The organism is Cellulomonas carbonis, assembly GCF_014636275.1.
Taxonomy (GTDB): domain Bacteria; phylum Actinomycetota; class Actinomycetes; order Actinomycetales; family Cellulomonadaceae; genus Actinotalea; species Actinotalea carbonis.
Map to the genome: position 1 here is coordinate 1 of NZ_BMEB01000008.1, position 57,671 is coordinate 57,671.

The 57,671-nt window shown below is 74.9% G+C and carries 48 protein-coding genes and 1 riboswitch (1 of these 49 running past the window's edge); of the genes, 23 read left to right on the plus strand and 25 right to left on the minus strand.

The window, feature by feature from the left end; all coding sequences use genetic code 11:
* Positions 1 to 151: 151 nt before the first annotated feature.
* Both IEV86_RS16215 and IEV86_RS16220 read right to left on the minus strand, forming a co-directional pair.
* Positions 152 to 1,954: a choice-of-anchor I family protein gene (locus IEV86_RS16215; RefSeq protein WP_081978958.1), complete on the minus strand. Its 1,803-nt coding sequence runs from the start codon at positions 1,952 to 1,954 to the stop codon at positions 152 to 154.
* Between the two features lie 115 nt (positions 1,955 to 2,069).
* Positions 2,070 to 3,056, minus strand: a complete 987-nt coding sequence (locus tag IEV86_RS16220; RefSeq protein ID WP_052426571.1) for a DUF3152 domain-containing protein — start codon at positions 3,054 to 3,056, stop codon at positions 2,070 to 2,072.
* A gap of 63 nt (positions 3,057 to 3,119) precedes the next feature.
* On the opposite strand from IEV86_RS16220, the gene IEV86_RS16225 reads away from it, so the two are divergent.
* Complete coding sequence (locus tag IEV86_RS16225) at positions 3,120 to 3,764, plus strand: TetR/AcrR family transcriptional regulator (RefSeq protein ID WP_188484761.1); 645 nt, start codon at positions 3,120 to 3,122, stop codon at positions 3,762 to 3,764.
* Positions 3,765 to 3,941: 177 nt separating this feature from the next.
* Positions 3,942 to 4,166 (plus strand): DUF3107 domain-containing protein, encoded by a 225-nt coding sequence (locus IEV86_RS16230; protein ID WP_043610385.1) that lies wholly within the window; start codon positions 3,942 to 3,944, stop codon positions 4,164 to 4,166.
* 128 nt (positions 4,167 to 4,294) lie between these two features.
* On the opposite strand, the gene IEV86_RS16235 is transcribed toward IEV86_RS16230, so the two are convergent.
* Positions 4,295 to 5,005 carry a ferritin-like fold-containing protein gene (locus IEV86_RS16235; protein ID WP_043610383.1) on the minus strand — a complete coding sequence of 237 codons (711 nt, stop codon included), beginning with the start codon at positions 5,003 to 5,005 and terminating at the stop codon, positions 4,295 to 4,297.
* Between the two features lie 231 nt (positions 5,006 to 5,236).
* On the opposite strand from IEV86_RS16235, the gene IEV86_RS16240 reads away from it, so the two are divergent.
* Both IEV86_RS16240 and IEV86_RS16245 read left to right on the plus strand, forming a co-directional pair.
* On the plus strand, positions 5,237 to 7,009 hold the full coding sequence (locus tag IEV86_RS16240) for a DEAD/DEAH box helicase (protein WP_188484762.1): 1,773 nt from the start codon (positions 5,237 to 5,239) through the stop codon (positions 7,007 to 7,009).
* Between the two features lie 205 nt (positions 7,010 to 7,214).
* Complete coding sequence (locus tag IEV86_RS16245) at positions 7,215 to 7,829, plus strand: hypothetical protein (RefSeq protein WP_188484763.1); 615 nt, start codon at positions 7,215 to 7,217, stop codon at positions 7,827 to 7,829.
* Here the strand turns inward: IEV86_RS16245 and IEV86_RS16250 are convergent.
* Both IEV86_RS16250 and IEV86_RS16255 read right to left on the minus strand, forming a co-directional pair.
* Positions 7,813 to 8,409, minus strand: coding sequence for a MarC family protein (locus tag IEV86_RS16250; RefSeq protein WP_438501607.1), 597 nt, complete (start codon positions 8,407 to 8,409; stop codon positions 7,813 to 7,815). The two genes, IEV86_RS16245 and IEV86_RS16250, sit on opposite strands and share 17 nt — an antisense overlap.
* 20 nt (positions 8,410 to 8,429) lie before the next feature.
* Positions 8,430 to 9,272: a PHP domain-containing protein gene (locus IEV86_RS16255; RefSeq protein WP_043607798.1), complete on the minus strand. Its 843-nt coding sequence runs from the start codon at positions 9,270 to 9,272 to the stop codon at positions 8,430 to 8,432.
* A 41-nt stretch (positions 9,273 to 9,313) separates the two neighbouring features.
* Between IEV86_RS16255 and IEV86_RS16260 the strand changes: the two genes are divergently transcribed.
* Complete coding sequence (locus IEV86_RS16260; RefSeq protein ID WP_081978814.1) at positions 9,314 to 10,903, plus strand: aminopeptidase P family protein; 1,590 nt, start codon at positions 9,314 to 9,316, stop codon at positions 10,901 to 10,903.
* A gap of 58 nt (positions 10,904 to 10,961) precedes the next feature.
* On the opposite strand, the gene IEV86_RS16265 is transcribed toward IEV86_RS16260, so the two are convergent.
* Positions 10,962 to 11,627: a YflT domain-containing protein gene (locus tag IEV86_RS16265; RefSeq protein ID WP_043607783.1), complete on the minus strand. Its 666-nt coding sequence runs from the start codon at positions 11,625 to 11,627 to the stop codon at positions 10,962 to 10,964.
* A 109-nt stretch (positions 11,628 to 11,736) separates the two neighbouring features.
* On the opposite strand from IEV86_RS16265, the gene IEV86_RS16270 reads away from it, so the two are divergent.
* Complete coding sequence (locus tag IEV86_RS16270; protein WP_043607800.1) at positions 11,737 to 13,035, plus strand: magnesium transporter MgtE N-terminal domain-containing protein; 1,299 nt, start codon at positions 11,737 to 11,739, stop codon at positions 13,033 to 13,035.
* On the plus strand, positions 13,028 to 13,618 hold the full coding sequence (locus IEV86_RS16275) for a DUF1003 domain-containing protein (protein WP_052426336.1): 591 nt from the start codon (positions 13,028 to 13,030) through the stop codon (positions 13,616 to 13,618). Before IEV86_RS16270 ends, IEV86_RS16275 begins: the two co-directional genes overlap by 8 nt.
* Here the strand turns inward: IEV86_RS16275 and IEV86_RS16280 are convergent.
* Together IEV86_RS16280 and IEV86_RS16285 are read right to left on the minus strand one after the other, a co-directional pair.
* Positions 13,555 to 15,183 carry a histidine kinase N-terminal 7TM domain-containing diguanylate cyclase gene (locus IEV86_RS16280; RefSeq protein ID WP_081978815.1) on the minus strand — a complete coding sequence of 543 codons (1,629 nt, stop codon included), beginning with the start codon at positions 15,181 to 15,183 and terminating at the stop codon, positions 13,555 to 13,557. The two genes, IEV86_RS16275 and IEV86_RS16280, sit on opposite strands and share 64 nt — an antisense overlap.
* Positions 15,184 to 15,317: 134 nt before the next feature.
* On the minus strand, positions 15,318 to 16,112 hold the full coding sequence (locus IEV86_RS16285; protein ID WP_052426338.1) for a maleylpyruvate isomerase family mycothiol-dependent enzyme: 795 nt from the start codon (positions 16,110 to 16,112) through the stop codon (positions 15,318 to 15,320).
* Positions 16,113 to 16,146: 34 nt separating this feature from the next.
* Here IEV86_RS16285 and IEV86_RS16290 point away from each other — a divergent pair, with 34 nt between their 5' ends.
* The 4 genes from IEV86_RS16290 to galK all read left to right on the plus strand — a co-directional run bounded on the left by IEV86_RS16290 (position 16,147) and on the right by galK (position 20,750).
* Positions 16,147 to 17,286: an Mrp/NBP35 family ATP-binding protein gene (locus IEV86_RS16290; protein ID WP_043607785.1), complete on the plus strand. Its 1,140-nt coding sequence runs from the start codon at positions 16,147 to 16,149 to the stop codon at positions 17,284 to 17,286.
* A gap of 124 nt (positions 17,287 to 17,410) precedes the next feature.
* The gene (locus IEV86_RS16295; RefSeq protein ID WP_188484764.1) at positions 17,411 to 18,319 is read left to right on the plus strand and encodes a DeoR/GlpR family DNA-binding transcription regulator; all 909 of its coding nucleotides are present in this window, start codon (positions 17,411 to 17,413) and stop codon (positions 18,317 to 18,319) included.
* 2 nt (positions 18,320 to 18,321) lie between these two features.
* On the plus strand, positions 18,322 to 19,506 hold the full coding sequence (gene galT, locus IEV86_RS16300; protein ID WP_202595184.1) for a galactose-1-phosphate uridylyltransferase: 1,185 nt from the start codon (positions 18,322 to 18,324) through the stop codon (positions 19,504 to 19,506).
* A 41-nt stretch (positions 19,507 to 19,547) separates the two neighbouring features.
* Positions 19,548 to 20,750, plus strand: coding sequence for a galactokinase (galK, locus tag IEV86_RS16305; protein WP_043607806.1), 1,203 nt, complete (start codon positions 19,548 to 19,550; stop codon positions 20,748 to 20,750).
* Between the two features lie 9 nt (positions 20,751 to 20,759).
* Here galK and IEV86_RS16310 read toward each other — a convergent pair whose 3' ends face one another.
* Complete coding sequence (locus IEV86_RS16310) at positions 20,760 to 21,539, minus strand: hypothetical protein (RefSeq protein WP_043607788.1); 780 nt, start codon at positions 21,537 to 21,539, stop codon at positions 20,760 to 20,762.
* Between the two features lie 103 nt (positions 21,540 to 21,642).
* Positions 21,643 to 22,140, minus strand: coding sequence for a DUF427 domain-containing protein (locus IEV86_RS16315; protein ID WP_043607791.1), 498 nt, complete (start codon positions 22,138 to 22,140; stop codon positions 21,643 to 21,645).
* Positions 22,141 to 22,549: 409 nt separating this feature from the next.
* Here IEV86_RS16315 and IEV86_RS16320 point away from each other — a divergent pair, with 409 nt between their 5' ends.
* From IEV86_RS16320 to IEV86_RS16345, 6 genes are all read left to right on the plus strand, one after another.
* Positions 22,550 to 23,368, plus strand: coding sequence for a DUF2382 domain-containing protein (locus IEV86_RS16320; protein WP_043607793.1), 819 nt, complete (start codon positions 22,550 to 22,552; stop codon positions 23,366 to 23,368).
* Positions 23,369 to 23,607: 239 nt separating this feature from the next.
* A complete protein-coding gene (locus IEV86_RS16325; protein ID WP_081978816.1) occupies positions 23,608 to 24,522 on the plus strand; it encodes an ATP-binding protein in 915 nt (304 codons plus the stop codon).
* A gap of 170 nt (positions 24,523 to 24,692) precedes the next feature.
* Complete coding sequence (locus IEV86_RS16330) at positions 24,693 to 25,706, plus strand: hypothetical protein (protein ID WP_043607797.1); 1,014 nt, start codon at positions 24,693 to 24,695, stop codon at positions 25,704 to 25,706.
* The gene (locus IEV86_RS16335) at positions 25,703 to 27,268 is read left to right on the plus strand and encodes an efflux RND transporter periplasmic adaptor subunit (RefSeq protein WP_188484765.1); all 1,566 of its coding nucleotides are present in this window, start codon (positions 25,703 to 25,705) and stop codon (positions 27,266 to 27,268) included. The genes IEV86_RS16330 and IEV86_RS16335 overlap by 4 nt, the downstream gene beginning before the upstream one ends.
* Entirely contained in the window at positions 27,265 to 27,990 is a 726-nt protein-coding gene (locus IEV86_RS16340; protein WP_188484766.1) for an ABC transporter ATP-binding protein, read from the plus strand. Before IEV86_RS16335 ends, IEV86_RS16340 begins: the two co-directional genes overlap by 4 nt.
* Complete coding sequence (locus IEV86_RS16345) at positions 27,987 to 29,369, plus strand: ABC transporter permease (protein WP_229734702.1); 1,383 nt, start codon at positions 27,987 to 27,989, stop codon at positions 29,367 to 29,369. Before IEV86_RS16340 ends, IEV86_RS16345 begins: the two co-directional genes overlap by 4 nt.
* A 68-nt stretch (positions 29,370 to 29,437) precedes the next feature.
* On the opposite strand, the gene IEV86_RS16350 is transcribed toward IEV86_RS16345, so the two are convergent.
* Entirely contained in the window at positions 29,438 to 30,022 is a 585-nt protein-coding gene (locus IEV86_RS16350) for an ArsR/SmtB family transcription factor (protein WP_052426291.1), read from the minus strand.
* A 151-nt stretch (positions 30,023 to 30,173) separates the two neighbouring features.
* Between IEV86_RS16350 and IEV86_RS16355 the strand changes: the two genes are divergently transcribed.
* The 5 genes from IEV86_RS16355 to IEV86_RS16375 all read left to right on the plus strand — a co-directional run bounded on the left by IEV86_RS16355 (position 30,174) and on the right by IEV86_RS16375 (position 36,283).
* Complete coding sequence (locus IEV86_RS16355; RefSeq protein ID WP_043607499.1) at positions 30,174 to 31,172, plus strand: efflux RND transporter periplasmic adaptor subunit; 999 nt, start codon at positions 30,174 to 30,176, stop codon at positions 31,170 to 31,172.
* Positions 31,172 to 31,915: an ABC transporter ATP-binding protein gene (locus IEV86_RS16360; protein ID WP_052426290.1), complete on the plus strand. Its 744-nt coding sequence runs from the start codon at positions 31,172 to 31,174 to the stop codon at positions 31,913 to 31,915. The genes IEV86_RS16355 and IEV86_RS16360 overlap by 1 nt, the downstream gene beginning before the upstream one ends.
* Positions 31,912 to 33,123: an ABC transporter permease gene (locus IEV86_RS16365; protein ID WP_043607509.1), complete on the plus strand. Its 1,212-nt coding sequence runs from the start codon at positions 31,912 to 31,914 to the stop codon at positions 33,121 to 33,123. The genes IEV86_RS16360 and IEV86_RS16365 overlap by 4 nt, the downstream gene beginning before the upstream one ends.
* A gap of 76 nt (positions 33,124 to 33,199) precedes the next feature.
* A complete protein-coding gene (locus IEV86_RS16370; RefSeq protein ID WP_081978783.1) occupies positions 33,200 to 34,939 on the plus strand; it encodes a mechanosensitive ion channel family protein in 1,740 nt (579 codons plus the stop codon).
* A 36-nt stretch (positions 34,940 to 34,975) separates the two neighbouring features.
* On the plus strand, positions 34,976 to 36,283 hold the full coding sequence (locus tag IEV86_RS16375) for an MFS transporter (protein WP_043607498.1): 1,308 nt from the start codon (positions 34,976 to 34,978) through the stop codon (positions 36,281 to 36,283).
* 42 nt (positions 36,284 to 36,325) lie between these two features.
* Here the strand turns inward: IEV86_RS16375 and IEV86_RS16380 are convergent, their stop codons facing one another.
* The 4 genes from IEV86_RS16380 to IEV86_RS16395 all read right to left on the minus strand — a co-directional run bounded on the left by IEV86_RS16380 (position 36,326) and on the right by IEV86_RS16395 (position 40,213).
* Positions 36,326 to 37,120, minus strand: coding sequence for an exodeoxyribonuclease III (locus IEV86_RS16380; RefSeq protein ID WP_188484767.1), 795 nt, complete (start codon positions 37,118 to 37,120; stop codon positions 36,326 to 36,328).
* Between the two features lie 131 nt (positions 37,121 to 37,251).
* On the minus strand, positions 37,252 to 38,151 hold the full coding sequence (locus IEV86_RS16385) for a bifunctional methylenetetrahydrofolate dehydrogenase/methenyltetrahydrofolate cyclohydrolase (RefSeq protein ID WP_043607505.1): 900 nt from the start codon (positions 38,149 to 38,151) through the stop codon (positions 37,252 to 37,254).
* Between the two features lie 98 nt (positions 38,152 to 38,249).
* Positions 38,250 to 39,530, minus strand: coding sequence for a serine hydroxymethyltransferase (gene glyA / locus IEV86_RS16390; protein ID WP_043607496.1), 1,281 nt, complete (start codon positions 39,528 to 39,530; stop codon positions 38,250 to 38,252).
* A 68-nt stretch (positions 39,531 to 39,598) separates the two neighbouring features.
* A riboswitch (ZMP/ZTP riboswitch) is annotated at positions 39,599 to 39,685 on the minus strand.
* A 21-nt stretch (positions 39,686 to 39,706) separates the two neighbouring features.
* Complete coding sequence (locus IEV86_RS16395) at positions 39,707 to 40,213, minus strand: GNAT family N-acetyltransferase (protein WP_043607495.1); 507 nt, start codon at positions 40,211 to 40,213, stop codon at positions 39,707 to 39,709.
* 96 nt (positions 40,214 to 40,309) lie between these two features.
* Between IEV86_RS16395 and purU the strand changes: the two genes are divergently transcribed.
* Positions 40,310 to 41,200 carry a formyltetrahydrofolate deformylase gene (gene purU, locus IEV86_RS16400; protein ID WP_043607494.1) on the plus strand — a complete coding sequence of 297 codons (891 nt, stop codon included), beginning with the start codon at positions 40,310 to 40,312 and terminating at the stop codon, positions 41,198 to 41,200.
* A 64-nt stretch (positions 41,201 to 41,264) separates the two neighbouring features.
* Here the strand turns inward: purU and IEV86_RS16405 are convergent, their stop codons facing one another.
* The 10 genes from IEV86_RS16405 to IEV86_RS16450 form a co-directional block, all read right to left on the minus strand.
* Positions 41,265 to 42,500 carry a sugar ABC transporter permease gene (locus tag IEV86_RS16405; RefSeq protein WP_229734703.1) on the minus strand — a complete coding sequence of 412 codons (1,236 nt, stop codon included), beginning with the start codon at positions 42,498 to 42,500 and terminating at the stop codon, positions 41,265 to 41,267.
* Positions 42,497 to 43,297, minus strand: a complete 801-nt coding sequence (locus tag IEV86_RS16410) for an ATP-binding cassette domain-containing protein (protein ID WP_229734704.1) — start codon at positions 43,295 to 43,297, stop codon at positions 42,497 to 42,499. Before IEV86_RS16410 ends, IEV86_RS16405 begins: the two co-directional genes overlap by 4 nt.
* Complete coding sequence (locus IEV86_RS16415) at positions 43,294 to 44,376, minus strand: substrate-binding domain-containing protein (protein ID WP_043607493.1); 1,083 nt, start codon at positions 44,374 to 44,376, stop codon at positions 43,294 to 43,296. Before IEV86_RS16415 ends, IEV86_RS16410 begins: the two co-directional genes overlap by 4 nt.
* Positions 44,373 to 45,560 (minus strand): ROK family transcriptional regulator, encoded by a 1,188-nt coding sequence (locus IEV86_RS16420; protein WP_043607492.1) that lies wholly within the window; start codon positions 45,558 to 45,560, stop codon positions 44,373 to 44,375. The genes IEV86_RS16415 and IEV86_RS16420 overlap by 4 nt, the downstream gene beginning before the upstream one ends.
* Before the next feature lie 167 nt (positions 45,561 to 45,727).
* On the minus strand, positions 45,728 to 50,371 hold the full coding sequence (gene pulA / locus IEV86_RS16425) for a pullulanase-type alpha-1,6-glucosidase (protein ID WP_308463449.1): 4,644 nt from the start codon (positions 50,369 to 50,371) through the stop codon (positions 45,728 to 45,730).
* A 148-nt stretch (positions 50,372 to 50,519) separates the two neighbouring features.
* A complete protein-coding gene (locus IEV86_RS16430; RefSeq protein ID WP_052426501.1) occupies positions 50,520 to 54,674 on the minus strand; it encodes a pullulanase X25 domain-containing protein in 4,155 nt (1,384 codons plus the stop codon).
* Between the two features lie 362 nt (positions 54,675 to 55,036).
* The gene (locus IEV86_RS16435) at positions 55,037 to 55,330 is read right to left on the minus strand and encodes a DUF167 domain-containing protein (RefSeq protein ID WP_043609269.1); all 294 of its coding nucleotides are present in this window, start codon (positions 55,328 to 55,330) and stop codon (positions 55,037 to 55,039) included.
* Complete coding sequence (locus IEV86_RS16440; RefSeq protein ID WP_043609271.1) at positions 55,323 to 56,252, minus strand: P-loop NTPase family protein; 930 nt, start codon at positions 56,250 to 56,252, stop codon at positions 55,323 to 55,325. Before IEV86_RS16440 ends, IEV86_RS16435 begins: the two co-directional genes overlap by 8 nt.
* 82 nt (positions 56,253 to 56,334) lie before the next feature.
* Entirely contained in the window at positions 56,335 to 57,354 is a 1,020-nt protein-coding gene (locus IEV86_RS16445) for a malate dehydrogenase (RefSeq protein WP_052426502.1), read from the minus strand.
* A 22-nt stretch (positions 57,355 to 57,376) separates the two neighbouring features.
* Positions 57,377 to 57,671 carry the 3' end of an NADP-dependent isocitrate dehydrogenase gene (locus IEV86_RS16450; RefSeq protein WP_043609280.1) on the minus strand. 923 nt of this gene lie beyond the right edge of the window, so the window shows 295 of its 1,218 coding nt (coding positions 924-1,218); its start codon lies off the right edge, out of view; the stop codon is at positions 57,377 to 57,379.

The following is a 57,671-nucleotide window of genomic DNA, read 5'->3' on the forward strand; positions in this document are numbered from 1 at the left end:
CCTGGCACACCGTCACCGGCACCGCCACCACCACCAGCACCCCCACCACCCTCACCGCCGAAGAAGCCCCCACCCGCCTCGTCGCCGACCGCTGACCGACCACCGACGACGGGTCGAGTCCCCGCCCGCGGGCCGCCAGGCCCGGGAGGCGTCACCGACCGCGGGCCGGACCCCCGCCCGCGCCACGACCCCCGCGGAGCGGCTCGACGGCGAACACCGTCGTCGTGCCCGACACCTCGTTGGCGACCGCGAGCAGCGGCGTGCGTGTGGGCGACGCCGAGGCAGGCACGAAGGTCAGCCCCTCCGGCCCGAGGTCTCCGGCCGCGGCGAGGGACGCGACGCCGTCGTCCTCGACCGAGACCGCGAAGTCGCGGTTGTTCACGTACGTCACGAACCGGCTCTCCTGGGGGACCGTGATGTCGAAGACAGCCACGCCGCCCACGCGCTCGAGCCCGACGAAGGCGTACGTCCGGCCCCGCACCTCGCCGACCGTCACACCCTCGGGCTCCGGTCCCTTGTCGTCGCTGCGACCGTCCGCCACCGACTCCGTGTGGTTCGAGTTGGCGAACCCGGGGACCGCGGCGGCGGTCACGCGCTCGAGCGCGTCGCCCGAGTCGAAGACCAGCCGCCCCCGCGTGTCCCACACCGAGAACGAGCGGGTCCCGAACGCGTACAGCTCCTCGAAGCACGCCCCGTCCCCCCGCAGGCCGCTCGCCGTGGTCACGGAGAGGCGCCCGAGGTCGGCGTCGGCGGTGCGACCCGCCAGCAGGCTGTCGTCGCAGATCGGCGGCACGCCGTCCGACCCCAGGTCGGCGACCCGGACACCCTCCTCGTAGTCGCCCCACTCCCGCGCGTCACCCTCGTTCGCCGTCACCAGGTACGTCGCACCGCGCGAGGAGTACGCAGCGATCGCGTCCGGCATCGGCAGCCCGCGCAGACCCGCGACCGTCCTCACGGCCGTGACGCCGTCGCGGTCGGACGGGTCGAGCCCGAACCCGTCCACCCCGACGTCGCGGGGTGCGAGCGGGAGCACGTCCGTGACGCGCGCCGCCCCGAGGTCGACGACGGCGACCGCGTTCGCCTCCTGGAGCGTGACGTACGCGGTCCCGTCCGCGATCGCGACGTACTCCGGCTCGAGGTTGGTCGAGACCGGCCGCGACGGGTCCACGACCGGCCCGAACACGCGCACGCCGTCGCGGAGGACCGACGAGCCGTCGTCGTACGCGCCGAAGCCCGCCGTCCGGACCGCGTCCTGGGCGGGGACGCCCGGGCGGGCGGGGAGGGACACCACGGACACCGAGCCCTCGGGATCCACCGCGAAGTCGTCGTCGGGCTCACCCTCGTTCGCGACGACGGCGGTGCGGCCCCGTGCGTCGAGAGCGACCATGTCCGGCTGCGCACCGACCCGGACAGCCCCCAGCGGCCGCACCTCGGGGTCGTCGGCGTCGAAGAGCACGAGCCACCCGGGGTCGGTCTTGGTCGGTGCCTCGACCGCGACGACGCCGAGGCCGTCGGCACGCACCGCGACGGAGTTCGCCACGGCCCCGTCCGGGACCACCGACCCGTCCGCGCTGCGCGTCCCCGCCGCGACCAGGCGACCCTCGGCCCGCGGCGCGGAGACGTCCCGCGCGTCGATCACGTCGACCGCGCCCGCGAGCGCGTTGACCGTGAAGAGCCGGCGGCTCCCGGCGTGGAAGGCGACGATCTCCGCCGACGCCGCGTCGAACGCACCCGTCGCGTGGCTGCCGAGCGGCCGCAGGGACAGCGCGGCGTCGTCGGCGGAGAGGCTCACGGGCTCGGGGACGACGCCGCCCGCAGCCGTGATGGCGCTGCCCCCGGTGGTGGGGTCGGGTGGCACCGGAGGTGCGGCCGTTGCGGGTGCCGCGGCCGCTGTCAGGGCCGTGGCGACGATCGCGAGCGTGGTGGTGACGGCTGCTGTCGGTCGACGGCGCATGAGGTCCTCGAGGTCCGGTCCACGGCGGGCGGTCCGCCGGTTCCGGACGCTAGGGCGCCAGGGTTGAGCCCGTCCGACCGCCCGGTGAACGGCGCGCGACGCGGGACCGACGGGCTCAGCCGGGGAACGGCCACCCGTTGGGGACGCACGGCGCGACCTGGATCGTCTGCTGCTGCATCACCGGCGCGACCTGCCCGGCGCCCGGGCAGCCCACGTGCGGTCGCCCGAGGAGGTGACCCACCTCGTGGTTGACGAGGTACTGGCGGTACTGCGTCATGTCGGTGAACTCGTCGGCCCCCTGCACCCACCGCATGTAGTTCAGCGCCGCGTGGCCGTTGCGGCCGCACGAGTAGATCGAGTGCGTGCGCAGGGGCGCGCACAGCGCGTCGACGGTGGCGGGCGTCGCGAGCACCACGCGCGCATCCGCGTCGCCGGCCGTGCGCGCGAACGACACGGACCCGTCCGCTCCCCACCCCCGCGCGTCGTTGAGCGTGTCCATGACCATCCGCGCGAAGACCGCCCCGTCGACCGGCAGCGCCTCCTCGACCTCGACGCGGACCCGCACCACCCGGCGGTCCGCGGCGGGTGCGGGCTCCTCTCCGGGCACGACGACGAGCACACCGGTTCCCGACGCCGGCACGTCGAGCGCGAGGAGTCCCGCCGCGCGGTCGGCCTCGCTCACCCCGTCGACGGCGGGAGGCGGCTCGGCGAGCAGCGTCGGCACGGGTGTCGGCACGGGTGTCGGCACGGGTGTCGGAACGGGTGTCGACGTGGGTGTCGTCTCCGAGCCTTCCGCGGCCGGGGCGGGCGTGGGCCGATCGGCCGCCGGGGCACCCGGCCCACCGTCGCGCTGCTGGTCGGCGCCCGCCGTCCCTGCGGCACCGACCTCGACCTGCTCCGCCCGCGCCGTCACCCCGGACGCACCGCCCAGACCGAGGGGACCCTCGAGCGCGACCCCCGCACCGGCACCCGCGAGGACCGCGACGACGGCCCCGAGCGCGACGGACCGACCCGCGAACCGCCGACGTCGCGCCCACGCCCAGGCCGGGCGCTCGCTCACGTGACGGGCCCGGCGGGGCGCGCTCGGGCGGGGGACGGTCACGCCCTCATCGTGACACCCGGTCGGGTGAGCGTCATCAGGAGGGGTCGTCGCTAGCATCGGCGGATGACCGCGCCGCCCCCAGGCCGTCCGCGTGCCGCGCGGATGCCCGCGGGTGTGCGTCGGGCCCAGGTCCTCCAGGTCGCGCAGGAGCTCTTCGCGCGCGAGGGCTACCACCACGTCTCGATGGACGACATCGCGGACCGGGCGGAGGTCAGCAAGCCGGTCCTGTACCGCCACTTCCCGTCCAAGCTCGACCTCTACCTCGCCGTCGTGGACCACCGCGGGCAGGAGCTGGTCGAGCGGATCGACGAGGCGCTCGCCGAGGTCCCGGTCGAGGCGGGCAGCGGGCGGGCCGTCGTCCGCGCGATCGTGCAGGCCTACGTCGAGTTCGTCGAGCAGGCCGGCGACTCCTTCTCGCTGCTGTTCGAGTCGGACGTGACGCGGGACTCGGACGTGCGGATGCGGATCGAGCACGCGTCGGCCGAGGCGGGTCGCGCGGTCTGCCGCGGGCTCCAGGGCATCTCGGGCCTGCCCGCCCCCGAGGCCGAGCTGCTGAGCACCGCGCTCATCGGCATGACGCAGGTCGCGGCGACGAGCCGGTACCGCCGTCGCGACGTCGGGGTGCAGGAGACGGTCGACCTCGTCACCGCCCTCGCGTGGCGCGGCGTCGCGGGCCTCGTCCGGCCCGGGACCGTCGCGGAGCCCTGACGCCCTGAGCCGCCCGGGCGCGGCCGAGGGCGCCGACCGACGCCGCGCGGACGCCCACGATCCCCGCGGGTGACCACCCCGCGCTTCGCCCTCGGCGGACAGCCGCCTCCGGGGCCGCCCCGCGCGGGCGGCGGAGCCTAGGATGGCGACGACCTGAACGACGGCGAGGGAGTGGGCGTGGAGATCACGATCGGCGTGCAGAACGTGGCGCGAGAGCTGGTGGTCGACACCGACCGGACGGCCGACGAGGTGGCGGCCGAGGTCGCCCGGGCGCTCGAGACGGGAGCGCCGCTGCAGGTCACCGACACGCGTGGCCGCCGCATCCTCGTCCCGAGCTCGACGATCGGCTACGTCGAGATCGGCGGCGACGAGGCCCGGCGGGTCGGCTTCCACAACCTCTGACCCGACGACGACGCCCCGGGACCCACGTGGGCCCGGGGCGTCGTCGCGTCCATCCGTCCGTCGGGGCGCCGCCTGCGCGGCGTGCCCCGGCGGCCGCCCTCGGCCGCGTGCGCCGTGGCCGGACGTCCTCAGGCGGCGAGCCCGAGCCGGTCCATCCGCCGGCTGTGCTCGGCCGTGAGCATCGCGAAGAGCTTCTGCTGCGGGTCGACGGCCGCGTGCTCGGCCATCGCCGAGGCGAGCAGCGAGCGCATGTCGGCGTGGTCGGCGAGGACCGCCTGCGCGGCGTTGAGCGCCTCCCCCACGAGCCGCCTGCCCCACAGCGCGAGCCGGGACGCGAGCGTCGCGTCCTCGGCGACGGCGCCCGCGAGCGCGTCGACGACGAGCCGCGAGTGCGCCTCGTCGTCGAGCACGTCCTCGACGAGCGCACGCGTCACGGGGCTCGCGGCCTGGGCGAGCATCCGGCAGAAGTCGTCCGCGACGCCGTACCCGACGTACGCCTTGAGGAGCCGCTCCCACCACGTGCTCGGCACCGTGCGGGTGTCGAACTCGACCAGGACGCCGGCGTACGGGCCCATCGCGCCCTCGAGCCCCCCGCCGAGCTCCTCGACGCGCGCCGTCACGCGGTCGAGCCGGTCCAGCGCCCCGCGCGCCATCCCGCTGAGCTCGAGCCGCTGGGCGAGGGTCGGGGCGAGCCCCGCGTCCGCGGCGAGCCGCGAGAACTCCGCGAGCTGGAGGTACGCGACCATCCCGAGGACGGCCAGGTCGGGGCGGAGGTCGCCGTCGTGCGTGGGGTCCTGCGCCTGGGCCTGGGCCGCCTGCGCGACGGTGCGGTCGGTCATCCCGCCAGGCTAACGCCGTCGACCGGGCGCGTTGTCCGACCCGTCCGATACCATGAGCACGTTCATTCGGTTGACCGGTCGTCCCGACATCACTCGCCCTGGGTCCTCGTACCCACCGGGCGCGCCTTGCGCGATCGGCTGCCGGCCCCATCCGCGGCGCGGCCCGCACGGCGATCGGTCGAGACCGACGCAGGCGCGTGTGGCCCCGCGGCAGACCCGTGAGGTTCCTGCATGCCCGAGCTGACCGACAGCCCCGACACCACCGACGCGACGGCGGAGATCGCCGAGATCGCCGAGGAGGTCCTCGAGGCCCCCGCCGACGCCCCCGTCCAGAAGACCTTCGCCGACTTCGGGATCCGTCCCGAGATCGCGGGGGCCCTCGCCGAGGCCGGCATCACCCACCCCTTCCCCATCCAGGCGATGACCCTGCCCGTGGCGCTCTCGCGGCACGACATCATCGGCCAGGCCAAGACGGGCACGGGCAAGACGCTGGGCTTCGGCCTGCCGCTGCTCGAGCACGTCGTCGCCCCCGACGAGGACGGCTTCTCGTCGCTGCCCGCGCCCGGCAAGCCCCAGGCGCTCGTCATCGTCCCCACGCGCGAGCTCGCGGTCCAGGTCGCCAAGGACCTCGAGACCGCGTCGCGCCGCCGCGCCGTCCGCGTCCTGCAGGTCTACGGCGGGCGCGCGTACGAGCCGCAGGTCGAGGCGCTCAGCCGCGGCGTCGAGGTCGTCGTCGGCACGCCCGGCCGGATGATCGACCTGATGAACCAGGGCCACCTGGACCTCACGCGCGCGAGGACCGTCGTGCTGGACGAGGCGGACGAGATGCTCGACCTGGGCTTCCTGCCCGACGTCGAGAAGCTCCTCGCCCGGACGCCCGCGACGCGCCACACGATGCTGTTCTCGGCCACCATGCCGGGCGCGGTGGTCGCGATGGCCCGCCGCTACATGACGCAGCCCACGCACATCCGTGCGACGGACCCCGACGACGACGGCGCGACGCTCAAGGCGATCAAGCAGGTCGTCTACCGGGCGCACGCGCTCGACAAGGTCGAGATGCTCGCCCGCATCCTGCAGGCGCGCGGCCGCGGCCTGACCATCGTCTTCGCGCGCACCAAGCGCACCGCCGCGAAGGTCGCCGACGAGCTCGCGACGCGCGGGTTCGCCTCGGGCGCGATCCACGGCGACCTCGGCCAGGGCGCGCGTGAGCAGGCGCTCCGCGCGTTCCGCACCGGCAAGATCGACGTCCTCGTCGCGACCGACGTCGCGGCGCGCGGCATCGACGTCGACGACGTGACGCACGTCGTCAACTACCAGTGCCCCGAGGACGAGAAGACCTACCTCCACCGCACCGGCCGGACCGGGCGTGCGGGCAAGACCGGCACCGCGGTGACGTTCGTCGACTGGGACGACATCCCGCGCTGGGGCCTCATCGACAAGGCGCTCGACCTCGGGTACCCCGAGCCGGTCGAGACGTACTCGAGCTCGCCCCACCTGTTCAGCGACCTCGACATCCCCGAGGGCACCAGGGGCACGCTCCCCAAGGAGTCGCGCACGCGTGCGGGCCTCGAGGCCGAGACGCTCGAGGACCTCGGCGAGACGGGCAAGAAGGTCACCCGGCAGCGGACCGACCGGGGCCGCGACGAGCGCGGCGACGGCGGCCGCGGGCGCGGTCCGGGCCACCGCGGCGAGCGCGGCGAGCGCGGCGAGCGCGGTGAGCGCGGCCACGGCGAGCGCACGCACGGCGAGCGCACGCACGGCGAGGAGGGCGGCGGCGAGGGCCGCCGCCGCTCGCGCGGCGGGCGACGGCGCGGCGGCCCGGACGACGCGTCCGGCGCGACGTCGGGCGGCGCGACCACCGGGCCGGCCGGCGACGGCGGGTCCGCGCCCACCTCGCCCTCGGGCGAGGGCGGCGAGGCGCGCCGTCGGCGCAACCGCCGCCGCACGCGGGGCGGTCGTGGGTCCGAGGGCGCCGAGACCAGCACGGCCCCGACGCAGGACTGACGGCCGGCGGACCGCGGCCGGCACAGCCCGCCGGGCAGCACCTGGTCGGCGGACCGCGGCCGGCACCACCCGGCCCGCACGACCCGCCCGGCACAGCCGGTGCACCACCACGTGACCGGTACGGCCGGTCCGCACCACCCCGCACGACCGACGGGGCACCCGGACGCCGGGTGCCCCGTCGTCGCCCGCACGGCACGATGCCCGCATGGCGCTCTACGCGGACCTGCCCGCCCGACGCACCCGACAGCTCCTCGGCGACGTGCTCGTCGTCGCCTGGGTCCTCCTGTGGGTCGCGGTCGCCCGCGCCGTCCACGCACAGGTGTCCGCGCTCGCGGGGCCCGGCCGGACGCTCGAGGACGCCGGGCGGACCCTCGAGGGCGGGCTGTCCGACGCGGGCGAGGCGATCGGCCGCGCCCCCGTCATCGGCGACGAGCTCCGCGCGCCGTTCGACACCGCGGGCGGCGCTGCCGCGACGCTGGCCGAGGCCGGCATCGCGGTGCAGGACGGCGTCGCGCGCACGGCCGTCGTCGCGGCGCTCGCCGTCGCCGCCTGGCCCGTGCTCGTCGTCGCGGGCGCCTGGGTGCTGCACCGCTGGCGCGGCGTGCGTCGCGCGGCCGCCGCCCGTCGCCTCCTCACGGCCCCCGGCGGGACGGACCTCCTGGCGCTCCGCGCGCTCGCCCGCGTGCCGCTGCGGGACCTGGCGGCGCTCGGCCCCGACGTCGCGAGCGCGTGGCGACGCGGTGACGAGGACGTCGTCGCGTCGCTCGCCGCACTCACCGCGGCGGAGGTCGGCGTGCGGGTGCCTACGCCGCCTCGATGAACGCGAACACCGCGTCCGCGACGAGCTGGACCGCGATCGCGGCGAGGAGCAGACCGGCGATGCGCGTGATGAGGATCGTGCCGCTGTCCTTGAGGACCCGGTGGATGACGTTCGCGAAGCGCATCGAGAGCCACAGGCACAGGTGGACGGCGAGGATGCCGAGGGCGATCGCGACCCAGTGCGCGGGCTCCTCGGCGCGCTGGACGAAGACCATCGTCGCGACGATCGCGCCCGGCCCCGCGAGGAGGGGCGTGCCGAGCGGGACGAGCGCCACGTTGACGCCCTTGGTGCCCGACGGGGCCGGTTCCTCCATCTTCCCCGTGAGCAGCTCCATCGCGACGAGCAGGAGCAGCAGGCCGCCCGACGCCTGGAGCGCGGGCAGCGAGATGTGCATGTAGCTGAGGAGCTGCTGACCGAAGAGCGCGAAGCTCACGATGACGCCGAACGCGACGAGGATCGCCTGACGCGCCGCCCGGTTGCGCTGCCTGCCCGTCATGGCGCCCGTGAGGCCGAGGAAGATCGGCACCGTGCCCGGCGGGTCCATGATCACGAAGAGCGTGACGAACACCTCGGCGAGCATGCGCCCGTCGACGAGACCCGTCACGGCCTGACCACCTTCCTGCGTCCCTGGTCCTCGATCGCCTGCAGCACGTCGGGCGAGGTGAGGTTCTCCCCGAGCAGGTTGGGCTTGCCCGCACCGTGGTAGTCGCTCGACCCGGTGACCAGGAGCCCGAGAGATTGTGCCAGCCCGCGGAGGTGCTCCCGCTGGGACCCCGTGTGGTCGCGGTGGTCGACCTCGAGCCCGGCGAGACCCGCGTCGACCATGCGGCGGATCACGGCCTCCGGCACGACGGCGCCGCGCTCGGACGCACGGGGGTGCGCGAGGACGGGCACGCCGCCCGCGGCGCGGACGAGCTCGACGGCGCGGACCGCGTCGGGGGCGTGGTGCGGCACGTAGTACGGCGAGCCGGCCGCGAGCAGCGTGGCGAACGCCGCCGACCGGTCGGGGACGTGCCCGAGCGCGACGAGAGCGTCCGCGACGTGCGGCCTGCCGACCGTCGTCCCCGGCTCGGTCTGCGCCTCGACGTCGGCCCACGTGATGTCGAGGTCCGCCGCGAGCAGCTCGACCATCCGGTGCGCGCGGCGCAACCGCGAGCCGCGCGTCTCCTCCGCCTCCGCGAGCAGCGCGGCGTCCTCGGGGTCGTGCAGGTAGCTGAGCAGGTGGACGCTCGTCCCGCCCGCGCGGCAGGACAGCTCCATACCGGGCACGAGGACGACCCCGTGCTCGCGCGCCGCGGCGGCGGCCTCGTCCCACCCCGCCGTCGTGTCGTGGTCCGTGAGCGCGACGACGTCCAGGCCGGCCCGCGCGGCGTCGGCGACGAGGGCGGCGGGCGCATCCGTGCCGTCCGAGACGTACGAGTGGGTGTGGAGGTCGATGCGCACCCGCACAGGGTAGGTGCGCCGCGCGGTGCGACGATGGGTCCATGGACGACACCACGACGCAGCCGAGCGCGGCCGACCCGGCGCTCGCACCCGCCCCGCCGACCGCGGAGCAGCCCGTCGACACCGCCGGCACCGACGGCGGTCAGGCGCTCGAGGACCGGGGCTCCAACCGCTCGCAGCGACCGACGTCGCGCGCGTTCCTCGAGTTCGTCACCGACGGGTGGGCCGACCGCCCCGTCGTCGTGCGCGAGCCCCTGCCGGCGGCGCCGTTCGCCGCCGAGCGCCGCCGCAGGATCGGCGCGCAGTTCCCCGGTGAGCGCCTCGTCGTCCCGGCGGGTCCGCTGCGGACCCGCTCGAACGACACCGACTACCGGTTCCGCCCCCACTCGGCGTTCGCGCACCTCACGGGCCTCGGGACGGACCAGGAGCCTGACGCGGTGCTCGTCCTGCACCCGACCGACGACGGCGGCCACGAGGCGGTGCTGTACTTCCGGCCCCTCGCGGGCCGCGACTCGGAGGAGTTCTTCGCGGACTCGCGCTACGGCGAGTTCTGGGTCGGCGCGCGGCCCACGCTCGACGACCTCGCGGTGCTCACGGGCATCCGCACCGCTCCGCTCGACGAGCTCGCCGACGCGCTCGGCAAGGACGTCGGCGAGGGCGGCGTGCGGGTCCGGGTCGTCCGCGGCGCCGACGACGCCGTGACGCACGCCGTCGAGGACGTGCGCTCGGGCGCCGACCTCGCCGACGAGGACGTCGCGCGGGCGGACGCCGAGCTCGCCGAGGCGCTGAGCGAGCTGCGCCTGGTCAAGGACGAGCACGAGGTCGAGCAGATGCGGGCCGCCGTCGCCGCGACCGTGGCCGGGTTCGAGCGGATCGTGGCGAACCTCCCCCGCGCCGTCGCGCACCGCCGCGGCGAGCGCGTCATCGAGGCGACGTTCGACGGGCACGCGCGCGAGGAGGGCAACGCGGTCGGCTACGAGACGATCGCGGCGTCCGGCGAGCACGCGACGACGCTGCACTGGATCCGCAACGACGGCGAGGTGCGCGCGGGCGACCTCGTCCTCGTCGACGCCGGCGTCGAGGTCGAGTCGCTGTACACCGCCGACGTGACCCGGACGCTGCCCGTCGACGGCGCGTTCACCGAGGTCCAGCGGCGCGTGTACCAGGCGGTGCTCGACGCCGCCGACGCGGCATTCGCCGTCGCGCGCCCGGGCACGCGCTTCCGCGACGTCCACGCCGCCGCGATGGAGGTCATCGCCGCGCGGCTCGAGGAGTGGGGCCTGCTGCCGTGCTCCGCCGCGGAGTCGCTCGACCCCGAGGGGCAGTACCACCGGCGCTGGATGGTGCACGGGACGAGCCACCACCTCGGCCTCGACGTGCACGACTGCGCCCAGGCGCGCCGCGAGCTCTACCTCGACGCCGAGCTCGAGCCCGGGATGGTTTTCACGATCGAGCCCGGCCTGTACTTCAAGGCGGACGACCTCGCCGTCCCCGAGGAGTACCGCGGGATCGGCGTCCGCATCGAGGACGACGTGCTCGTGACCGCCGACGGCCACGAGAACCTCTCGGCGGCGCTCCCGCGCCGCCCCGACGACGTCGAGGAGTGGATGGCGCGACTGCTGCCGCGCTGAGGGCCCCGCACGGCACGAGGCCCCGCCGACGCACGCCGTCGGCGGGGGCTCGCCCGTGTCAGGACTCGGGCGACGGGGGCTGCGTGGGCGGCGACGGCGGCTGGGTCGGCGGGACCTGCGGTCCGGGCTGCGACGGCGGCTGCGCGGGCGGGACCTGCGGTCCGGGCTGCGTCGGCGGCTGGGCGGGCGGGACCTGCGGTCCGGGCTGGGACGGCGGCTGGGCGGGCGGCCAGGGGCGCCCGCCGCCGAGCTCGGTGAGGAGGGTCCGGGCCTTGCCCGCGTGCTCGGCGGCGCAGAGCACCGCGTACGAGCCGGCCACGATCTGGCTCGCCGACGTGAAGTCGCGCTTCCCGCCGGTGAAGGCGTACGAGATGACCGAGAACAGGATGCCGAACGCGGCACCGATCGCCACGGCGGGCACGATCGTGCCCGCGCCGACACCGGGCGAGGAGAAGATCGACAGGACCAGGCCGACGAAGAGGCCGAACCAGGCCCCCGACGCGAGCCCCGCGAGCGCGACGCGCGAGTACGTCAGCCGCCCCGTCACGCGCTCGACCATCCGCAGGTCCGTCCCGACGATCGTGACGTGCTGGACCGGGAACTCCTTGTCGGAGAGGTGGTCGACCGCCTTCTGCGCCTCGAGGTAGGTGCCGTACGCGGCGATCTGCTCGCCCTTCGGCAGGGTCGGCACCCCGGGTACGCGTGCGCTGCGGTTCATGCTCATGCGCCCGATCATCCCCCAGGCGATCTTCGGCGGCCACACCGTGCCGCCGGGCTGCCCGTCCGCCGAATCCGCCCCCGGCGCCGGACGGGGGCGCGACTACCCTGTGCCCGTGAGCAGCGCCACCACCCGCGTCTTCGCCTCGCGCCTGGCCGGGACCCCCGTGTTCGACCCCCTGGGCGACCAGGTGGGTCGGGTGCGCGACGTCGTCGTGCTGCTGCGCGTCAAGGCCGCACCGCGCGCCGTCGGCCTCGTGGTCGAGGTCCCGGGGCGCCGGCGGGTGTTCCTGCCGCTCACGCGCGTCACGAGCATCGACGCCGGTCAGGTCATCAGCACCGGCCTGGTGAACATGCGGCGCTTCGAGCAGCGCGCGTCGGAGACCCTCGCGATCGGCGAGCTCCTCGACCGGTCCGTGGAGTTCGTCGACGGCTCCGGGACGGCGACGATCGTCGACGTCGCGATGGAGCAGCAGCGCACGCGCGACTGGCTCGTGACCAAGCTCTTCGTGCGCCGCCAGGTTCCCGGCAAGGGCGGGCTCGCGCTGCGTCCGCGCCGGGGCGAGACGCTCGTCGTCGACACGTCCGACGTGCGCAGCCTCGCGAGCGGACCCGGGGCTCAGGCGGCGGACCTCCTGCTCGCGTCGTACGAGGACATGAAGCCCGCCGACCTGGCCGACGTCCTGCACGAGCTCGGCTCGTCGCGCCGCATCGAGGTCGCCGCGGCGATGCCCAACGAGCGGCTCGCGGACGTGCTCGAGGAGCTCCCCGAGGACGACCAGGTCGCGATCCTCTCGGGCCTGGGCGTGGACCGTGCGGCCGACGTGCTCGACGCGATGCAGCCCGACGACGCGGCCGACCTGCTCAGCGAGCTGCCCGTCGAGCAGGCCACCGAGCTGCTCGAGCGCATGGAGCCCGAGGAGGCGCGGGACGTCCGGCGGCTGCTCGCCTACAAGGAGGACACCGCGGGCGGTCTCATGACGACCGAGCCCGTCGTCCTCGGCCCGGAGACGTCGATCGCCGCGGCCCTCGCGCACGTCCGCCGGCAGGACCTCACGCCCGCGCTCGCGTCGATGGTCTTCGTCGTGCGGCCCCCGCTCGAGACGCCGACCGGACGGTTCCTCGGCGTCGTGCACTTCCAGCGGCTTCTGCGCGAGCCGCCGCACGACCCCATCGGCGGGATCCTCGACAGCGAGATCGAGTGGGTCGCCCCGGACGCGGGCATGGGCCAGCTCACGCGGCTGCTCGCCCAGTACAACCTGCTCGCGCTGCCCGTGCTGGACGAGGAACGTCGCCTGCTGGGAGCCGTGAGCGTCGACGACGTGCTCGACCACCTCCTGCCGCAGGACTGGCGCGAGGCCGCCGAGGAGGAGACCGACCGTGTGGTCGAGCAGGAGGGGGTGACCGGTGGCTGACCGCCTCGACCAGCCGCGCGAGGTCCGCTCGTCCCTGCTGCGCCGACCCCGCTTCAGCCCGGACGCGTTCGGCCGGATCTCCGAGTCGATCGCCCGCTTCATGGGCACGCCCCGGTTCCTGCTGTGGCTCACGATCTTCGCCCTGGCGTGGCTCGCGTGGAACAGCTGGGGGCCGTCCGCGCTGCGCTTCGACAAGGCCGAGAACGGCTTCACCGCGCTGACGCTCATGCTGTCGCTCCAGGCGTCGTACGCGGCGCCGCTCATCCTCCTCGCGCAGAACCGTCAGGACGCGCGCGACCGCGTCGCGGCCGAGCAGGACCGCCGCCGTGCGGAGCGCTCGCTCGCCGACACCGAGTTCCTGGCACGCGAGATGGCGTCGCTGCGCATCGCGCTCGGCGAGGTCGCGACGCGCGACTTCGTGCGGTCCGAGCTGCGCAACCTCATGGAGGAGATGGAGGAGGCGCGCGCGGCCTCCGGTGCGGCTCGCGGCGCGCCCGAGCCGCGGCCCGAGGGAGCGGATCAGCGCGCCGTCGAGGCGCGCGGCGCGTCGGACGGCAGCGAGGGCCGCGGAAGACGCACGTGACCGGTGCCCGCGACGACCGTCCGGTCCCGGCCGCCACGCTTCGCGGCGTAGAGCGCGGCGTCGGCGGCGTCGAGCAGCGCGCTCGGCGTCGCCCAGCGCTCGCACGACGTCGCGACGCCGGCGCTCGCCGTCACCGCGAGGGTCCCCCCGCGCACGTCCACGACCGCGTCGGCGCAGCCGCGGCGCAGCGCCTCGGCGCGCACGCGTGCGACGTCGCGGGCCGCCCCGGGCAGGAGCACGACGAACTCCTCGCCGCCGTAGCGCACGAGGACCTCGTCCGGCTCGAGGCCGATCGCGAGCGCGCGCCCGACGGCGACGAGCATGCGGTCGCCGACGGCGTGCCCGTGGTCGTCGTTGACGGCCTTGAAGTGGTCGACGTCGACGAGCACGACCGAGAGCGGCACCCCGTCGGCGTCGCAGCGGTCGAGCAGGACGGGGAAGACGTCGTCGAGGTGACGCCGGTTGTGCAGGCCCGTCATGGCGTCCCGCACGGCCTGCTCCGCGACGTCCGCGCGGAGGCGCTCGATCGTCTCGAGGTGCGCGTGCAGCGCGGCGTTCGCCGTGGCCAGCTGCTCCTCGCGCTCGCTCTCGCCGGTCACGTCGCGCGCGACGACGACGGCGCCGAGCGCACGCCCACGGCGGTCGACGAGCTCCGTCCGGCGCACGTCGAGCACGAGCCGCGACGTCCCGACGTCGCACGCGTGCCGCCCGCTCGCGCCGAGGAGCGCGCCCGCGACGGGCCCGAGGACCATCGCGCCCGGGCGCCCGACGACGGCCTCGACCCCGACCTGGGCGAGCAGCCGGCGCGCCGCGGCGTTGACGTCGGCGAGACGCCCGGTCTCGTCCGTGACGAGGACCGCGTCGCCGAGCATCTCCAGGACGTGCGCCCGCGCGACGGGGACGACGTCGAGCAGCCCCTGGCGCAGCACCGCCCAGCTGAACACCACGGCGGCGGCCAGGAAGAACACGGGCGTCAGGTCATGCGCGTCCGGCCCCAGGGTCGCGATGGTGATGACGTTGCCGACCACCGGGAGCGAGGAGGCGAGCAGCAGGGTCGCGATGCGACGTCGCTGCGGCGCCGACGCGGAGCGCCGCGCGACCAGCAGCATGACGACGCAGAGCGTCACGACGCCGTAGGAGTACGCGGTGTGCACCCAGAAGAGCCAGGCGTAGCCCGCGCCGTCGGCGTCGAGCACCCAGTGGTGCCACGCGTCGGTCACCCCCGCGACGAGCACGAGCACGGGATGCGCCGCCAGGACGGCGAGCGTGCGTCGACCGGGTCGCCACGTGACGTCGCGGACGCCCTGGACGAGCGCCCAGCACGCGGCGACGACGACGGCGACCGCGGGCAGGATGAGCCCCGAGACGAGCCGACCGCGCACCGGCCCGAGCCACAGCGCCGCGAGCTCGGCCGAGGACCACAGCCCGTTGGCGACGAGGTACACGGTGAGGGTCACGGTGAGCACGTGCCGCTCCCGACGCAGCAGCACGTACGCGCCGAGCGCGAGCGCCAGCACGGCCGAGGAGCCGTACGCCAGTGCGTACGTCGCGTCCACGCTCCCCATGCATCTCCCTGCTCGCGTGCGCGTCCGGTCGCGCGCGGTCGTGTCGACTGCCCATCGGCGCCTCGCGCGGCTCCGTGAGACGTGCGGTGGGGTGAGGCGGCGGGCGAGCGGCCCGGCTGCCCGAGCGGCCGGCCCTACTGCGTGGCGTCCGCGACGAGCGCGCGCAGCCGCGACGCGAGCGCGTCGATCCTCGCCGGGTCGCCCGCGAGCTCGAGCGCAGCGGCGTCGCCCCGGCCCCACAGCCACCGGTCCAGGTCCCACCCGGAGCCGCGGACCACGAGGTCGTCGACGCCGCCGTCGTCCTCGGCGAGCAGCGCGGCCGCGTCGAGGTCGTGGTGCGTCCCGCTCGTCGGCGACGTCCCCGTGAAGCGCCCGAGCGCGAGCGTCCAGACGTCACCGGTCGTGGTGGCCTCGAGGCGGACGGTCACGCCGTCGGGCGTGAAGTCGCCCCACGACGGCGCGCCGTGCACGAAGTAGCGCAGGAGCTCGTCGACGCCGTCGGCCGCGAGCTCGGCGGTCGGCGGGGTCACGGGACGGCCCGCCGCGAGCTCGGCGTCGACGCGGTGGACGAGCGCCTCGTGCGCCTGGCGTCGTGCGGCCCACGCGACGGTCCCGCCGTCCTCGTGCCACGACCACGTCACGTCGTCGGGCCGCCGCGACGCGAGGGCCGCGAGCAGCTCGGTGCCGGCCGTGGCGGCGAAGTCGCGCAGGTCGTCGTCGGGCGGGCGGACCGGGTCGACGTACGCGTCGAGGTCCGCGCCCGCCACGACGCGGGCCCAGAAGTGCTGGACCTCCCCGAGGTGCCAGACGAGGTCCGCGACGGTCCAGTCGCACGTCGGTACGCGTGCGTCGTCGTCGACGCCCGCGAGCGCGGACAGGAAGCGCTCGGACTCCTCGCGCAGGGACAGGACGTAGCGGTCGTGGTCCACGGGGGCAGCGTAGGGGCGGACCTACGATGGGCACATGTCCCCCACCGTCGAGTCCGTGACCGCTGCCCTGGCCGGCGTCGTCGACCCCGAGATCCGCCGTCCGATCACCGAGCTGCGGATGGTCCGGTCGGTCGAGGTGCTCGACGGTCCCGAGGGCGCCGAGGTCGTCGTCGGGATCGACCTGACGACGGGCGGCTGCCCCCTGCGCGACACGATCACGCGCGACGTGACCGCCGCCGTGCAGGCGCTCGAGGGCGTCGCGTCGGTCCGCGTGGAGATGGGCGTGATGAGCGACGAGCAGCGCACCGAGCTGCGCACGATGCTGCGCGGCGGCGCGGCCGAGCCGGTCATCCCGTTCGCGCAGCCCGACAGCCTCACGCGCGTCTACGCGATCGCGTCGGGCAAGGGCGGCGTGGGCAAGAGCTCGGTCACGGCCAACCTGGCGGTGGCCATGGCCGCCGAGGGGCTCTCGGTGGGCGTCGTCGACGCGGACGTGTACGGCTTCTCGATCCCCCGCATGCTCGGCGTGACGCAGCAGCCCACCAAGGTCGACGACATGATCATCCCGCCGGTCGCGCACGGCGTGAAGGTGATCTCGATCGGCATGTTCGTGCCTGCGGGCCGCGCGGTCGTGTGGCGCGGGCCGATGCTCCACCGCGCGCTCCAGCAGTTCCTCGCGGACGTGTTCTGGGGCGACCTCGACGTGCTGCTCCTGGACCTGCCGCCCGGGACGGGCGACATCGCGATCTCGGTCGCGCAGCTCCTGCCGTCGAGCGAGCTCGTCGTGGTGACCACGCCGCAGGCCGCAGCCGCGGAGGTGGCCGAGCGCGCCGGGTCGATCGCGCTCCAGACCCGCCAGAACGTCGTCGGCGTCGTCGAGAACATGTCGTGGCTCGAGCAGCCCGACGGCACGCGGCTCGAGGTGTTCGGCAGCGGCGGCGGCCAGACCGTCGCGGACAACCTCGCGCGCGCGACGGGCACGCCCGTCCCGCTCATGGGGCAGGTGCCGCTCGACCTGACGCTGCGCGAGGCCGGCGACGGCGGCACGCCCGTGACGATCACGGCGCCGGACTCCCCCGCGGCGACCGTGCTGCGCGACGTCGCGCGGTCGCTCTCGCACCGCTCGCGCGGTCTCGCGGGTCGGTCGCTCGGCCTGTCGCCCGTGGGTCGCTGACCCGACCCGCACCAGCCTGGCGGCGGCCCACCGGCTCGGCACAGCCGCTCGGCCCGACGGCTCGGCCTGACGGCTCGGCCGAGCCGATGTTGCTTTCTGTTCGTTCTCGGTGGACGATGTTCGGGTGCTCGCCCAGCAGCGGCAGGAGATGATCCTCCGCCAGATCCGCACCCACGGCGCCGTGCGCGTGGCCGACCTGGTGACGACGCTCGACGTCTCCGACATGACGATCCGGCGCGACATCTCCGAGCTCGTGCGGCGCGGCCTCGTCACGCGTGTCCACGGCGGCGCCGTCGACGCGCGCCACGCCGCCCACGAGCCCGGGTTCGGCGCGAAGCGCGACCTCGCCGCCGCCGAGAAGCGGGCGATCGCCCGTGCCGCGCTCGGCCACGTCGCACCGGGCAGCGCGATCGCGATCTCGGCGGGCACGACGACGCACCTCCTGGCGCAGCTCGTCGCGCAGGACCCGACGCTGCGGCCCCTCACCGTCGTCACGAACTCGCTGCCCGCCGCCGAGGCGCTGCACCGGCCCGGCGACCACGGGCTCACCGTCGTCCTCACGGGTGGCACGCGCACACCGTCGGACGCGCTCGTGGGTCCGGTCGCGACGCGCGCGCTCGAGTCGCTGCGCGTCGACGTGCTGTTCCTCGGCGTGCACGGCTTCGACGCCGAGGCCGGCCTGACGACGCCCAACCTGCTCGAGGGCGAGACGGACCGCGCGCTCGTCGCCGTCGCGGGGCAGGTCGTCGTCCTCGCCGACCGCTCCAAGTGGGGCCAGGTGGGGCTGAGCCGGATCGCGGGCCTGGACGAGGTCGACGTCCTCGTCACCGACAGCGGTCTCGACGACGCCGCGGTGCCGGTCCTCGAGGAGGCCGTCGGGACGCTCGTCCGCGTGGCCGCCGCGGCACCCGACGAGCCCACCACCCCGCCGCCCGCCGCCGCAGCGCCCTCGGCCCCTTCGGTGCCCTCGGTGCCGTCAGCGCACCCTGCGCCCCCGCTCCCCGCCGTCCCCACCCCTGGAGGCACGCCGTGACCATCCGCCGCACCGCGACCCGGCTCGCCGACGGCCGGGAGCTCGTCTACTTCGACGACTCCGAGCCGTACGCGTCGGGCGGGGCGACCCGCCGCCTCGACGACCCGCGCCCGCTGCCCGACCGGTTCGCTCCCGTCGTCGGCGAGGACGGGAGCGCGCGGCCCGCGACCGGTCCCGAGATGCGCCGCGACCCGCTGACCGGCGACTGGATCCCGATGGCGTCGCACCGCATGAACCGCACGTTCCTGCCCGCGGCCGACGCGTGCCCCCTGTGCCCCGCGCGCACCGGCGCGTCGGGCACGGCGTACTCCGACGGCGAGATCCCCGACACCGACTACGACGTCGTGGTCTTCGAGAACCGGTTCCCCGCGCTCATGCAGCTGCCCGGGCTGACCGTGGACGACGCGTGGCACGTCGACGGGGACCCGCTGTGGCCCGCGGCGCCCGCGGCCGGGCGGTGCGAGGTCGTGTGCTTCAGCTCGGACCACACGAGCTCGTTCGGCGACCTCACGGCGCACCGCGTCCGCACGATCGTCGAGGCCTGGGCGGACCGGACGGCCGAGCTCTCGGCGCTCCCGGGGATCCAGCAGGTCTTCCCGTTCGAGAACCGCGGCCGGGAGATCGGCGTGACGCTCCCCCACCCGCACGGGCAGATCTACGCGTTCCCGTTCGTCACGCCGCGCACGCAGGCGATGCTGCGCGAGGCCCGCACGTACGCCGAGCGCACCGGCGGGCACCTCCTGCACGACGTCGTCGAGGCCGAGCTGCGCGCCGGCACGCGCGTCGTCCTCGAGTCCGAGCACTGGGTCGCGTACGTCCCCGCCGCCGCCCGCTGGCCCGTCGAGGTGCACCTCGCACCACGACGCGACGTCCCCGACGTGGCAGCGCTGGACGCCGCCGAGCGCGACGACCTCGCCGAGGTCTACCTGCGGCTCGTCCGGGGCCTCGACCGGTTCTTCGTCGACGCCGACGGCGACCACATCCCGCTGCCCTACATCGCCGGCTGGCACCAGGCCGTCGTCGGCGCGGGACGCGAGCTCGGCCGTCTGCACCTTCAGGTGTTCTCGGTCCTGCGCGCGCCGGGCAAGCTCAAGTACCTCGCGGGCGTCGAGTCCGGCATGGCGGCCTGGATCAGCGACACCACGCCCGAGCGCATCGCCGCCCGCCTCCAGGAGATCCCGCTGTGACGACCCCCGAGCCCCCCGACCCGACGACCGGTGCGCCCGAGATGATCGCGGCGTGGTCCCGTGCCGACGGGGCGCGTCGCGTCACCGCGGCGTTCCGCGAGCGCTTCGGCACCGCACCCGACGGCGTCTGGTCCGCACCGGGGCGCGTCAACGTCATCGGCGAGCACACCGACTACAACGCCGGCCTGTGCCTGCCCATCGCGCTCCCGCACCGCACGTACGTCGCGCTGCGCACGCGCGACGACGACCGCGTCCGCCTCGCGTCCGCGCAGGAGTCCGCGGTGTGGGAGGGCGACCTCGGCGGCGTCGCCCCGGGCACCGTGGGCAGCTGGGCGGCGTACGCCGTCGGAGTCGCGTGGGCGGCCCGCGAGGACGGGCTCGCCGTGCGCGGGTTCGACGCGGTCGTCGACTCGTGCGTCCCCTACGGTGCCGGGCTGTCGTCGTCGGCCGCCCTCGAGTGCGCGGTGGCCGTCGCGCTCGACGACGTGCACGGGCTCGGCCTGGGCGGCGACGACGCGGGCCGCGCGCGCCTCGCGTCGCTGTGCATCCGCGCCGAGAACGAGATCGCGGGTGCGCCGACCGGCGGTATGGACCAGGCCGCGTCGCTGCGCTGCCGCGAGGGCCACGCCCTCCTGCTCGACAACCGCGACGGCTCGACGCGGCACATCCCGTTCGACCTGTCGGCGCACGGGCTCGCGCTGCTCGTCGTCGACACCCGCGCCGAGCACCAGCTCGCGGACGGCCAGTACGGCGCACGACGCCGGCAGTGCGAGATCGCGGCCGAGGCCCTCGGCGTCCCGAGCCTGCGCGAGGTCGAGGACCTCGACGCCGCCCTCGACCGCCTCGACGCGGTGCTCGCCGGCGACGTCGAGCGCGAGGTCGTGCGCCGTCGGGTCCGGCACGTCGTCACCGACAACCGCCGCGTCGAGCTCGTCGAGCGGCTGATGGACGCCGACGACGTCGAGCACGTGGGGCCGGTGCTCACCGCGGCGCACGCGTCGCTCCGCGACGACTACGAGGTGAGCGTCCGCGAGCTCGACCTCGCGGTCGACGTCGCCGTGGCCGCGGGTGCGCTCGGCGGGCGCATGGTCGGCGGCGGCTTCGGCGGGTCCGCGGTCGCGCTCGTGCGCGCCGGTGACGTCGACCGGGTCGCGTCCGCGGTCGCGGCGGCGTTCGCCGACGCCCGGCTCACCGCCCCCGCGTTCCTCGTGGCGACGGCGGAGGCGCCGGCCGGGCGCGACTGACCGCAGGCGTCACCAGACCCGACGGACGTCGAGGTACGGCCCGAAGTCCTCCGGAGCCCAGCTCTGCACGAGCGTCTCACCGGGGACCAGCGTGAACACGTCCGCGGCAGCGAGCGTGTCGCGGTCGTTCGCGAAGTCCGGCTCGTACGGTCCCGGCACGACGGCGCCGACCTTGACCGCTCCGGCCGGAAGACCCGTGATCCGGTAGCGGTAGCCGTCGATGTCGGCGGGACCCGACCCGACGGCCTTGCCGGTCACGGCGTCGTACACCGTGACGACGCCGCCCTCGACCGGGTCCATGCCCGACAGGACCTGCCCCTCGAGCGCCGCGCCCGCGTCGCGGACCACGACGGACGTCGAGCCCACGGCCGGGTGCCGGCCGTCGAGGGTCGCCGTGAGCGACCACGTCCCCGTGCCCACCAGGACCACGCCACCGAAGGTGTGCGTCCCGCGGTCGCCCCGGACGAAGGCGTGCGCGGCGGGCACGGTGCGCGCGAGCGGGTCGTCCGTCGCGAGGGCGACCGTCCCCGCGACGTGACCGACCGGCCGACCGCCCGGGTTGACCACGGTGACCGCGACGTCGAACGGCACACCGGCCACCACGGTCGCCGGCGCCGCGACGACCAGCGTCCACCCGCGCACGGCGGGGTCGGCCGACGCGGGAGGCGCGGCGACCAGCGCCGCGCCGGCGAGCACGATCACCACGACCGACCAGCACGCCGTCCGTCGTGCTCGCGGTCCGCGTCCGCCACGGGTCGTGCTCATCTGGGTGCTCATCGCGGCGCTCATGGCGCACGCTCCTCCCGGCGGGCGGCACGGGGCGACGCCCCGACGGGTCCACCCCCCGACTCCCGGACTAGACCCGTCCCGGGTCCGGCGCAAGGGACGGAGGTCACCAGCTGAGGGTCCCCGGTCCCCCCTTGAACGGACCGACCACGCGCGAGGTGATCCAGCCGCCGTAGAAGCCGCCGGGCTGGGCCACGACGGGCTCGCCGTCGACCGTGCAGCGGTCCACCAGGCCGGGCATGACCGCCACAGCCCCCGCGATGACCGCGAAGCCCGGCGTCGGGTCGAGGTACGTCCACGCCGCACGGGACGCGACGCGGTCCGGGCCGACGACGTCGAGGTACGAAGCCAGCCCCTTCCACTCGCAGACGGAGGCGCCCGGCGCGGGGCGCAGCGCGCCGGCCACGAACGCGTCACGCGGGAGGTAGTACGTCGGCGGGTGGCTCGTCTCGAGCACGCGCCACGACCGGTCGGTCCGCGCGACGACCTGCCCCCCGAGCTCGATCTCGACGACCTCGCTGCTGGGCTCGACGCGCGGCGGACGGGGGTAGTCCCACACGGACTCCTGGCCCGGTCCGGGCGCGATCGGTGCGGGGCGTGCCATGGTCCGAGCCTACGACGCGCGCAGCAGCCGACCTCATCGAGGCGCACCTGCCCTGACCGACACCCGCGCGACTGCATTTCCGCGCGTTTTCCCGAGCAGCCGCGACGGCGTCCGCACGACCGGGCGGGCGGCATGGTGCGCCCGGGGGCCGATGATCGCATTTCGGATCTCCGACGATCTTCGACCGCCTCTGACCTGCGGCGACGGCGGTCGCACTGCGGCCCTGCGGCAGAAACCGCCTCGTCGTCGATCATTCTCGTGATCATTACGAGATATTCATGGTCGACATTCCTCCAGCATTTGCTGCGGGCGTCTTCCGGTGTTCGCATGGGTCTCGACAGCACCGGTCCCGACCGACCTTGGGTCGCGGGACGCGACCCCGAGCACGACCCAGCCAGGAGGTACTGCTGTGATCACCACCGAGCAGGCACAGACCATCGTCGGCACGACCGTCCACGGCACCGACGGCGAGAAGATCGGCACCGTCGGGCAGGTCTACTTCGACGACGCGACGGGTCAGGTCGCCTGGGCGACCGTCCGCACCGGGCTCTTCGGCACGAAGGAGACCTTCGTGCCGCTGGACCAGGCCACGCTGCGCGACGGCGACGTGACGGTCCCGTACGACAAGGAGCTCATCAAGAGCGCGCCCTCCGTCGAGGCCGACGACCACCTGAGCGAGGCCGAGGAGGCCGAGCTCTACCGTCACTACGGGCTCGGCTACGGCAACGCGGGCGACGCGTCCGGCACCACGGACACCTACGCGTCCGGCACCACGGGCACCTACGCGTCCGGCACGGCCGACACGTACGGGACGACCGACGCGCACGGGACCACGGACACGCGCGGGACCGCCCGGGACGACGCCATGACGCTCTCGGAGGAGCGCCTCGACGTCGGCACGGAGCGCCGCGAGGCCGGACGCGCCCGCCTGCGCAAGTACGTCGTGACCGAGGACGTCACGACCACGGTGCCCGTGACGCGCGAGGAGGTCCGCCTCGAGCGCGAGCCGATCACCGACGCCAACCGCGACCGCGCGCTGGACGGCCCCGAGATCAGCGAGGCCGAGCACGAGGTCGTCCTGCACGAGGAGCGCCCGGTGGTCGCCAAGGAGACGGTGCCGGTCGAGCGCGTCCGCCTCGAGACCGACGAGGTCACCACCCAGGAGACCGTCACCGACGAGGTGCGCAAGGAGCGCGTCGAGACCGACGGCGACGCGAACCTGCGCTGACCGGCGTCCGGCGCTCACCGGCACCCACCGGCGCTCACCGGGGCTGACCGGCACCGGTAGGTGCCCGCACCACCCGACGGCCCTCGCCCTGCGGCGGGGGCCGTCGCACGTCCTCGACCGGGTGAAACCGGGCGTGAGGGTGTCGAGGGCCCGGGCCCGCTCACTAGACTCGCACGGACCCGAGCACGGACGGGCCGCCCGGGCGCGACGTCCGCGGCGGACCGCGCGAGTGGAGTGAGATGTCGGAGCCCACAGCCCGCCTCCGGGTGCCGCCGCACGGCAGCAGCGTGGCCGCGACCCGCTCGTTCGTCGCCGAGACCCTGTCCGCGCACGGCCTGTCCGACCTGGCCGACGACGCGACGCTCGCGGTCGCGGAGCTCGTCACGAACGCGGTCCTGCACGCGCGGACGGAGGTCGAGGTCGTCGTCGACGTCGAGCCGACGACGGTCCGCGTGACGGTGCGCGACGACGACCGCACGCTGCCCGTGCTGCGCGACTTCGGCTCGGAGGCGACCACGGGCCGCGGGCTCGCGATCGTGCAGGCGCTCGCCGCGGACGTCGGCGCGCTGACCACACGACGCGGCAAGGCCGTCTGGTTCACGCTGGACCGCGTGCCGACGCAGCCCGGGTCGCCCGAGGACCGCACCGGCCTCCCGACGGTGCCCTCGCCCCCCGCCCCGCGACGCTCGGTGGCCGTGCTGGAGGACCTGCCCGTCGCGCTGTGGCAGGAGGCGCGTCGGCACGAGGAGGCTGCGCTGCGCGAGCTCGTCCTGGTCCGCGGCGACCATCTGCCCGAGACCGTGGACGCCTGGGCGTGGTTCTCCGACGCGACGACCGCGCACGCCGACCTCGACGCGGCCGTCGAGCACGCCCTCACCGCCGCGCGTCCCGGGGCCGACGGCGACGCGCCCGCGACGCTCCGGGTCGAGGTGCCCGTGACCGACGACCTCGCCCGACGCACCGCGCAGCTGCTGTCCACGCTCGACGAGGCCGAGGCGCTCGCCGCGGCGGGCACGATGCTCATGGGACCAGCGCGCCCCGAGCTGGTCGCGCTGCGCACGTGGCGCTGCGACGAGGTCGTCACGCAGGCAGCCGGCGGCGCCGCGACGCCCTGGCCCGGCGCCGCGCCGCGAGGGACCGACCGGCCGCGCTGACCGCGCACCCGCGACGGGCCCCCGCCGACGGCCCGGCCCGCTGGGCCGACCGGGCGAGGGACGGGCCCGCACGCGAACTCATCCTCCAGAACGATCCCCCGGCACGTCCGCCGTCGCTACTGTCACGCCGACGACGTCACACAGGGGGAAGGCCAACCATGACACCCGCCATGACACGCCGGGCGGCGCTGCCCGGCGCACTCGCGCTCCTGCTCGCCCTCGCCGCGTGCGGCGGCGGTTCCACGGGCCCCGACGACGGGACCACCGGCGACGAGGAGCCGGGTCCGCTCCAGGCCTACTTCGAGCAGATCTACGGCGCGTGGGACGAGGAGAGCTCGAACGCGCAGCAGATGCGGGTCGAGGAGATCACCGCGGAGTGCATGAGCGAGCAGGGCTTCGAGTACGTCCCGGTCGACTGGTCGCAGGCGGGCGGCGGGACGGTCGTCGACGAGGACCTCGAGTGGGGCACGCCCGAGTTCGCGGCCGAGTACGGGTACGGCATCACGACGCAGCCCGGCGCGACCGAGGAGCCGCTCCCGGAGGAGCCGGTCGACGAGTTCGTCGACCCGAACTCGGAGTACGTCGAGGCCATGACCGAGGGCGAGCGCGAGGCCTACTACCTCGCGCTGCACGGCGACCTCTACGCGGACGAGACCAGCGGCGAGGAGATCGAGTACGACTGGACGCGTGCCGGCTGCCAGGGGGCCGCGCAGCACGAGGTGTACGAGAGCACGGGGCTCGACGCGGAGCAGACCGCCGCGCTCGAGGACGAGATGAGCACCATGTGGGAGTCGATCCAGACCGACTCGCGCATCACCGGGCTCGACGAGGAGTGGTCCTCCTGCCTCGCGGACAAGGGCTTCACGGGGTACGCCAAGATCGGTGACCCCGAGACGCAGCTGTCCGAGCGCTCCAACGCCGTGTACGAGGAGGTCTACGGCGAGATGGACGAGGAGCTCACCGAGGACGAGTACGCCGCGCTCGAGGAGGAGGTGCAGGCGCGCCTCGCCGAGCTGACCGCCGAGGAGATCGAGATCGCGGTCGCCGACGTCGGCTGCCGCGAGGAGGTCCGGTACGACGAGGTCCAGCGCGAGGTCTCCGCCGAGTACGAGCAGGAGTTCGTCGACGCGCACAAGGACGAGCTCGACGCGTGGGTCGAGGCGGCCAAGGCGGCGCGGGAGTGACCGCACGGTCCACCCGCACGATCACGGTCCTCGCCGTCACCGCGGTCGTCAGCCTCGGCGCGGGCCTGGGGCTGGGGCGGCTCGTCGTGTCGCCGGCCGAGGCGGCCGCGAACGCGGCACCGCCCGAGGCCGGGCCGATCACGGTCCCCGTCGAGCGGCGCATGCTGAGCAACGACGTCGTCCTGCGCGGGGACGTCCTCTACGAGGACCCGACCGAGGTCCGGCTCGAGACGGGCGACCTGGGGGGCCCGGCGGTCGTGACCGGGCAGGTCCCGGAGGTGGGTGCGGAGATCGCCGCCGGCGCCGTCGTCCTCGAGATCACCGGTCGACCGGTCATCGCGCTGACCGGTGAGCTGCCGGTCTACCGCACGCTGCGCGCCGGCGTCGCAGGTCCCGACGTCGTCCAGCTCAAGGCGGCACTGGCCGAGCTGGGCATCTCGGCGGGCGACCCCGCCTCCGACGTGTACGACTCGGGGACCGCGGCCGCGGTCGCCGAGCTCTACGCGCGGGTCGGGTACCCGGCCCCGGGGACGGACGACGAGACCGAGGCGGCGCTGTCCGCAGCCACCGAGGGCGTGCGCGGCGCCGAGGAGCAGCTCGCCGCGGCCCGACGTGACCTCGCCCAGGCGTCCGCGGGTGCGCCGTCGTCCGAGCGGGCGCAGCGCCAGGCGGACCTCGACAGCGCGCGGTTCGAGCTCCAGCAGGCCGAGAGCTGCGTGCCCGGCGAGGCCCGGGAGTGCGACCCGGCCGACGTCGTGCGGGCGCGGGGCGCGGTCACCGTGGCGGAGGCCGCGCTCGCCGAGGTCAGCGCGGCGCCCGACACGAGCGCGCAGCGCGCGGGCGTCGACGCGGCCCGCCGGGCGCTCGACGCGGCCGAGGCCGACCTCGCGGAGGCGCGGCTCGCGGGCCTGACGCCGTTGCCCGCCGGCGAGGTCGTCTACCTGCCCACGACGCCCCGCCGCGTCGACACGGTCGACGTCCAGCGTGGCAGCGTCCTCGCGGGCGGTGCCGCGATGCGGGTCTCCGGTGCGCGCCTGCAGATCGCGGGCACCGTCTCCGCAGCGGACGCCGAGCTGCTCGAGGTCGGCTCACCCGCCGTGATCGCGGCGCCCGACGGCAGCGAGGTGACGGGAACGGTTGAGGAGGTGGGCGGCGGCGAGGACGACGCCGCGGGCGAGGGTGAGGGCGACCAACCGGGTGCGGGTCGCACGCGCGTGGTCGTCGTGCCCACCCAGATCACCGAGGAGCAGCGGGCGATGCTCCAGGGCAGCAACGTGCGCATCACGATCCCGGTCACGTCGACCACCGAGGCGGTCCTCGCGGTCCCGCTCGCCGCGCTCGACACCGGACCCGGCGGCGAGGCGCGCGTCGACGTCCTCGACGACGACGGCGCGTCGTCGCTCGTGACCGTGCGCACGGGTCTCGCGGCCGACGGCTTCGTCGAGGTCACGGCGGTCGACGGCGAGCTCGCCGAGGGCGACCGCGTCGTCGTGGGCACCTCGGGCGAGGCGGCCGACGACGACGCGACCGGCGCCGACGAGGGCGGGGAGGACGGCGGGTGACGGCTCCCACGACCGAGCCCGCCGCCCCCACGCCCGCAGCCGCCCACGAGCCGCCCGTCATCGAGCTGCGCGACCTGCGCCGGACGTTCCCCGGCGAGCCGCCCGTCGAGGCGCTGCGGGGCGTGGACCTCACCGTGCACCGCGGCGACTACGTCTCCGTGGTCGGGCCGTCCGGTTCCGGCAAGTCGACGCTCCTGCACATCCTCGGGCTGCTCGACCGGCCGACGGCGGGCGACTACGTCCTCGACGGCGTGCCCACGCGCGAGCTGTCCGAGCAGGACCGCTCGCGGCTGCGCGGCGGGCGCATCGGGTTCGTGTTCCAGTCGTTCCACCTGCTCCCCCACCGCTCGGTGCTCGACAACGTGCTGCTCGCGACGCTGTACAGCGGCGTCCCGCGCGCGACGCGCCGGACGCGCGCGCTCGCCGCGCTCGAGCGGGTCGGCATGTCGCACCGGCTCGACTTCCTGCCGCCCGTGCTGTCGGGCGGCGAGCGGCAGCGGGTGGCCGTCGCGCGGGCCGTCGTCACGTCGCCCGACGTGCTGCTCGCCGACGAGCCGACCGGGAACCTGGACTCGAGCAACTCCGCGGGCGTGCTGGACCTCTTCGACGAGCTGCACCGCGACGGGCTGACGCTCGTGGTGATCACGCACGACGACGTCGTGTCGGCGCACGCGCGCCGCCGCGTGCGGATCTCCGACGGCCTGCTCGACGAGGTCGCGTGAGCGCGCCCGCGGGGCAGCGGACCCGTCGGCCGGGTCTGCTGCCCGGGACGCGCACCGCGCTCGGCCGCGCCGCGGGCCGGCTGCGCCGGCTCCCGCGGTCGGTGCGCGCCGCACCCGGCGCGGTCCGCGGCGTCCCGGCCTCCGTCCGCGCCGCGCTGAGCGGCGACCGGTTCGGCCCGCGCGACCTGCTCGCCGAGGCCGCGCACGGCGTCGGGTCACGACCCGGCCGCCTCCTCCTCACGATCATCGGCACGGTGCTCGGCATCGGGTCGCTCGTCGTGACCCTCGGGCTCGCCCAGACCGCGGCGGGTCAGATCGCGCAGCAGTTCGACGCCGCCGCCTCGACGCGCGTCGTCGTCGAGCCGTCGACGTCGCGCGGCCAGGGCGGCGAGCGCGCGACCGGGCGGATCCCGTGGGACGTCGAGGACCGGCTCGGTCGGATCGCGGGCGTCGACCAGGTCGGTGCGCTCGGCGCGGTCGACATCGGCGGAGCGCGCGTCGCCACCGTGCTGGTCAACGACCCCTCGGTGACACCGACGACCCCACCCGCGGTGGTCGCCGCGACGCCCGGTCTGCTGGACGCGCTGAGCGGGCGCGTCGTCACGGGACGCTGGTTCGACGCCGGCCACGACGCGCGCGCCGACCGCGTCGTCGTGCTCGGGGCGCGCGCCGCGACGCGGCTCGGCATCCACCGCGTGGACCGGCAGCCGGCCGTGCTGATCGACGAGCGCCCGTACACCGTCATCGGGATCGTCGACGACGTCGCCCGGCGCAGCGACCTGCTCGACGCCGTCGTCCTGCCGCTGGGCACCGCGCGCGCGGACTTCCGGGTCGCGTCGCTCGAGCAGGCGCACGTGCGCATCGCCGTCGGCGCGGGGCCCGTCGTCGGCGAGCAGGCGCCGCTCGCCCTCGCGCCCAACGCGCCCGAGACGATCCAGGCGCAGGTGCCGCCGCCGCCCAGCGCTGTCCGCGAGGGCGTCCAGGGCGACGTCAACGCGATCTTCCTGGCCCTCGCCGCCGTCGCGCTGCTCGTCGGCGGGCTCGGGATCGCGAACGTCACGCTCCTGTCCGTCCGCGAGCGCATGGGCGAGATCGGCCTGCGCCGGGCCCTCGGCGCGACGACGCGGCACATCGTGCAGCAGTTCCTCGCCGAGTCCGCGGTGATCGGGCTCCTCGGCGGCCTCATCGGGGCCGCGCTGGGTGTCGGTGTCGTCGTGGCGGTCTCGGTCGCACGGGCCTGGACGCCGATCCTCGACACGGGGCTCGTGGTGGTGTGCGCGCTCCTCGGCCTGGTCACCGGGCTGCTCGCCGGCGCCTACCCCGCGCTGCGCGCCGCACGCACCGAGCCGATCGCCGCGCTGCGGGGCACTCCTGGGTGACCCCTGGGTGAGCCCTGGATGAGCCCGGGTCGAGCCCTGCCCCCCCGGTTGTCGCGCGGGTCGGCGGGTCAGGACGGCTCGTCGCGCCGCGGGAGGCGCGCCGCGTCCTCGTGGCCCATGAGGAAGAGCGAGTAGGGCGTCCCGCCCGGCTCGGGCGGCAGGTCGGCGAGCTCCTGGAGCACCTCGGCGAGGCGCCGCTTCGCGAGGTCCCAGCCCTCCTGCCCGAGCCTGACCCCGAGCCGGGCACCCCAGACCGTGCCGGGGTCGGCCTCGGCGAGCTCCTCGAGGAACGCGTCGACGAGGACGCGGTACGAGCCCGGGATCTCGGGGGCGTCCCACGACTTCCGGGTCGACAGGTACGGCACCTCGCGCGCGCCGCGGGCACCGCGCCGCTCCTCCTGGGCCGCGAGGAAGCCGCGCTCGGCGAGCATGCGCACGTGGTGGAACGTCGACGCCGGCGACCGCCCGAGGCGTGCCGCGATCTCCTTGTTGGTGAGCGCCTCGTCGAGGCACAGCCGCAGGATCCGCATGCGGACCACCGACGCGAGCGCGCGCGCGTCCGCGTCGATCGACCCGCCGGCGGGCTCGCGGTCGCCGTCCCCCGGGGGCCGGGGCTCGTCGGGCGGCACCGCGGCGGCGTCGTCGGTCGGCATGCCTGAACTGTACGGACGACACACGGACGGTCCCTGTCCCGGGTGACCTGCGCGCCGATAGCGTTCGTCCGGCAGCGGTTGCGCACCGGACGGACCTGTGCGTGGGGGCCCGTCCGCGACTCCTCCCGCCTGCACGGCACCGAGGAGCCCCATGGTCGTCGCCCGTCGCATCGTCTTCCCCGCGCTGCGCCTCGTCGTGTGGACCGTCATCGCGGTCGCGCTCGTGAAGATCGCGTTCACCGGGTCGGAGGTCGTGGCGAGCGAGAGCCCGCTCGAGCCGGGGATCACGGTCACCGAGTCGCACGTCACCGTGACGACCGGGAGCATCGCGAACGTCGTGACGGTGCCGGGCACCGTGACCGCCGACCCGCCCGTGCCCGTCCGCGCGACCGGTGCGGGCACGGTCCACGCTCTGCTGGCGCCGGAGGGTCAGCGGGTCGAGGCCGGCGCGGCGCTGCTCGAGGTCCGCACGGAGACCCCCGTCGAGCCGACCGTGCGGACCGACCCGGAGACCGGCGAGCAGACGGTCGTCGAGCGCAGGCCCAAGGTCACGCGCCAGACGGTCACCGCCCCGGTCGCCGGGACCGTCCACCACGACGTCCTCGCGGGGCAGGTCGTGTCGGTCGGCGACACCGTGGGCTCGATCTCGCCCGGGACCCTCTCGGTGACCGGCACGCTCACGCCCGACCAGCAGTACCGCCTCATCTCGGCGCCGGGTGAGGCGACCGTGACGCTCAAGGGCGGACCCGCGCCGTTCACCTGCACGGGGCTGCGCATCGGGCCCGCGGCCCAGGACGCCGCGGCGCCGGTCGAGGGCGACCCGTCGGCGCCGGCGCCCTCCGGGGCGGTGCGGTGCTCGGTCCCGCCCGACGTCACGGCGTTCGCGGGCCTCGGTGCCGACCTCAGCATCGCGAACGGCACCGCCGAGGGCGCACTCGTCGTGCCGGTCACCGCCGTCCGCGGGTCGTACCAGAACGGCGACGTCTGGGTGGTCGGCGACGACGGCGCCGCGCAGGAGCGGCGCGTCGCGCTGGGCCTGACCGACGGCACGGTCGTCCAGGTCACGGAGGGCCTCGCCGAGGGCGACACGGTGCTGGAGTTCGCGCCGGGCGCCGAGGTCCCCGAGTGCGACCCCATGACGGGCTGCTGATGGCGCTGCTCGAGCTCACGGACGTCACGCGGTCCGTGCGCCTGCCGGACGACCGCATGCTGCACGTGCTGCGTGGCGTCACGCTCACGGTCGACGCGGGTGAGCACGTCTCCGTCGTCGGCCGGTCCGGGACCGGGAAGTCCACGCTGCTGAACATCCTCGGCCTGCTCGACGCCCCGACGACGGGCTCGTACGTGCTCGACGGCATCCCGATCGGCCGCCTGTCGGCCCGTGCGCGCTCGCGCCGCAGGGGCGAGGACTTCGGCTTCGTCTTCCAGCAGTTCAACCTGCTGCCCGGCCGGACCGCGCTCGAGAACGTCGCCGCACCGCTCATGTACGCGCGCGGTCGGGCGTTCTGGCGCCGGATGCGGCTCGCGGAGGAGATGCTCGGGCGCGTGGGCCTCGGCGACCGCGTCGACACCATGCCCGACAAGCTCTCCGGCGGCGAGCAGCAGCGCGTGGCCATCGCCCGCGCCCTCGTCCGTCGGCCGCGCGTCATCCTCGCGGACGAGCCGACGGGCGCGCTCGACGTCGAGACGGGTGCCGAGGTCATGGGCCTCCTCGACGACATCGCCGCCCAGACCGACGCCGCGCTCATCGCGATCACGCACGACCTGTCGGTCGCGGCGCGCGCTCAGCGGCGCTACCGGCTCGCCGACGGCGTGCTGACCCCGCTCGTCGAGGCGCCCGTGGGGCACCGGACCGAGTGGGTGGGCGACGTGCCGACGGCGGTCGCCCCGTGACGGGCCTCGTCTCGGCGGTCGTCGAGGCGTGGGACGAGCTGCGGATCCACAAGGTCCGGGTGCTGCTCGCTCTCGTCGGCGTCGCCGTCGCGGTGTGCGCGATCACGGGCATCACGGCCGCCGCGCAGATGCTCACGCAGACCGTGCGCGAGCAGTCCGAGCGCGACGGCGGACGCGACCTCACGCTGACGGTCAACCTGTACCCCGCCGGGGCGACCGAGGCGCCGCCACCGGCCGCTGCGTACGTCGACGCGTACCGCGACCTCGTCGAGCGGTACGAGGTCGAGTACGCGTCGCTGGACATGTGGACGCAGCTGCCGGTCCGATTGCCCGAGGGGCGGATGCTCGTCGAGGGGCAGGTCGTCGAGGCGGACTACGGCGTGATCCACCGCGTGCAGCCGGTGCAGGGCCGCTGGTTCACGGACGGGGACGCCGCGCTCTACGCGCCGACCGTCGTCGTCAACGAGACGTTCCTGCGCATGCTCGGCGCGACGGACCTGTCCGTGCCGCCCACGGTCCTCCTGGGCGGTGACGAGCCCGTGCTCGCGACCGTCGTCGGCGTCGTCGCCGACCGCTGGTCGCAGGAGAGCCCCCGTGCGTTCGTCCTGCACGCGCAGTACGAGCGCTGGCAGCTCGCCGCGTCGGCCGAGGAGATGGGCTGGAACATCCCGAGCCTGCGCATCTGGGTGCCGCCCGCGATGGGCGACGAGGTCACGGACGCGGTCCGGCGCGACCTCGCCGCGGCGGTCCCCGGGACGCAGGTCGACGTCTGGCCGTCGACGGCCGACTTCAGCGTGCTGGACGGCGGCGCGCGGTGGGTCGTCCTCGGCATCGGGGCCTTCACGCTGCTGCTCGGCGGGCTGGGGCTGCTCAACATCTCGCTCGTGACGGTGCGCTACCGGATCCGCGAGATCGGCATCCGGCGCAGCTTCGGCGCCACGTCGGGCCGGGTGTTCTTCGGCGTCCTCATGGAGTCCGTCGTCGCGACGGTCGTCGCGGGGGCGGTCGGGGTCGTGCTCGCCGTCGCGATCCTGTCGGCGGTGCCGTTCGAGGTCGTCCTCGGGACGCCGCTGCAGGAGCCGCCGCCGTTCCCCGTCTCCGCGGCGGTGACCGGCATGGTGTGCGCCACGGCGGTCGGCGCGCTCGCCGGCCTCGTGCCCGCCGTCGTGGCGGTGCGGGTCAAGGTCATCGACGCGATCCGCTACTGACCCGGGCGGTGAACCGCCTCACACCCGGCCCCCGAGGGGACGACGACGGCGCGGTCGCGTTCCTATGGTGGGGGTGATGCCCCCTGCACCCGCCCTCCTCGCCCGCTCCCTGGCCGCCCCCGAGCCGAGCCCGAGCCCGTCGCCGTCCACCGAGGCGGTCGTCGAGGGCGCCACGTCGTTCCTGACGATCCTCGTCGCGGTCGCGGCGGCCCTGGTCCTCGCGCTCGTCGTCGCGGAGGTCGCCAAGGCGGTCACCCGGGCCGTCGGCCGCGGCCGGCCGACGGCGACGCACCTCGCCGCCCGCGCACGCCGACCGCTGCGGACCGTGCTCGCGGTCGTGTTCTCGTGGCTCGCGGTGCGCCTCGTCGTCGACGACCCGCCGTGGCGTGCGGGGGCCGAGCACGTCTTCCTCATCGCGACGATCGTCGCGGTCACCTGGCTGCTGGGGGCGCTCGTCGGGGTCGCCGCCGAGACCGCGCTCGGGCGGTACCGGACCGACGTGCCCGACAACCGCCGGGCGCGGAAGGTCCGGACGCAGGTCATGGTGCTGCGCCGCCTGACGGTGGCCGTGCTGACGGTGTGCGCGATCGCCGGCGTCCTCATGACGTTCGAGGGTGCGCGCGCGGCGGGAGCCGGGATCCTCGCGTCGGCGGGCCTGCTGTCGGTCGTCGCGGGCCTCGCCGCGCAGTCCTCGCTCGCGAACGTCTTCGCCGGCCTCCAGCTGGCCTTCACGGACGCGATCCGCGTCGACGACGTCGTCATCGTCGAGGGCGAGTGGGGCCGCATCGAGGAGATCACGCTCACGTACGTCGTCGTGCACGTGTGGGACGACCGGCGGCTCATCCTCCCCTCGACGTGGTTCACGACGACGCCGTTCCAGAACTGGACCCGCAAGGCGGCGGACCTGCTCGGCACGGTCGAGATCGACGTCGACTGGGAGGTCCCGGTCCCCGCGATGCGCGCCGAGCTCACGCGCCTGCTCGAGGCGAGCGACCTGTGGGACCGGCGGGTCGGCGTGCTCCAGGTGACCGACGCGACGAACGGCCTGGTCCGGGTCCGCGCCCTCGCGTCCGCCAAGGACGCCCCGACGCTGTTCGACCTGCGCTGCGCGGTGCGCGAGGGGCTCGTCGACTGGCTCCGGCGGGCGCACCCCGAGAGCCTGCCGCGCACGCGATGGGAGGTCGGGACGACGGCGGGGCCGCTCGCCCAGCCGCGCCTCCCGGACGAGGCCGCCGACGCGCGCGGCGCGGACGCCGACGCGGGGACGGGCGCCCAGCCGGGTGCCGAGCCGGGTGCCGGTGCAGGCCCGCTCGAGGACGGGCAGCGGGCTCCCGGCGGCACCGGTACCGACGACGCACAGGACGCCACCACCCCGACCCGCCGGCGGCGGTCGCGCGACGACGCACCCTCGCACGGTCCGGCGCCCGGGCCTGAGGCCTCCCCCGGCCGGCCCTCGGTCACCGAGCCGGCTGCGGACCCCGAGCGCACCGTCGTGCTGCCCGCCGTCGCCGCTCACGACCAGGGCGCCGTCCCGACGGAGTCCGACGCCGGAGGCGAGCCGGGGCCGCGTCCCAGCGGCGAGCACCCGACCACCGTCCGACGGAGGTCGATCAGCGAGGCGAGGACGATCGCACCGCGGCGCGTCGACGTCGACCCGACGTCGCGCCTGTTCACCGGCTCCCTGGACGGCGTACGGCGGTCCCAGGCCTTCACGGGACCGTCCGACGACGCACCCGACGACGACCTGCGCGGCGAGCGCGGCGAGCGCGCCGACCCCCGCCGGACGACGACCGGACCCGACGCGCCCGGCGAGTGATTGACACTTCCTGATCAGTACCGTCATGCTCCCCGCATGACGCCGCAGGCGCCCCCGCGGCGCTCCCTCGTGCACCATCCCGACTTCCGGCTGCTGTGGGCCGGCGACGCGGCGGGACAGCTCGGCGCCCAGCTCACCGGGCTCGTGCTGCCGATCTACGCGGTCTCCGAGCTCCACGCGACCGAGTGGCAGATGGGTGCCCTCAGCGCGGCGGAGACCGCGGCGTTCCTCGTCATCGGCCTGCCCGCGGGCGCCTGGGTCGACCGCATGCGCAAGCGTCGGACGCTCGTCGTGGCGGACCTCGCTCGCGCCCTCGTCCTCGGCACCGTCGTGGCCGCTGCACTCGCCGGCCACGGCTCGATGGGCCTGCTCCTGGTCGCCGCCGCGGCGATCAGCGTGGCCTCGGTGTTCTTCGACGTCGCGCACCAGAGCTACGTCCCCGGCCTGGTCGGGCTCGACCACGTCGTCGAGGGCAACGCGAAGCTCCAGGCCACGCAGTCGGTCGCGCTCGTCGCGGCCCCCGCGCTGGGCGGGGCGCTGCTCCGCGTCGTGAGCGCGCCGGTGATCATGATCGGGACCGTCGGGACGTACGCGCTGTCGGCACTGCTCCTCGGCCGGATCCGCGCCGCGGAGACCCTGCCGGCACGTGCCGACCGGCGCCCGTTGCGCGAGGAGATCGCGGAGGGCCTGCGCTTCGTGCTGCACCAGCCGCTGCTGCGCCGGATCGTCGCGTGCACGTCGATCGGCAACCTCTTCCACACGGCCGCCGGTGCCCTGACGGTGATCTACGCGCTGCGGGTGCTCGGCATGGACGAGGCCGGACTCGGGCTCGTGATGTCCGCGTCGGCCGTCGGCGGCCTCGCGGGCGCGTTCCTCGCCGAGCGCGTCGCCCGCCTGGTCGGCGAGGCGCGGGTCATCCCGGTCAGCGCCGTCGCGTTCGGCCTCGCCTTCCTCGCGACGCCGCTCGCGCTGCCGCTGGCCGACGTCGTGCCGCCCGAGGTCACGCTCGTGGGCGGCGGAGCGGTCTTCAGCTTCTTCGTCGTGGTCTACAACGTCGCCCAGGTGAGCTTCCGCCAGCGCCTGTGCCCGCCCGCCCTGCTCGGGCGCATGAACGCGTCGGTCCGGTTCCTCGTCTGGGGCTCGATGCCCCTCGGCGGCCTCCTCGGCGGGTGGCTCGGGACCACCATCGGCGTCGTGCCGACCCTGTGGGTCGCGGCGGTCGGCGGCGTCGCCTCGGCGGTGCCCGTCGTCCTGTCGCCGCTCGTCCGCCTGACCCGGCTCCCCCGGCCCGACGACCGGCCCGACGACCCCGACGACCGGCCCGAGAGCACGGTCGCGCGCTGACCCCGCGGCCGTCGCGGCGCGGCCCGGGGCGGGGCCCCCGGGTCAGAGGTCGTACGTCACGACCACGGGGGCGTGGTCGCTGAACCGCTGGTCGTAGGCCGCGGCGCGGTCCACCTCGGCCTTCTGCGCACGCTCCGCGAGAGGCTCCGTCGCGATCTGGTAGTCGATCCGCCACCCGGCGTCGTTGTCGAACGCCTTCCCGCGCCACGACCACCAGGTGTAGGGGCCGGGCCCGTCGCCGCCGAGGCGCCGACCCAGGTCGACCCATCCCGCGTCGAACCAGCGGTCCAGGTACGCGCGCTCCTCGGGCAGGAACCCCGCCGCCTTGAGGTTGCCCTTCCAGTTCTTGATGTCCACCTCGCGGTGCGCGATGTTCACGTCGCCCGCGACGACCGCGTACCGCCCGTCCGCCCGCAGCTCGGCCATGCGCGCCGTCACCACCTCGAGGAACGCGTACTTCTCGTCCATCGACGGCGTGCCGAGGGTCCCCGAGTGGATGTACGTCGAGACGACGGTGAGCGAGCCGCCCCCGGGCAGCTCGAGGTCCGCCTCGACCCAGCGGCCCGAGCTCGAGTCGACGCCGTGGTCCAGGTCGATGCGCACCGCGCTCATGGGCAGCCGCGACGCGATCGCGACCCCCGAACGGCCCTTGGTCGTCGACTCGGCGTGCGCCAGGTCCCACACGTCCCGCGGGAGGAAGTCACCGACCATCTCGTCCGGCGCGCGGACCTCCTGCAGCAGGAGGACGTCCGGGCCGCGCGACGCGAGCCAGTCCCCCATGCCGCGCTTGAAGGCCGCGCGGATCCCGTTGACGTTGACCGAGGCGATGGTGAGCACCGGGGTATCCAACCTCATGCCGCTGACACGGCCCGCCGCGCGCCCCCGAGCCTGCGGCGGTCGGGTCTCACGTCCCCGCCCCTGCGGCGGTCGGGCCGCGGACCCCGGGGGTCACGCGGCCCGGCGCGCCGTCAGCGCAGGCCCGCGGCGGCCTCGGCCGCGTCGACGACGTTCGCGAGGAGCATCGCGCGCGTCATCGGCCCGACTCCCCCCGGGTTCGGCGAGACCCACCCGGCGACCGCGCGGACGCCCGGGTCGACGTCGCCGACGAGCCGCGAGCGGCCGGTGGCCTCGTCCACCGTGCGCGAGACGCCGACGTCGAGCACGACGGCGCCGGGCTTGACGTCCTCGGCGCGCACGATCCCCGGCACGCCCACCGCGGCGACGACCACGTCCGCCTCGCGCAGGTGCGCGAGCAGGTCACGCGTCCCGGTGTGGGTGAGCGTCACGGTCGCGTTGTGCTCGCGCCGCGTCAGCAGCAGGCCGATGCTCCGGCCCACGGTCGTGCCCCGCCCCAGGACGACGACGTGCGCGCCGTTGACGCTGATCCCGTGCCTCCCGAGGAGCTCGAGGATCCCGCGCGGCGTGCACGGCAGCGGCGAGTCGATCGGCTCGTTGACCCGCAGCACGAGGCGGCCCAGGTTGGTCGGGTGCAGGCCGTCGGCGTCCTTGCGCGGGTCGATGCGCTCGAGCACCGCGTTGACGTCCACGCCCTTCGGCAGCGGGAGCTGGACGATGTACCCGGTGCACGCCGGGTCGGCGTTGAGCCGGTCCACCGCGGCCTCGACGTCGGCCTGCGTCGCGGTCGCGGGGAGGTCCTCGCGGATCGACGCGATGCCGACCTCCGCGCAGTCGCGGTGCTTGCCCGCGACGTAGGCGTGGCTGCCGGGGTCGTCGCCGACGAGGACCGTGCCGAGCCCGGGCACGACGCCGCGCTCGCGCAGCGCCGCCACGCGCTCGGCGAGCTCGGCCTTGATCGCGGCGGCCGTGGCCGTGCCGTCGAGCAGGCGCGCCTCGCCGGTCGGGCTCACCGTCTCGGCCGCACCCACCGCGCCGTCGGGCAGCGCGTCGTCGGTCGGCACGTCGACCGTGGCGTCGGTGAGGCCGGCTCCCTCGTTGCGCGGGCCCGTCACTGCTGCAGGCCGTCGTACAGCGGGAACGCGTCCGTGAGCTTCTGCACGCGCGCCCGGAGCGCCTCGGCGTCCGTCCCGGCGCCGTCGATCAGGGCGGTCGCGATGATGTCCGCGACCTCCTCGAACTCCGTCTCGCCGAAGCCGCGCGTCGCGAGCGCGGGCGTGCCGATGCGCAGGCCGGACGTCACGCGCGGTGGGCGCGGGTCGAACGGGACGGCGTTCCGGTTCACGGTGATGCCGGCGGTGTGCAGGAGGTCCTCGGCCTGCTGGCCGTCGAGCGAGCTGTTGCGCAGGTCGACCAGCACGAGGTGCACGTCGGTGCCGCCCGTGAGGACCGAGGCCCCGGCCGCGGCGACGTCGGGCCGCGTGAGGCGCTCGGCGAGGATGCGCGCGCCGTCGAGCGTGCGCTGCTGGCGCTCCCGGAAGGCCTCGCCCGCGGCGATCCTGAACGCGACGGCCTTGGCGGCGACCACGTGCATGAGGGGGCCGCCCTGCTGGCCCGGGAACACCGCGGAGTCGATCTTCCTCGCGTGCTCCTCGCGCGACAGGATGATGCCCGAGCGCGGGCCGCCGAGCGTCTTGTGGACGGTCGAGGAGACGACGTCGGCGTGCGGGACCGGGCTCGGGTGGAGGCCGGCCGCGACGAGGCCCGCGAAGTGGGCCATGTCGACCCAGAGCGCGGCGCCGACCTCGCGTGCGATCTCGGCGAACGCGGCGAAGTCGAGCTGCCGAGGGTAGGCGGACCAGCCGGCGATGATGACGCGCGGGCGCGCCTCGAGCGCCTTCGCGCGCACCACGTCCATGTCGACGAGGTACGTCTCGGGGTCCACGCCGTACGCGGCGACCTCGTAGAGCTTGCCCGAGAAGTTGAGCTTCATGCCGTGCGTGAGGTGGCCGCCGTGCGCGAGCTCGAGGCCGAGGATCGTGTCGCCCGGCGTGGCGAGCGCGTGGAGCACCGCGGCGTTCGCCTGCGCGCCCGAATGCGGCTGGACGTTCGCGTGGTCGGCGCCGAAGAGCGCCTTCGCACGGTCGCGCGCGAGCTCCTCGGCGATGTCGACCTGCTCGCAGCCGCCGTAGTACCGCTTGCCGGGGTAGCCCTCGGCGTACTTGTTGGTGAGCACCGATCCCTGCGCCTGCAGCACGGCGCGCGGGACGAAGTTCTCGCTGGCGATCATCTCCAGGGTCCCCTGCTGGCGCGCGAGCTCGCCGTCGAGCACCGCGGCGATCTCGGGGTCCACCTCGGACAGGGACTGGTCCAGGACGTTCTCGGAGGTCATGTCTCTCCTCGCATCAGCAGTGCGCGTGGGGCTCCCGGCACGTCCGGGCACGCACACCTCGTGTGGTGACCCGCGGCCCAGGCGTACGACCCGAAGTCTGCTGTGCTGCCGCTCCCTGGTGGTGACCCACCTGTTCGCCAGTCGCGACCCGGACAGGGTAGCAACAGCGTCGGGGCTCAGGCCTCGCCGTCGGCGGCGTCGGCCTCGCCCCCGCCGAGGATCTTGCGCAGGTACGCGTACGTGAGGCTGCCCGCGGTCTCGTCGTGCTGGTGGGTGTAGCCGTGCTTCTCGTACAGCGCGAGGTTCTGGACCGAGTCGCGCCCGGTGAACACCCACAGCTCGTCGGTGCCCTCGGGCAGCAGCGGCGGGATCGCGAGGAGCAGCTGGGTCCCGATCCCGTGGCCCTGCTGGTCGGGTGCGACGGCGAGCCGGCCGAGCGTCGCCCGGCCCGGCTCGAGCTGGACCCGTACGGACCCGACGAGGCGGTGGCCGGCCCACGCGCCGAGCGTCACGATGCCGTCGGCGGCGAGGTCGTCGCGCAGCTCGTCGAGCGTCTGGGTGAGCGGGGGGATGTTCGGGTCCCCGTACACCTGCGCCTCGCTCACGAAGGCGGCACGGCGCAGCGTGAGGAGCTCACCCGCGTCGTCGTCGGTCACGGGGCGGATGGTCACGTCCACGCTCATGCGGCCATCGTGGCATCCCCGTGCGGTGCACGGCGACCGCGTCCGACGACGGACGCTCCGGGGACGGCCCGCCGCCCCGGAGTACCCTCACGCCCTGTGACCGCCCCCAGCGAGCCGACCGCGACCGCGACCCCGACGCACGGGCCCACGCACTGGGTCCTCAGCCTGTCGTGCCCCGACCGCCCCGGGATCGTCGCGGCCGTCGCCGGGCTGCTGGCGTCGCACGGCGGGAACATCACCGAGTCGCAGCAGTTCGGCGACCCCCTCAGCGGCCTGTTCTTCATGCGGGTCCAGGTCGAGGCGACCGCGCCCGAGGCCACGCTGCGCGCGGCCCTCGACGCGCTGGGGGCCGAGTTCTCGATGACGTGGCGGCTCGACGTCGCGGGGCGGCGCATGCGCACGCTCGTCATGGTCTCCACCGCAGCGCACTGCCTGCACGACCTGCTGTTCCGGCAGCAGTCCGAGGGCCTTCCGGTGGACATCGTCGCGGTCGTCTCCAACCACACCGCGCTCGAGGACGTCGCGGGGTTCTACGGGATCCCGTTCCACCACGTGCCCGTCACGCGCGACACCAAGACCGACGCCGAGGCTCGCCTGCTCGGGCTCGTCGAGGAGCTCGACGTCGAGCTCGTCGTCCTCGCGCGGTACATGCAGATCCTGTCGGACGACCTGTGCCGCACGCTCAGCGGACGCGTCATCAACATCCACCACTCGTTCCTGCCGAGCTTCAAGGGCGCCCGCCCGTACGCGCAGGCGCACGACCGCGGCGTGAAGCTGATCGGCGCGACCGCGCACTACGTGACGGGAGACCTCGACGAGGGCCCGATCATCGAGCAGGACGTCGAGCGCGTCGACCACAGCAAGAAGGTCGAGGACCTCGTGGCGCTCGGGCAGGACGTCGAGCGGCGCGCGCTCGCGCGCGCGGTGCGGTGGCACGCCGAGCACCGCGTGCTGCTCGACGGGCACCGCACGATCGTCTTCCGCTGACGCGCACGACGGCGCACGCGACGGCGGTGCGGCGGCACCCGCGCCCAGGCGGCGCAGCGGGCCGTCAGGTCCCGACGAGCACGCGTCCCCGGCGCGAGACCGCGTCGATCGTCACCGCGAGACCGAGCACGACGCCCGTGACGACGTAGCGCGCCGACGCGTCGAGGTTGAGCAGCGTCAGGCCGCTCGCGATGGAGTGGATGACCAGGGCGCCGAGCACCGCCGACCACGCGCTCCCGCGGCCGCCGAACAGGCTCGTGCCACCGATGACGGCGGCCGCGATCGCCGTGAGGTTGAGGTCCGACCCGCCCGTGCCCTGGTTCGCGGCGGCCAGACGGCCCACCGAGAGCACGCCACCGAGGGCCGCGAGCGCGGTGCACGCCGTGAAGGCCGTGACGTAGACGCGCGCGACGGGCAGCCCCGCCTTGCGCGCGGACACCGGGTTGCTGCCGACGGCCCGGACCGAGCGACCCCACCGCGTGCGCCGCAGCAGGAAGTCCGTCACGGCGACGAGCCCGAGGAACAGCGCGACGCTCGCGCCGATCCCGCGGTTGGTGTTGAGGTACCAGGTCGGGACGAGGAGCAGGACCGCGAGCAGGCCGGAGCGCCCGGCGATGACGCCCCAGGACGCCGTCGGCAGCTCGGCGCGGGACCGCCGCACGCGCTCGACGACGCGGCTCGCGGCGTACGCGAGGACGACTGCCGCGACCGCGGCGTACGCGACGCCCGGGTGCAGGAACGTCCGCTGGCCGAACCGCACGAGCCACGACTCGTACGGCAGGTTGACCGACCCGGTCGCGCCGAGCACCTGGATCTGCAGGCCGAGCGACACGAGCAGGCCGGCGAGCGTGATGACGAAGCTCGGCACGCCGAGCCGCGTGTACAACCACCCGTAGATGGCCCCGACGACCGCGCCGAGCACGACGGCCGCGATCACCGACACGGCGAGCGGCCAGCCCTGCTGCACGAAGCCGACGGCGACGACCGCCGCCGAGAGCCCGCTCACGGCCCCGACGGACAGGTCGATCTGCCCCACCAGGAGGACGAGCACGACGCCGAGCGTGACGACGCCCGTGACGGCGGACTGCAGCGTGAGGTTGACGAGGTTGTCCGCCGTGAGGAAGTTCGGGTTGAGGGCCTGGAACACGAGTGCGAGGACGAGCAGCCCCACGAGCACGGGCAGCGACGTCACGTCGTGCGTCCAGCGGCCCCACGCGGGACCGCCGTGGCGCCACGACGGCGACTGGCGCATGGACCGCGCCCCTACGGGCTGCGCGGAGCGCTCCCCCGTCAGCGTCATGACCGCTCCCCTCCGCGGCGGAGCCCGGGACCGACGCCCGTGATCGCCGCGATGATGTCCTCGTACCCGGTCCGGGAGGCGTCGAACACCCCGTTGAGCCGACCGCGGCGCAGCACCACGATGCGGTCAGCGACGGCCTGGACGTCCGTCATCGAGTGGCTCACGAGCAGCACGCCGTGGCCCTGGTCGCGCACGCGCTCGACGATGTTGAGCACCTCGGCCGTCTGCGTGACGCCGAGGGCGGCCGTCGGCTCGTCGAGCACGAGCACCCTCGGGTCGCCCAGGAGCGACCGCGCGATCGCGACCGCCTGGCGCTGACCGCCGGACAGCGCCGCGACGGGTGCGCGCACGGACGGCACACGCGCCGCGAGCGACGCGAGCAGCCGCTCGGCCTCGCTCTCCATCGCGACCTCGTCCAGCACGCCGCCACGGCGCAGCTCCTGCCCGAGGAAGATGTTCTCGACGATGTCGAGGTCGTCGCACAGCGCGAGGTCCTGGAACGCCATCGCGATGCCCAGGCGGCGCGCCTCGGCCGGCGACGTGAGCGCGACCTCGTCGCCGTCCACGACGACCTCGCCCGCGTCCGGGACGAGGGCACCCGCGACGACGGCCGCGAGCGTGGACTTGCCGGCCCCGTTGTCCCCGACGACGGCGACGACCTCGCGCGCGTGGACGTCGAGGTCGACGTCGACGAGCGCACGCACGGCGCCGAAGCTGTGCGTCACGCCGCGCAGCGCGACGAGCGGTGCACGGCGCGCGGTCCCCTTCTCGGCCCCCGCCACGGTCCCGGTGCTCACGACGCGTCCTCCTCGGGCAGAAGTCCCGCGGCCCGGCAGGCCGCGACGTACGGGTCGACGCAGATCTCCTCGACCGGGTGCACGCCGCCGTCGACGACGACGTCGCGCAGGTTCGCGCGCGTCACCGCGACCGGCTCGAGGAGGACCGCGGGGACGCCCCCGACCTCCTCGGGCGCGGGCGGGCGCTCGCCGCGCAGCAGGGCGACGGCGAGCTCGGCGGCGGTGCGGGCCTGCTCACGGATCCCCTTGAAGACCGTCATCCGCTGGTCGCCGCTGACGATCCGCTGGACCGCGGAGAGCTCGGCGTCCTGCCCGGTCACGGGCGGCACCGGGTCCAGGCCCGCGGCGCGCATCGCGGAGATCGCACCGCCCGCGGTGCCGTCGTTCGCGGCGTAGACGCCCTGCACACGGCTGCCGTACTGCGTGAGCTGGCCCTGAACCCACTCCTGGGCCTTGTCGGGGCTCCAGTCGGGCGTGTCGTACTCGGCGAGGACCGTGACGCCCGAGCCGTCGAGCGCGCGCTCGAGGCCCTCCTTGAGCAGCGCGACGTTCGGGTCGGTCGGTGCTCCGTGGACGAGCAGCACGCCCTCGTCGCCCTCGCTCGGCCCGACCGCGTCGACGAGCGCCTGCCCCTGCAGCTCGCCCACCCGCACCGCGTCGTACGCGACGAGGTAGGCGAGCGGGACCTCCTCGATGAGCCGGTCGTACGCGATGACCCGGACGCCGCGTGCCTGCGCGGTGGTGACGATGCTCCGCGCGGACGCCGCGTCGACGGCGTCCAGGACGAGGACGCTCGCCCCCTGCGTGAGCGCCGACTCGGCCTGCTGCTGCTGCCGCGCGGCGTCCTGGCCCGCGTTGGCGTAGAGCACGCGGCACTCCGGGCACTCCTCCTCGACGACCCGCTCGAAGACGGGCCGGTCGACGCTCTCGTAGCGCGACGTCTTGGACTCCGGCAGGAGCAGCGCGATCGTCCGCCCGTCGCCGCCACCACCGGGCGGCTCCGACGGCGCGACGCACCCCGCGAGCGCGACCACCGACGCGAGCGCGACCGCCGACGCGACCACCCGCAGGACTCTCATGCTCCGACCTCCGGTCCCAGGCCCACGGTCACGCGCGCCGCCTCGAGGGCCGCGACGACGCCGCCCCGCACCTCCGCCTGCTCGCCGAGCTGGGCCGCGACCACCGGCACGGGCCCGGCCGACGTCCTGAGCGCCCGCGCGTGGAGCGCGGTCCGCAGCGGTCCGAGCAGGACCTCGCCCGCACGCGCGAGGTCCCCGCCGACGACGACGACCTCCGGGTCGAGCAGCAGGCACGCACCCGACAGCGCGCGGCCGAGCACCCGCCCGGCGTCCTCGACGACTGCGCGGACGACGTCGTCGTCGTGCGCGCGGGCGACCAGGTCGCGCAGCAGCAGCGGGCCGTGGGTGCCCGCGACGCGCGCCGTGAGCGCGGCGGACCCCACGACCGTCTCGAGGCAGCCGCGGTTGCCGCAGCGGCACGGCTCGCCGTCGTCGACCACCGGCAGGTGGCCGATCTCGCCCGCGGCCCCGACGCGACCGTGCACCACGCGGCCGCCCACGAGGACCCCGATGCCCACGCCCTGCGCGACCCGCACGTACACCGCGTCGCGCGCGCCGCGCGCCGCACCCAGACGCAGCTCGGCCAGACCGCCGAGGTTCGCGTCGTTGTCGACCCGCACGGGCACGCCGAGACGCGCACCGAGCTGCGCGCCGACCGCGACGCCCTCCCAGCCGTGCAGCACGCCGTCGGCCGAGACGGTGCCCGTCGCGGTGTCGACGGGGGCAGCGAGCCCGACGCCGACGGCGAGCACCTCGTCCGGCGCGGCGCCGAGCGAGTCGACCATCTCGTCGAGCAGCATCCCGACGCGGTCGAGGCCCTCGTCGGCGCGGTGCTCGTACGGCAGCGGCAGGCGCTGCTCGGCGACCACGCGGAGCGACACGTCGGCGACCGCGACACGCAGCGAGCGCTCCGCGAAGTGGACCCCGGCGACGAGGCCGAGGTTGCGCGCGAGCGACACCTCCTGCGCGCGGCGCCCGGACCGCGACGTCGGGGCGGTCGCGAGCACGCCGGCGACGGTGAGCTCCTTGACGATGTTGGAGATCGTGGCGGCGGAGAGGCCCGTGACCCCGGCGAGCTCGACCTGCGTGAGGGAGCCCCGCTGCTGCACCGCGCTGAGGATGCGGGCCCGGTTGGCCTCGCGGAGCGAGGTCTGCGACCCAGGCGTCGCCCGGTCTCTGGCCACACCCGGAGGATAGCGTCCGGACCCCCGCGCCGGATCCGCCGAGCGGGGGTCGCGGGGCGCCCGGCGCCGCCCCGGTGCACGCTCTCGGGGCACCACCAGGACGCAGCAGCGCCCGGGTGGTTCCCCACCCGGGCGCTGCCCTCACGGACCGGAACGGACGGTCCGGGTCACTCGACCGGCGTCACCGCACCGTCCTCGGTGACGTAGCCGACGACGTCGACCGCCACGTGGACCGTGCCCGGCGAGTCGGACAGGAGCGCGATCCGCCCGTTCGACGGGAGGTCGACCACCGCGAGGTTCGCGATGTCCCGGCCGGGGATGTAGTTCACCGTGGACGCGTTCGGCGCCGGCGTCGTGCCGTCCCCGTTCACGTCGGGGAACACCCGCAGGTTGCCGACCGAGGTCGGCTGGATCGCCGTCACGTTGACGAGGACCGCGGTCGCACCCTCGGGCACGCCGTGCTCGTCGCCGATCGCGACCGAGTAGCCCTTGCGGCCCTCGAGCGGCCCCGTGAGGCCCTCGTTCTGCGGGCCGGGACGGCTGTCGACCGCACGGACCGGCGAGACCCCGGTGAAGGCGCTGCCCTCGGTGGTCCAGCCGAGCACGTCGAGGATCACGTCGACCCGGTTGGCGGCCGACGTGTCCGACCAGAGCGTCACCTTGCCGTCGACGAGGCGGACGATCGTGCTGTTCGCCTTGTCCTGACCGACGGCGTAGTTGACCGTCGAGGTGTCGGGCCGCTCCTCGCCACCGGGGTACACCCGGAGGTTGCCGACGCCGTCGACGCCCGTGACGGTCACGTTGAGCAGGACCGACGTCGCACCCTCGGGCACGTTCCCGTGCCCGGCGACCTCGACCTCGTAGGCCCGACCCGCGCGGAGCGGTCCGACGATCGGACCCTGCGGCGAGGACCGGCGCGTGTCGAGCACGCGCTCGGGCGCCTGCATCCGGACGCCGGCAGCCTCGGTGGTCCACCCGGTCACGTCGAGGATCACGCCCGCCGTGCTGCCCCGCGTGAGATAGCAGACCGTGCCGTCCTCGGGCAGTGCGACGAACGTCGCGTTCGCGACGTCCCTCCCGGGCTCGAAGTTGACCGTCGAGCCGCTCGGCGCGACGGTCGCGGTGCCCCGCGTGCCCGGGTAGACGACGACGTGGCCCGGACCGGCGGGGCGGACCGTCGTGACGTTCAGCATCAGGCCGGTCGCACCCGCCGGGACGTCCAGCGCCGCGTCGACGTCGACGCACGCGGGCGTGCCGGGCGTCACGACGGGCGCGTGCTCGACGCGCACCGGCGTGAGCGTCGCGACGCTCTCCGCCTCGGTGAGGACCGCGACGGTCCGCGCCGGGACGGAGACCGTGCCGGTCGCCGCGTCCCACGTCGTGCCACGCACGACGTCGTCCGAGCCCTGCTCCTGGACCGACGACAGCCGGAAGGCCCGGCCCTCGTGACCCTCGACCGGGGCCGTGTACGCCTCGTCCGACGCGTTGAAGACGACGAGCAGGCCGTCCAGGCCCGGGTCGACGTCCTCGCCGACGCGGTCGTCGACGCTCATCACGACGACGCCCGGGGTCGCGTCCGGGCCGCTGCCCGGGAACGTGACCTTCTCCTTGATGAGCTCGGGGTCGCCGAGGCGGAAGAGCTCGGTGGAGAACCTCAGCCGCAGGAGGTCCTGGTAGGCCGCGGTGGCCGTCGCGATGTCCTCGGGGGCCGGCTTGAGGGCCGGGTCCGCGAGCAGCGGCGCGAGGGTCGGCCACTTCGACTGGTTGTCGGCCGCCTGCGGGAGGCCGCGGGCGAAGCCGTTGTCCTGACCGGAGAAGTCGAGCAGGTTGAACCAGTCACCGGAGTTGTAGGAGTTGCGGTCGAGCGACTTGCTCCGCAGCAGGTCGCTGCCCGCGTGGTAGAACGCCGGCGTCTGCGAGAGCGTCGTCGTCGCGAGCGAGACCGTGTTCATCCGCACGCGCGCGTCCATCGGGGTGTCCCGCGGCAGCTTGAGCGTGAGGATGTCGAAGAGCGTCTCGTTGTCGTGCTTGTCGACGTACGTGATGATCTCCTCCGGCGAGTCGGCGTAGCCCGCCGGCTGGCCGTTGTAGTCGATCTCGTCGCCGCGCTGGACCTCGCCGCTGCTCGTCAGGAACGTGTAGTCCCGCAGGTTGCCGGCGAGCCCGAGCCGCACGAGGTCGGCCTGGTGCTGGGCGTCGGCGAGCAGCTCGGCGTCCGTGCGCGCGTCGAGGCCGTTGGGGTCGGTGTACGCACCGCTCCCGAAGCCCTGGCGGACGCGCGGGTCCTCGTCGAAGGGGCCGCCGCCGCGGACGGCGTCGCGCAGGCGGTCGGAGAACGTCCCGATGCCCGTGCCCCCGAGGTTGCCCTGACGCGCCTGCTCGAAGCGCGCGTCGTCCGCGACCTCGCCGAAGTTCCAGCCCTCGCCGTAGAGGTACACGGCCGAGCCGTCCACGCCGTCCTCGGCCGGGTCCAGCTCGTCGAGCGCCTCGCGCACCGCGAGCATGTTGGCCTTGGAGTGGTGGCCCATGAGGTCGAAGCGGAAGCCGTCGACCTTGTAGTCTTTCGCCCACGTCACGACCGAGTCGACCATGAGCTTCTCGGCCATCTCGTGCTCGGTCGCGACGTTCTGGCAGCACGTCGACTGCTCGACGTCACCGGCCGCGTTCAGCCGGTGGTAGTAGCCGGGGACGACGCGGTCGAGGACCGACGTCGACGCCTGGCCGCTCGCGTTGGTGTGGTTGAACACCTCGTCGAGGACGACCTGCAGACCGTCGGAGTGCAGCGCGCCGACCATCGTGCGGAACTCGGCGACCCGCGCCCCGCCGTGCGCGTCGACGGCGTAGGAGCCCTCGGGCGTCGAGAAGTGGAACGGGTCGTAGCCCCAGTTGAAGCCGTCCTGGTCGCGGATCTCGCCGATGCACGCCTGCTGGTCCGGCGAGTCCGGCGCCATCGAGGCGAGGTCGCACGGCGGCTCGACCTGCTGGGACCGGTCCTCCTGGATCGTCGCGATGTCGAACGACGGGAGCAGGTGGACCGTGGTCAGGCCCGCGGCGGCGAGGGCACGCAGGTGCTCACGCCCCGCGCTGGCCTCCTCCGCGAACGCGAGGTAGGTCCCGCGCAGGTCGGCCGGGACGGTCTCGTCGCTGATCGAGAAGTCGCGGACGTGGACCTCGTAGATCGTCTGGTCGACGGGCTCGACGACCGGCTGGGGCGCCGTCTCCCACCCGGAGGGGCGGAACGCGGGGTCCTGCAGGTCCACGAGAACCGAGTGCGTCGAGTTGAGCGTGAGGCCCACCGAGTACGGGTCGGTCACGACGTTCGTCTCGACCTGGCCCGTCGACTCGACGTAGACGGTCACGCGGAACTGGTAGAGACCACCCTTCCAGCTCGGGTAGCCGTCGAGGGTCCACGAGCCGTCGGAGCGGCGCGTCGCCTGGTACGCGACGGGCGCCTTGGCGGCATCGCCGCCGGCCCACACGAGGACGTCGACGTCCGTCGCGGTCGGGGCCCACAGCGCGAACCGCGGCGAGCCGCCGGCCCACGTGACGCCCAGCTCACGGTCCTCCGCGTCGAACAGGTCGTCCAGCACGCCGGGGATCTGGACCCCCGTGTAGGAGACGAGCTCCTCGCCGACCGAGCCCGTGACGACGAGCTGGCCCTGGAGCAGGCTCACGAGCGTCGCGCGGCTCGGGGCGGCGTCGCCGTCGAGCACGCGGAGCACGAGGTAGTCGGCCAGGTGCGGGAAGCGCGCCGCGACGTCGTCGGGCAGGCCACCCTCCTCGAGGACGAGGTCCAGGTCACGCACGCCGCGCGGGAGCACGACGGCGCCGTCGCCGAGCGCGATGCCGCCCGTCGCGGACCCGTGCAGCATGAACGTCACGTCGCCGGGCTCGGCGTCGCCGGTCAGCGACGCGGGCACCGCGACGAGGTCGCGCGAGACCCACTGCGCCGCGAGGTCGCCCGCGCCGGGCAGCTGCGTCACGCCGCCGACGATCTCCAGGTTGTTCGTCTCGAGCGTGTACCGGAACTCGAGGACGCCGCCGTCCGTCGCGGTGAACGAGTAGTTCCCGCCGCGGTTGTCGGGCGGGCCGTAGCTCTCGGCCCACGAGGCGCCGTGCGCGACCTTGACCTGCCACTCGCCGGCCGGGATCGCGTCGGTCGAGAACGTGAAGACGCCGTCGCCGTCGGGGTCGGTCAGGAAGGTGTTGAGGCAGTCCGGTGCCCAGTCGCCGGCGCAGCCGAGCTCGCTCTGGAAGTCACCCGGGAGCGTGAGGACCGGCTGGCTCGCGGTGGTGAAGAACGCCGCGTTCTGCGGGTTGAAGAAGAAGGAGACCTCGTCGCCGGTGTGCGTGTAGGAGACGTCGCCGCCGCCGGTCACGAACGCACCACCGGTGACGCCGAAGTTGGGCGCCGGCTCCCACTGGCGCTCGGTGGCGATCTTGTACTGGTAGGACTCCCCCTCGGCCGTCGCCGGGAGGTCGGTCGTGAGCTCCCAGACGCCGTCGCCGCGGAGGGTCATCTGGGCCTGGTCGCACGCCGGGTCCCAGTCGCCCGCGCAGCCCATCTCGGAGTTGTGCGAGCCGGGGACCGAGACCTCGGCCGGCTCGACGACGGGCGCGGCCGCGAGGGGGGCGAGCGGCGCGACGGCGGCCGCGGGCGCGGGCGCCGCCGCCGGGGACGTGGCCCCGGCTGCGGTCGCGACGGTGCCGGTCAGGGCACCGGAGAGCGCGACCGCGAGGACGGCGACGCTCGCTGTGCTCGAGCGACGACGGCGCCGCGCTCGGTGTTCGTACGGATCTGCCAGTGGCATCCCGGGACTCCCTTGTCACCCTGTGTGGCACCCGCCCGAGGTCGCGGGCAGGTGGTCGTTCTCGTCGTGCGCGGGCGTCGGCCCGCGGGCGGTGGCGCCCGGGCCGGAGCCCGGGCGCCACCACGTGTCAGCGCGGTGTCAGCACGTGTCAGCGCGCCTGGATCGTCAGCGTGTGGGTGCCGACGTCGTACAGGAACTCCATGAGCGTGCCGTCGGCCGGCACGTCGAACGCGTAGTTCCCGCTCGGGTCGGACGGCGGGCCGTAGCTCTCCGTCCACGCGAGGTCGTGCGCGACCTTGACCTCCCAGCTGCCCGCGGGGATGCCGCGGGTGACGAACCGGTGGACGCCGTCCTTGTTGAGGTCGGTGAGCAGGGTCCGCGTGCACGCCGGGTCCCAGTCCCCCGAGCAGCCGAGCTCGGACTGGAAGCTCCCGGCGAGCGTCATGACGTCGTGCGTCGTCGTCGCGAACGCGTACCGCGTCGCCTCGTCGAAGATGAACGTCACCGGTGCCGTCGAGCCCTCGGGCGCCGTGACCGAGAACGCGATGTTGGACCCGCCCGGCACGCCGCGGTCGCCGAAGTTGACGTCCCACGTGCCGTCGATCGCGGCCTTGAACTCGTAGTCGCCGCCCGGCAGCTCCCACGTGCCCGTCCAGACCCCGTCGTCGTCGGCGTCCGTGAGGAACGCCGCGGCGCAGCCGGGGTCCCAGTCGCCGGCGCAGCCCTGCTCGGAGTTCATGCTCCCCGCGACCGTGACGGTCGTGGGCAGCGGCTCCGGGTACGGCTCGGGCTCGGGCTCGTCGCTCGGGACCGGCTGGACGTCGTTGCCGACCGACGCGTACGTCGAGGCGGCGGCGGCGTTGCCGGCTGCGTCCACGCTCACCGCGCGGTACTCCAGGAGCGTGCCGGCCGGGAGGCCGGACACGTCGTGGAAGACGCGCGCGTTGCCGTTGTCGCTCGTGCCGAGCGGCGTCCAGTCGGGGACACCGACCGCGCGGACCGCGAACGACGTCTCGAGGTAGCGGTCCTCGGGGGTCGACGCCTGCACGGGCACGAGACCCTTGAGGCCCTTGCCCGCGACGGGAGCGGAGACCGTGATCTCGTGGTCGCCCGCGGCCGCGACGGTGCGCGTGCCCTGGAAGGCGACGACCGAGCGTGCCGGGACCTCGACGGTCACGTCGCCCTGGGCGTCGGCGACCAGGTCGGCCGTCGTCCCCCAGACGCCCGTGTACTCGCCCCGCGGGGTGAGCGTCCGGAACGAGGCCGTCGTCGCGGCGTCACCGTTGTTGGCCACGACGACGTACTCGACGTCCTCGGTGACCTCGACGTCGCCCTTGACGTAGCCGACGACGTCGACGACCAGGTCGGTCGTCCCACCGGCCGGCTGGTCGGACAGGAACGTCACCTCGCCGCTCGCCGGCAGGTCGGCCACCACGAGGTTCGGGATGGCGCGGCCGGGGATGTAGTTGAGCGTCGACGCGGTCGGTGCCGCGAACTCGCCCGCCGGGTACACCCGCAGGTTGCCGATCGACGACGGCGAGACCGCCGTGACGTTGAGCAGGACCGCACCGGCGTCCGCGGGGACGCCGAGCTCGCCCGCGACCTTGACGGTGGCCGGCTCACCCGCCGTGAGCGGTCCGTCGAGGCCGAGGCGACCCTGCGACTCGCGCGTCTCGACGAGGCGCGTCGGGGTGAGCGCGACGACGTCGCCGTCGCCCGTGGTCCAGCCCGCGACGTCGAGGACGACGTTGACCGGGTTGGCCGAGCCGCCGACCGGGCTGTCCGAGAACAGGCGCACGGTGCCGTTCTCCGAGAGCTCGACGACCGTCGAGTTCGCCTTGTCCTGGCCCGGCGCGTAGTTGACCGTCGACGCGGTCGGGACCGCCTCGTCGCCCGGGTAGACCCGGAGGTTGCCGGCCGCACGCGCGCCGGTGACCGTCACGTTGAGCAGGACGGACGTCGCACCCTCCGGCACGCCGCCACGCCCGGCGACGACCACCTCGTGCGCGACGCGCGGGACCAGCGGGCCCGTCAGGTCGCCCACGTGGTACGAGCCGGCGCGCGTGTCGAGCACCCGCTGCGGGTTCTGGAGCGTGATCCCCGACGCGTCGGTCGTCCAGCCCGCCAGGTCGATCAGGACGCCGGCGTGGCTGCCCGCCGTCCGGAAGCACAGGCCGTCGTCGTCGGACACGGCCACGACGGCCGAGTTCGCGACGTCCTGACCGGGCTCGAAGTTCACCGTCGAGGTCGCCGGGACCGACGCACCCTCCGGGTGGAGCACGACGTAGCCGGGACCGGCCGGGCGGACCGTCGTGACGTTGACGAGGACGCCGGTCGCCTCCTCCGGCAGGTCCGGCACGGTCACGCACTGCGACGTGCCGGCCGGGACCGAGCGGTCGTCGACGATCCGCTCGGGGGCCGACGTCACGACGCCCGAGAGGTCCGCCGTCGTCTCGCCCACGCGCGAGAACGCGTACGTCCCGCCGTCGGCGAGCAGCTCGACCTGCGCGCCCTGGGCGAGGGCCGGGTGGTCCTCCCGCAGGCGTGCGAGCGACGAGATGTGCTCGTACAGCGGCGCGTCGGTGTCGTAGCGGTCGACCGAGCCCGCGACCTCACCGGTCACGAGCGTCTCGCCGGCGTACTGCTCGACCTGCGTCGCGAAGAGGGTCTGGCGCGCGTCCTTGTCGCCGCCGGACCCGACGAAGCCCTGCTCGTCGCCGTAGTAGACGACGGGCTGGCCGCGCGTGAGGTACATGAGCGAGTGCGCGAGCTGCGAGCGCTCGAGCGGGTCACCGGTCTCGCGGAGGAACCAGTTGACGCGACCCATGTCGTGGTTGCCGAGGAAGGTCGGCAGCGCGTACGCCGAGGAGTCGGGCGTGACGTACATGTCGTCGGCCGCGAACAGGCCTTCGAGCTGGTCCGAGCCCGCGCCGCGGGCGAACGCGACCGCGCGCTCCTGGAAGCCGAAGTCGAGCACCGAGCTCATGTCGGTGTCACGCACGTAGGGCGTGAGGACGGTCGGGTCGGACGAGTAGACCTCGCCGAACATGAAGAACTCGTCCTTGCCGGTCGCCCGCGCGTGGTCGAGCACCTCGGTCGCCCAGCTCTCCCAGAACTCGAAGTTCACGTGCTTCGCGGTGTCGATCCGGAAGCCGTCGACACCCAGGTCGATCCAGTCCTGGTACACGTCGACGAAGGCGTCGACGACGTCGGGGTGCTCGGTCATCAGGTCGTCGAGCCCGTCGAAGTCGCCGAGCGTCGTCGACTCCCCCGCCCACGTCGTGTTGCCGCGGTTGTGGTAGTACCGCAGGTCGTTGAGGATCGCGGGCACCTTGAGGTCCTCGTCGCCGGGCTGCACGACGGGCGTGTAGGGGAACGAGTCCTCGGTGAGCTCCGGGAAGTCGTCGCTGCCCGCGACGTCCTCCATGCGGAACTCCTGGCCCTGCGCGTCGACGTACGGCTGCGCGTCCTGCGAGACGTAGGAGTACTCGCCCTCCTCGTAGGAGATGACGTCCGCCGTGTGGTTCGTGACGATGTCGAAGTAGATCTTGATCCCGCGCTCCTCGGCGCTCGCGATGAGCTCCTCGAGCTCCGCGTTGGTGCCCAGGTGGGGGTCGATCTGGGTGAAGTCGGTGATCCAGTACCCGTGGTAGCCGGCCGAGGCGGTCTCGCCCTCGCCCTGCACGGGGCGGTTCTTGAACGACGGCGTCAGCCAGATGGCCGTCGTGCCCAGGCCCTCGATGTAGTCCAGGTTGTCGATGATGCCCCGCAGGTCACCACCCTGGTAGAAGCCCTTGTTCGTCGGGTCGAACCCGTGGTCGAGGCGGTCGCCCTCGATGCCGCCGGTGTCGTTCGACGGGTCGCCGTTCGCGAACCGGTCGGCCATGACGAAGTAGAAGCGCTCGTCACCGCCGGGCTGGCGGACGGGCGGCGCGACGATCGCGTCGTCGGCCTCGGTGTGCTCGCCCGCGAGGGTCAGCGGCACGAGGCGGATGCGCGGCTCGGCGGACGCGTCGTAGATCACGCGGACCCGGGCGTCCCCGCCGAGCACGAGCGGGACGTCGGCGCCGGGGTAGGCGCCGTCCCACACGTCGTCGAAGGCGACCTTGTACTTCCACTCCCCGGCGGGGAGGTCGAGGTCGGCCGAGTACGTGCCGTCCTCCGCGAGCGCCAGCTCGGTCTCGGCGCAGTCGGGCAGCCAGTCGCCCGCGCAACCCAGCTCGCTCTGGAAGTCGCCCACGAGGGCGACCGTCGTCTCGTCGTGCTCGGCGGCGACGGCCGACGTCGCCAGGGTGCCGGTCACGGCACCCGTCAGTGCGACCGAAGCGGCCGCGATTCCTGCTGCGGTGGTGCGAGCACGTCTCGCCCTCCGCTCGTGACGGTATGCCAATGGCATCGGGACTCCCTTGTCACCCGGATCGAGCGCCTGCATACGCAGACGTCCGGACTGTAACGGCGATCCGCAACTTGCAGCAATGGGATGACTTGGTTCCGTAACCTGCCTGTGACCTTGGTCCTGCGTCCCGCAGGGCTGTCACCTGCGATGACGCGTGCTCGGGGGCCGGACGCCGCTGCGGAGCCCGCATCAGGACATCGTGTCGGCAGCCCCCGCGCCGCAAGGGCGTTGCATCCGTTGCAGCGCGTTGCACCCGGCTTGCAGGAGATTCAGCGTGCGAGGAGGCGGTCCAGGATCCGGTCCACGTCGCTCGCGGGCGCGTCCACCGCCACGACCTTGTCCCGGCTCGTCGCGCCGGCGACGAGGGCCACCTGCCGCCGTCGGACGCCGAAGGCCTCGGCGACCGCGGCGAGCGCGGCCTCGGTCGCCGCGCCGTCGACGGCACGCGCCGTCACCGCCACGACGAGCCGGTCGCCGTGGGCGCCGCCGACCCGCGTCCGTGACGCACCGGGCCGGACGCGCACAGCGACCCGGACGGGACCCTCCGTGGCGGGTTCAGCCACGTCGACCGGCGCCCGCGGTGACGACGTCGGCGGCCCGCGGGGTGACGTCGGCCCCGGGCCGGACGCGCTCGGCGACGAGGTCGGCGAGGACGGACCGGACCGCGTCCTGGTCCAGCCGGTCGGTGTCGACCGCGACCACCGGCAGGCCGAGACGGTCGAGCACGCGCTCCTCGAGCGCCGCCCGGTGCCGCAGCACCTCGACCGCTCCCGCCACGTCGCGCGTCACCCCGAGCGCGCGTCCCAGCCCGCCCGAGGTGTAGTAGCCGACGACCGCGTCGAGCCACTCGCGCGGGCGGTCCGCGGCCGCGGCGCGGAAGCAGCGGTCGACGTCGTCGCGCCGCAGGTGGACGACGACGGGCTCGAGCGGTGCCGCGAGGGACGCGAGCGCGCCGACGAACGCCACGAGCTCCTCCTCGGGTGCACCGGCGTGCACGACCGTCATCGTGAGCGGGTTCTGGAGGAAGCAGCAGTCGAGCACCCACACGTCGTCGGAGGTCGCCGCGTCGGCGACGAACCCCGCCCACTGCTCGGTGCGGAGCCGGACGTGGCGGTCGAGCGGCTGCTCGTACACGTCACGCTCGCGCAGGCGTGCGGCGAGCGCCTCCGGGAGCGGGCCGTGGTCGCGCGCGACGAGCCCGTACGGGACGAGGAGCCCGCCGTCGGCCGGTCGCGCGGCCGCACGGAGGGCCGACCCGACTGCCGACGCGTCGAGCGCGCCGTCGGTCGGGCCGTCGAGCAGGCCGTCGAGCCCGCCCGCAGGGAGCCACGCGACCGACTCGTGGTCCGCCGGGTGCGCCGGGTCGCCCTCGTAGACGGTCCGGACGCGCGCGCCCGCCCGCTCGGCCTCCTGCGAGAGCATCAACGTCGTCGTGGACTTCCCGGTCCCGATGAGCCCCTCGACGAGGAGCAGTCGCGTCGTCACGGGTGCACACCGTAGGGCACGCGACGACGGCGCCGACCCCCGTGGGGTCGGCGCCGTCGTCGTGCTGCGGCTCGGGCAGGTGTCAGACGAGGCCGAGGCCGCGCACGGCCTCGCGCTCCTCGACCAGCTCGGTGATCGACGCGTCGATCCGCTGCCGCGAGAACTCGTTGACGTCGAGCCCCTGGACGATCTCCCAGCGGCCGCCGGTCGAGGTCACCGGGAACGACGAGATGAGCCCCTCGGGGACCCCGTACGAGCCGTCGGACGGGATCGCCGCCGACGTCCACGTGCCCTCGGGCGTGCCGAGGACCCAGTCCCGCACGTGGTCGACCGCCGCGTTCGCCGCGGACGCCGCCGACGACGCACCGCGCGCCTCGATGATCGCCGCGCCGCGCTTGGCGACCGTCGGGATGAACGTCTCCGCGAGCCAGGTCTCGTCGACCAGCTCCGTCGCCGGCCGCCCCGCGACCGTCGCGTGGAAGACGTCCGGGTACTGGGTCGCCGAGTGGTTGCCCCAGATGGTCAGGCCCTGGATGTCCGCGACGCCCGCGCCGGTCTTCTGCGCGAGCTGCGACAGCGCCCGGTTGTGGTCGAGGCGCGTCATGGCCGTGAAGCGCTCGGCCGGGACGTCAGGAGCGTGCGAGGCGGCGATGAGCGCGTTGGTGTTCGCGGGGTTGCCCACCACGAGCACGCGCACGTCGTCCGCTGCCACCGCGTTGATGGCCTCCCCCTGCGGCTTGAAGATGCCGCCGTTCGCCTCGAGCAGGTCGCCGCGCTCCATGCCCGCGGTGCGCGGGCGCGCGCCGACCAGCAGCGCGACGTTCGCGCCCTCGAAGCCGACCCGCGGGTCGTCCGCGATGTCGATCGACCGCAGCAGCGGGAACGCGCAGTCGTCGAGCTCCATCGCGGTGCCCTCGGCCGCCTTGACGCCCTGCGGGATCTCCAGCAGGCGCAGGCGCACCGGGGTGTCGGCGCCGAGCAGCTGCCCGGAGGCGATGCGGAACAGCAGCGCGTAGCCGATCTGGCCGGCGGCGCCGGTCACCGTGACGGTGACGGGGGCCTTCGCCGTGCCGCTCGTCGCGGCGTTCGTGCTCTGGGACATCGGTGTCTCCTCGTTCGTCGGGTCAGCCGAGGCGGGCGGCGAGGTTCTCGTCGATCGCGGCCAGGAACTCCTCGGTCGTGAGGAAGGGCTGGTCCGGGCCGATGAGCAGCGCGAGGTCCTTGGTCATCTTGCCGCTCTCGACCGTCTTGACGACGACGTCCTCGAGGGTGTTCGCGAACTCGGTGACCTCGGGCGTGCCGTCGAGCTTGCCGCGGTGCGCCAGCCCGCGCGTCCAGGCGAAGATCGACGCGATCGGGTTGGTCGAGGTGGGCCTGCCGGCCTGGTGCTGGCGGTAGTGGCGCGTGACCGTGCCGTGC

Excerpts from the sequence above, each read along its gene's own strand:
- IEV86_RS16215 (WP_081978958.1), bottom strand. The coding sequence starts at position 1,954 with ATGCGCCGTCGACCGACAGCAGCCGTCACCACCACGCTCGCGATCGTC.
- IEV86_RS16225 (WP_188484761.1), top strand. The coding sequence starts at position 3,120 with ATGACCGCGCCGCCCCCAGGCCGTCCGCGTGCCGCGCGGATGCCCGCG.
- IEV86_RS16235 (WP_043610383.1), bottom strand. The coding sequence starts at position 5,005 with ATGACCGACCGCACCGTCGCGCAGGCGGCCCAGGCCCAGGCGCAGGAC.
- IEV86_RS16240 (WP_188484762.1), top strand. The coding sequence starts at position 5,237 with ATGCCCGAGCTGACCGACAGCCCCGACACCACCGACGCGACGGCGGAG.
- IEV86_RS16245 (WP_188484763.1), top strand. The coding sequence starts at position 7,215 with ATGGCGCTCTACGCGGACCTGCCCGCCCGACGCACCCGACAGCTCCTC.
- IEV86_RS16250 (WP_438501607.1), bottom strand. The coding sequence starts at position 8,409 with ATGCTCGCCGAGGTGTTCGTCACGCTCTTCGTGATCATGGACCCGCCG.
- IEV86_RS16260 (WP_081978814.1), top strand. The coding sequence starts at position 9,314 with ATGGACGACACCACGACGCAGCCGAGCGCGGCCGACCCGGCGCTCGCA.
- IEV86_RS16265 (WP_043607783.1), bottom strand. The coding sequence starts at position 11,627 with ATGAGCATGAACCGCAGCGCACGCGTACCCGGGGTGCCGACCCTGCCG.
- IEV86_RS16280 (WP_081978815.1), bottom strand. The coding sequence starts at position 15,183 with ATGGGGAGCGTGGACGCGACGTACGCACTGGCGTACGGCTCCTCGGCC.
- IEV86_RS16290 (WP_043607785.1), top strand. The coding sequence starts at position 16,147 with ATGTCCCCCACCGTCGAGTCCGTGACCGCTGCCCTGGCCGGCGTCGTC.
- galK (WP_043607806.1), top strand. The coding sequence starts at position 19,548 with ATGATCGCGGCGTGGTCCCGTGCCGACGGGGCGCGTCGCGTCACCGCG.
- IEV86_RS16310 (WP_043607788.1), bottom strand. The coding sequence starts at position 21,539 with ATGAGCGCCGCGATGAGCACCCAGATGAGCACGACCCGTGGCGGACGC.
- IEV86_RS16315 (WP_043607791.1), bottom strand. The coding sequence starts at position 22,140 with ATGGCACGCCCCGCACCGATCGCGCCCGGACCGGGCCAGGAGTCCGTG.
- IEV86_RS16325 (WP_081978816.1), top strand. The coding sequence starts at position 23,608 with ATGTCGGAGCCCACAGCCCGCCTCCGGGTGCCGCCGCACGGCAGCAGC.
- IEV86_RS16330 (WP_043607797.1), top strand. The coding sequence starts at position 24,693 with ATGACACGCCGGGCGGCGCTGCCCGGCGCACTCGCGCTCCTGCTCGCC.
- IEV86_RS16350 (WP_052426291.1), bottom strand. The coding sequence starts at position 30,022 with ATGCCGACCGACGACGCCGCCGCGGTGCCGCCCGACGAGCCCCGGCCC.
- IEV86_RS16355 (WP_043607499.1), top strand. The coding sequence starts at position 30,174 with ATGGTCGTCGCCCGTCGCATCGTCTTCCCCGCGCTGCGCCTCGTCGTG.
- IEV86_RS16360 (WP_052426290.1), top strand. The coding sequence starts at position 31,172 with ATGGCGCTGCTCGAGCTCACGGACGTCACGCGGTCCGTGCGCCTGCCG.
- IEV86_RS16370 (WP_081978783.1), top strand. The coding sequence starts at position 33,200 with ATGCCCCCTGCACCCGCCCTCCTCGCCCGCTCCCTGGCCGCCCCCGAG.
- IEV86_RS16375 (WP_043607498.1), top strand. The coding sequence starts at position 34,976 with ATGACGCCGCAGGCGCCCCCGCGGCGCTCCCTCGTGCACCATCCCGAC.
- glyA (WP_043607496.1), bottom strand. The coding sequence starts at position 39,530 with ATGACCTCCGAGAACGTCCTGGACCAGTCCCTGTCCGAGGTGGACCCC.
- IEV86_RS16395 (WP_043607495.1), bottom strand. The coding sequence starts at position 40,213 with ATGAGCGTGGACGTGACCATCCGCCCCGTGACCGACGACGACGCGGGT.
- IEV86_RS16405 (WP_229734703.1), bottom strand. The coding sequence starts at position 42,500 with ATGACGCTGACGGGGGAGCGCTCCGCGCAGCCCGTAGGGGCGCGGTCC.
- IEV86_RS16415 (WP_043607493.1), bottom strand. The coding sequence starts at position 44,376 with ATGAGAGTCCTGCGGGTGGTCGCGTCGGCGGTCGCGCTCGCGTCGGTG.
- pulA (WP_308463449.1), bottom strand. The coding sequence starts at position 50,371 with ATGCCACTGGCAGATCCGTACGAACACCGAGCGCGGCGCCGTCGTCGC.
- IEV86_RS16445 (WP_052426502.1), bottom strand. The coding sequence starts at position 57,354 with ATGTCCCAGAGCACGAACGCCGCGACGAGCGGCACGGCGAAGGCCCCC.